Origin of the sequence: Actinomadura sp. KC216, assembly GCF_004348535.1 — a bacterium.
GTDB lineage: Bacteria > Actinomycetota > Actinomycetes > Streptosporangiales > Streptosporangiaceae > Spirillospora.
Genome location: NZ_SMJX01000011.1, coordinates 1 through 49,817 on the forward strand (window position 1 = coordinate 1; position 49,817 = coordinate 49,817).

A 49,817-nucleotide genomic window follows, 5' to 3' on the forward strand; every position below is an offset into this window, starting at 1 on the left:
GCAATCCACCCACACAAGACGCTCCACGCCTATACCCTCCTTGACCTGCCAAAACACCCGAGCGGAGAGTGTGACATGTCCAGATTTGACCAGCGACGACGGACTCGATTGTGACAGGACTGTGACACCAACTGTGTCACGGACTCTGCCCTGCTCAGAGCTTACTTCTTTCCTCCGAACGAGGGTGAACCCCCGGATGTCTCCGGGGGTTCATGCGCTACTCCGACGTCTCTGGCTCTCCGTGGAGGAAGGCGAGCACCTCGGACTCGCGGTACCGGCGGTGGCCACCGGCCGTCCGGATGGAGTTGATCTTTCCCGCCTTCGCCCACCGCGCCACCGTCTTGGGGTCAACGCGGAACAACGCTGCCACCTCGGCTGGAGTCAGCAGGGGCTCGATCGTTGGCGTGTATTTCGGCATGGGTCTCCTGTCGTACATGCGAAGGGACCCCGCCGTCCCGGCGGGGTCCCAGCCGCTAATGATCTCGCTGCGATCCGATCGATAAACCACCTACCTCTCCTGCGAAGGGTTGGAGCCTCCGGACGTGCCAGCACTGGGGTTTGCCCCAGTCCAAGGGGCGTGCACAGCACGCCCGGAGGAGTTCATGCCGCCCACCACTCCACGAAGACGATCTTTCCCTTAGGAGCGGTGTACTTGGTTCCCCAGCAGTTGACGATCTTGTCCACAGTCAGGAGACCCCGGCCGGATTCGTCGAACATGCCGATTTGCTGAGGGTCGCGCTTCTCGGGCGGGATAGGGGAGGCGTCCCAGACCTCTATGCCGTAGACGCCGTCCTCGAAGTAGGCGTCTACCCAGAACGAAGTGGTCTCGCCGTGCCGAATCGCGTTGGTCGCCAGCTCGGAGGCGACTAGCTTTACCAGGTGTACGTCGAGTGGCCAGCCCTGGCTCTCGGCGATCTTCGCCACGTGATCACGAGCGGCTTTGACGTTGACTAGATCCGCGTCGAGTTCGATCACTTCGGCCTCCCTCCTGCTGTCCGTGAGTCTGGCAGCGCCTTGACACACGTGCGATGCTGTCCGACAGCGTTGACAGCACTTCTTTGAGGAGGGCCCGGAGAACTGTGGCACGTGACCTAGACCCAAGCTCCAACATGTGGGACTGGATCGCGATCCAGCTCCGACATGAGCGAGAGAAGCAGAACTGGTCAACGGCGCAGGTCGGACGCCTGCTGAACACTGACCGGTCGAACATCACGCACATCGAGGCGGGGAGGCGGCACCTCGCCGCAGATCAGGCCGCCAAGCTCGACACCGCGTGGGACACGGGGGGCCGCTTCGCCCAGATGGTGGACTACGCCCAATCGACGTATCACCCTGACTGGAACCGGGAAAGGCGGACGTACGAGCAGAACGCGACCGCAATCAAGACGTTCCACGCAACCCTCATCCCTGGGTTGCTCCAAAGCGAGGAGTACGCGCGTGCAGTCTTTGTGGCAGGTGGACGAGCGGATGTCGATGCAGCGGTGGCGGCGCGTCTGGCGCGACAGGAGGTCCTGAAGCGCCCTGGCGTGAGGCTCTGGGTGCTGCTGGATGAGGCGGTGCTGCTTCGGCCGGTTGGTGGTCCGGCCGTCTGGGCACGCCAGCTCTCCCATCTACTGAATGCCTCGGAGCAGCCCGATACCGTCCTGCGCATCATCCCATTGGCCTACGGTGAGTACCCTGGTATGGACGGCCCCATAACCATTTTCACCATGGACGGCAAGGACGTGGCCTGGACGGACGCTCGGTCCGGGGGTCGGCTGGTGACGGACCCGGCAGCGCTGGACCGATACCGGGTTGAGTTCGACATGATCGGAGCCGACGCCTTGAGCCGGACTGAGTCGCGACGGCTGCTGACTGAGAAACTGGAGGCATTGTAGTGATCCACTGGAGGAAGTCTTCGCGCAGCGATTCGCGTGGAGAGTGTGTCGAGCTGGCCGAGCTGGACAGCTCTGTAGGCATCCGAGACAGCAAGAACCCGGACACCCCCCACCTCACTGTCGGCCGCGAGGCCCTGTCGGGCCTCCTCAGCCGGATCAAGGCCGGCGAGTTGGACCTGTAGAACCGCTTGACCGGCCTCCAGGGCCGGTCCTAGGCTTCTCTGTGTGAGGCCGTCACCGTTGCGGCCTAGCAGTTTGGACTTTGGTTCACCTAGCTCGACCCAATCCACGGCCTCACCCCAAGAACCTCCCCTCCGGGGGAGGTTTTTTGGCTATTCTGGGCTCATGAAGGGCAGAATCCTCCTTTTCGGGGCAGTTTTGGCCGTTGCGACGGCCTGTGGGGCGTCTCAGGACGACCAGATCGTCATGAAGGACCCATCCAACGGGAAAGAGCGGACCTTCAAGGAGGTCCGAGACATGTTCGCGGACGGTTCGGTCACGACCGGAGGCGAGTCCTGTGCCACTTTCGTGTCGTTCGGGGCCAAGGACCAGGGGATCGAGTTCCCGGCCGGACAAGCTGAGTTCGTGAAAGCCTGCGAAGAAGGCTTGAAGGCCAAGTCGAATTAGGAATGGCTGAAATGGCCTCTGAACGAGTCTCGGCCCGGACTCGTTCCCTCTCCACCCGGATTAGCCCTGAGGCTCTTAGGAGCCGAATGAGCGCCATTTAGAGGCATATGGGACTCCGCGGGGAGTCCCGGTTTTACCATTTCGTGATCTTGGAAGTTTTCCGAGGTGGGATAAGGAATTTTGGTGACGAAACGACTACGTTTCGCACTTTCTATTTTCGTACATTTCCGGAGAGGGGAGACGAGTCTCTCCCGCACCCCCGGACGAATGAAGGTACCCCCCCAGGGGTAGGCTGACCTGCGGCAACACACTCCCACGCGTGATCACCCTCACTGTATGTGACAGTCATCACTCAATCACATTCAGTGCACGCCGTGCACTGTGATCTGCGCTAACACCATGTGAGTGTGTCACTCACATCATCAACAGTGTGTAGCCACATTGAGTGCATACCTCACGCGCATATGCGCACATGTGCGCACGCGCGGATGAATAAACCACGCGCGTACGCGATTAACACACACCTCGCCATTGTGCCAACACCCTCTAAACGGCTCTCAGAGGGCCCGTGAGCGCTTGAACCCCCATTCCCTAGTCCCACTATGGCCCTGGCCCTATTCGCTGCCTGCCTGGTTAGGGGCACTATTCCTACACTCGGTAATCGACCCCTCACGGGGGCCGATGCTCCCTGGCTCGGTATCTCGGTTCGGTAACGAAACGCTGCCAGCACCCAAACCCTGCCAAGTGAGCGTCAAGTGAGCTTCCCTCGCGCGTACGCGCGCGAGAGGGAGGCTCGCGCGTGCGTTGGTTCTTTCATCCGGGCGGGCCGGGACACGCTCCCCGCTCCACGGAGCGTAGTTTCAGAACTCTTTTCAGTGAGTTTCTGAGCCCTGACCTGGAGAAACGCAAGTCCTCTAAAATATCTTGCTCTTACCTATTGTGACCTGCGGAAACGACCTAAAGCCGCAGGTCAGAAGAACGCACAACCTGTTAAAACAGGGTGTTAGCACGTCGTGTGTTTGCTAGCTTTTCGGTTGTCAGCAACACGGACCGCCACCACGGGGCCCGGGAAGCAGACGGAGGAACGAAACCCGGCAACGACGACCGGGAGGGCAGGGACCAAACCGAGGTTCGCGAAGATGCCCATAGTCAGCCGTAGACACTTACGGGCAGGCTCGAACGGAACGTTGGGAAACGTGCCGGGCGCGAAAGTGGCGCTTGAAGCCTCGTGAGAAAAATCGCGGGTGAACTAGATGGCTTCGCGGACTATGGCCGGTAGGTCGCCAGCCCAAAGGTAGCGGGTGAACACGCGCTTACCGTGGGAAACCACCGCCGAAAGGCGGTAGGTCCGGCGGTAACTAGGCAGTCGTACCCGGCGTAAAGCCTTCAACTCAGACGCTCGGAAAGTCCTCTGACCAAAGGATGGATCATGTACCAACGTCAGATGCAGCGTCCGGACTTCGACGCCAAAAAAGACTTCTCCCAAGCGGAACCTACTGACCGTCACCACTACCGGAATAACGGTCTGGGCCGCAGGATGCTCCACCTGTCCAGCGGTAAGGGTACGCGTACGGGAGTGGGCGAGACTAAGCCGTTCACGGCTGCTCGTAAGTCTCCCCGTAAGCAGAGTTCCGCGCCAAAGGGCTACCCGCCCGCGCGGATGTCGAGTCCGAAGAATGCCGCAGCGCACGAAAAGCGTATGGCGACGCTTCGCGAACGTCACCCGGACGTTTACGCCCGAATGATGCGTGAAGCCAGCTAGTACTGTCCGATAAAGGCCGACCCTTTTGGGTCGGCCTTTTTCCTTTGGGAGGGTTAATGGACCTCGCGTTCAGTCCCGGCTACTTCCCGAACGACTTCGGGGGGACGGACATCCTGACCGGCAACGGGGAGTTCTGTGGCCGGACTGGTCGAACCAAGTTCGACACGTGGGCCGCCGCCATCCCCGATGGGGCGGGTTCGATCGCCATTCTGGGGGCCAACTTCGAGACGGACAACGATGCACAGGTGTGCATCTTCCGTGCCCTCGCGAAAAGGGGCTACTGATGAACCTCGGCAAGCTGAACCGCGACAAGCTGATCGAGGCCGCCGCTAGGCGCGGCATCCCAGTGGAGGAACTGGAGAAGGCTCTACGGGAGAACAAGACGCTTGTCGCACGTCACGGCGCGACGCATTCGGCCACTTTTTTTGGCCAGTTTTAGCAGGTCGTTAGCAGACCATTAGTGATGAGGTCTCGTGCCTGTCATCTCGACTAGGCCGAAACGTACGCCCATTGCCGTACGTCGCACGCTGACATTGCGTGCCCGATGAGTGCCTGTCATCGGTCCGGAAAACCTTCAGGAGGATTTCCATGGTGATCGTGGACCAGAAGTTCAACATGCCGGTCGGCTCCCTGGTGGAGGACGTCGATTACCCGCAGGACGGGGTATTCCGTATCACCGAGCGGCCTCACACCACGGCATACGGCACCGAAGTGGGTGTCGTGAACGCTGCCGGAAGGCGGTTCACGGACTACGCGATCTTCTTCAAGCCGCTCGCCCGGTAATGACGAGCCGTTGGCTTGTGTCCACTGAATGACTCGTCTGGTCATGGATGACGTGCGGGATTACCCAAACGAGCCATGGCCGTTTAAGCCATTCAACGTGACAGGAGGGCAAGTGAAGTACGGGTACGAGGTCATTTACGTCGAGCCTGGCGAGGGCGTGGAAGTCGGGTCAACAGGTCGAGTCTTCGACACCATGAAGGAAGCCGCGGAAGAACTGAGCGTGATCTACGGCGACAACGAGATCCTTCAGGTGACCTTTACCGTCCACCCCAACCGGGTCATTACCCGGAGGGAAGTCGTCCGCGAAATCGCGGAGATGCGCGGACTGTCCGTCACGGAGTACTACCAGCGCACTTCCTGACAACACACCAGATGGAGGGATGACATATGGCCAAGCAGGGCGCCAAGGGTAAGAAGATCGGGCGGAACAAGGTGAAGTGCGAGCGCTACCGCGCGAAGGGGACGCGGGAGCAGAACAAGGAACGTCGTCGGCTGAAGCGAGAGGGAAAGCTCGCTGTGCGCAAGATGCTGCGTGAGGCCGCCGAGCGGGTGGACGCCGCGTAGCGATCATGTGCCACGTCTACATCGATGAAAACTGGACCGTCCAACGGGACGAGTGTGACTACCCGGAGGACGACTACTGCCCAACTCCCGAGGAGTTGGACGAGATGGAGTGGGAGGCCACGGAAGGGCTCTGACGAGTCGTCGGATCTCATCGAGGCACCTGGTGATACCCAGGTGCCTCTTTGCATTCTTACGAATCGTTTCTACTGAGGAGATGAGATGAGCGACTACCGATGGAACGGCGCCTACATGCCGGGCGCCAGGAAGGTCAACGGCAACAAGGGCATCATGCGTGCCCTGAAGAAGCTAAAGCGTCAGCAGGCCGAGACGCGGAACGCGCAGACGCCGGCCGAACGTCGGCGCAAGAACCGGGTGGCCTGAGATGGTCGTTTCTCTGGTGAAGGACTACGTCCACACCTTCCCGTACCCGTATGACGACCTCTGGTTCAAGATGTCGCCTGCGTTCCGCTTCCTGGTGGACAGCGGCGTGATCGACCTGGAGAAGGGCGCCGAGATCCCTTACCGGTGCGAAGGCGTAGACGAGATCGCCTTCGAGCTGGACGGGCCGTGGTCGGGTTCGGACTACTCCGGGGATGACATCACCGAGTCGAACCAGCGATCCCTGGCCCGTGACTACAAGGACATCGTGATCGACTCCACGAGGTACTGGGGCCACAGCCCCTACGGCCTCCAGGTGGACGTCTACTTCGGATGGGGTGAGAACGCCGATCACGCCATGGACCTGGCCGAGAACCTTGTCAGCCTGAAGCACGACTACCCGTTGTACGACGAAGAGGACAACTCCAAGCTGCTCGACGAGCGCGCGGAGCGGGCGTGGGACGGATACATGGAGTCGGACATCGCGTCCGACATCGAGAAGCGTCTCGGGATCGATCTGGATCTCAGGACGGACAAGGCCGGTGAAATCTTCTGGGAGACGTGCAGCGATCACGAGATTTACCCAGAGGCCGAGGGACACCGAGACGTCCTCATGCGGGGGACCGGTGATGAGGAATTCCAGATCGATCTGGCGCGGCGTGTGCTGGAAGCACAGGGGCCCGAGTTCCCCGACTACCTCTACGACCTGACGGACCTCGGTTACGAGGTCCTGGCCGACTACATGGTGAAGCAGTTCGAGGGCCAGTGCCCTGGCCAGATGAGCATTCTCTGAGGGTGTGACAGGTGTTCAACTACGACCCCGCTAAGGACTGGGACAACAGGAACAACCCCAAACCGCACTACCGGCTGTACCTGGACCGTGATGGCAAGCCCTGCATCATCTGTGTCCAGGACTTCGACTACATGGATTACGAGGACAGCCGGTTTCTCAGCGACGAGGGTTACGACACCGAGGCTGAAGCCGAGGTCGGTCTTCTGCTGCTGAGGGCCAAAGCAGCCCAGATCCTGGGCCTTCTCTAGTTCTTTCATCCGACAACGCAAGAGGAGAGCACATGTTTGAGACGGAGATCAAGCGCGGCGCGGCATACCTGGACAGAGTCGATCCGGAATGGGTCAAGAAGATCGACTTGGACCTCCTGAGCATCAACGATCCCAAGGACTGTGTCGTCGGCCAGGTGTTCGGCGACTTCTGGGAGTGGATGGGCTACTACACCAGTTGGGAGACCGTGCACGAGCACGGTTTCGCCGCTGAGAACGGCGATCACCCCCAACTGACTAAGGAGTGGAAGGAGTTCATCCGGGAGCGTCAGTCTGAGCAGGCCTGACGCGAGCTAATCGAAAAGGAGAGGACACATGCTGGACATCGAAGTGAGAGTGAAGGACGGAGCCGCTTTCCTGGACGAGAAGCGTCCGGGTTGGGCCGATGAGATCGACCTGGAGACGCTCGACGTCGCGGACGGGGACTACTGCGTCCTGGCGCAGCTCTACGACGACTACAACACGGGCTACTACGTGCTTGGGCTGGACGACGTCTGGGATAGGCGGGACCTCGGGTTCTCGGCGATCGGGTACGACGAGTATCCCGCGCTGACGGACGCCTGGCACGCGCTGATCACAGAGCGTCGAGCCGCCTGAGAACGTCGGTAGGGCATCGGGTGCACATCGGTGGATGTGCGCCCTTTTGTTTTCCCGAAGTTCCGATTGAGAGGAGAGCCATGAACACGGCTGTTGAGGAAGAGGAGCCGGAACCCCTGCACGCTTACCAGGTGACCCCGGAAGACGCCTCCTTCTTCCGAAAAATGAAAGGCAAGTGGTCATACGGAAACGAGATCGAGGCCGTAACCCTTCCGAGCGGCCGGGTGATCAGCGGGGCCGAGATGAAGAGGTGGGTGTGATGTTCAAGCTGGAATTCAGGACGGACACGGCAATCTTCAAATCCTCCCCTGTCTTTGAATATTGGAGGATTTTCAACCTGGTAAGGGACCAGGTTGACGCAGGAGCCCGCGAGGGCACTATCCAGGACACCAACGGCAACACCATCGGCCACTTCGAGATTACGGAGGACTGATGCGGCACTGGACAACGTCTGACGGTTCGCACGTGTGGGCATGGGAAGACGTTCGAGGCGCGGACTACCGCGCCATCTGGATTCCTGCTAAGGACTCCATAGAGCTGCTCCGTTCCGTCTCCGCCGGAGCGGGTTGGCCCACGGTCGCGACCGTTTCGGAAGTGTACGACCGTTTCCATGCGAAGCACATCACCGACTCCTGGTACGCGCTCATCTTCCACATCGACACAGTGAAATGAGGAGAACTGACATGGATCTCACCTACGAGGAGCGCGCCAAGGCTGGCGCGGATCTGCTCGACGCGGAGTACCCCAACTGGTTCGAGGAGATCGACCTCGGAATCCTGAGGCTGGAATCGCCGTGGAACTGCATTTTGTCTCAGGTGTACGACAGCTACAGCCTCGGCATGGACGAGCTGGGGATCTCAGAGGCGGATGGACAGGCCGCCAATCTCGGGTTCTTCGAGCCGGGGAATGACCCAGAAATCTACATGCTGGGTTACGAGAAGCTCACCGAGGCGTGGACTGCCGAAATCAACAAGCGGAGGAACTGACATGACCAAGCCAACCTTTGCGGCCCTGGAGAGCAAGGTGCGCGAACTGGCGAGCGCGAACCCAGACTTCGTTTACGACCGTGGCGACTACATCTCGTGCCGCTACAACCCCGATGACTTGCAGCCCGGCTGCTTGTTCGGTCAGGCGTTCATCGCCTTGGGGCACCCGATTCCGATGCACCTGGACACCAGGCCTATCGACACAGTTCTCAGGATCCTGGCGATCGAGATGACTCCTGAAGAGGAGAGCTGGGCGTGGTACGCCCAGAAGGGACAGGACCGAGGCAAGCCCTGGGGTGAAGCAGTCAAGAATGCGGATCGCCTGCACCCTCTGAGCTGATTCCCCGATGGACTCTGGCACCCGTCCTCCTTGAGGACGGGTGCCGTTGCCTGTCTAGGAGTCAGGTTCATCAAAAGGAGAGGAAGTCAGCAATGGCGAACATCGGGCGACTCGACAAGATCATCGACTTGATCACGGCCGAGGAGATCAAGCACGATCAGGGCACATGGACATCCGGCCTCAATGGTGAGGTGAAGCACGGGGAGGAGGGTCAGATTGACGACGAGCTGAAGTGCGGAACCGCGTGCTGCATCGCGGGTTGGGCCGCCGTCATGTACGCGCCGAAGGGCACGAAGTTCACCGACTACGACGATGTGACCCTGCCGGACGGCATCCGCGTGTCGTACCCCTCGTACGGCCGCCAGGTTCTGGACCTGACCTGGGATGAGGCGGATGTCCTCTTCAACGGGGACAACGACCTGGACGAAATCCAGGAAATGCGAAACGCCCTGGAGGACGGCAGTTTCCATTCGAGGTACCTCGGCTACGAGGACGGAAACGAAGAATGTGAGTGCTGCCGCTGATTGATGGGCCTCGGATGACTCTGGAGCACAGGCCACATGCCTGTGCTCCGGGGCTTTCTTAGGACCGTTCAAGCCTGACACGTCAAACAAAAGGGAGATGACATGTCCGCTGCCAAGCCGATGACCATCAGTCGCCGCACTCGGGTCTATCTTGCTCAGAACAACGGTGGTCCGCTCACGCCTCCGCAGCGCAGGCGTTACGACAAGAAGAACCGAAAGTGGATGGGCCAGCACACGGCCGAGCTGGAGGCCGTAGCAAGGGGGATAGCCGACAACCACACCAAGAGGCCGGACCTGCCGGTCGGCCTGGTGCCCTTCGAGGAGATCGCGGAGGAGGTCATCGCTCCGGTGGAGGACTTCCCGGTTGTGGTGCGCCCGTGTGGTGGCACGGACCACTGCGTCACCAAGAGCGGCAAGAAGGCCAAGACGACGCACAAGGGATGCGAGGGGTTCTGATGAAGGAGCTGCTGATCGAGGTCTATTGGGACGGGCATTCCCGGACATGGTCTGTCCACGTCCGTCGAACGCTCGATCACGACTGGGAGGAACTCGTCGGCTCGGAGGACGACCTAAGCGACCTCCTGACTGAGGCTCACGACATCGTGAATTGAGGGAGGTTCTGATGGAGCTGCATCCGCTTGGAAGGTGGACCACCCTCCCCTGGGGGTGGTCTCGATTCGTCTACAAGGGCGAGCCCTACAGCGTGCTTCGCAAAAGATACGGCGTCTGGCTCGTTTACCGGGAAGGACGAGACGATGACGATTGGGCGGTGAGGGTCTGGGCCACATTCCCCATGACTGCCTCACTACGCCATGAGCCGGACCAGCAGTGGTCCACACCCAACGACATCGACGTCACCATGTTCACAGCACTCCAGAGGATAGGGGACTGACGGTGATCGATGACCCCGAGGTGTGGGTGACTCTCGCGACCGCCATGCAGCGTCAGATCCGGGAGCTGAACCGGCTCATTCGAGCCGCTGAGAAAGACGGATACGACTCTGCCGGCCTGAAAGAGGATCTCGCCCGCGCCAAGCGTGCGCGCGACTACGTCACCGCTGCCTAAGTAGACGTTCACGAGGCCCGCTAGATGGCGGGCCTTTTTCATGCCCAGATAGGGAGAGCAGATGACTGAGACGCTGACATTCAAGCAGATCGAGAACGAGGTTCGCCGACTGGCGGCGGAGAATCCCGATTTCGTATACGAGTCCTATCACGGATCGTGCTTCTACAACCCCACGGAACGGGCGGGGAAGCAGTACGGGGCGTGCATTTTCGGGCAGGCGTTCACCAATCTCGGGACCCCCGTGCCCGATGGAATCGACGAGGACTACATCGGGTCCGTTCTTCCGAACATGGGCATTGAGACCACGCTCGACCAGTACGAATGGGCGGGAACGGTGCAATACCAGCAAGACCAGGGCTGCGCGTGGGCGCTGGCCGTTGCCCTGGCCGACGACGAACGCCGCTGATCTGATCCGATTTGGGAGGGGCCACCTCTTCAAGGTGGCCTTTTCCATGTCCGATCAAATCACAACCCTACTGTCGAGACAGGAGAGAGAGTTGAGTGAGGACGAGAACGTTGAACTGTTCCAGAGCAAGCGCCTCATATGGACAGGCATCTTCGCAACCTTCGTGCAGGACCTGATCAACCAGGGTGCTCCCAGCTCGGAGCTGGACAAGCGTGCTCTGGACGCATTGGACGGTCTGATCGCGGTCGTGGACAAGAAGCTGCCTGAGGGCTGCTGGTGGGCCGTGGGTTCTTCCGCCATCTGGGGCCCTCCCGGCTCCGTCCTGCCGGACATCGACTCTCTCATGGAGGAGCTGATCGCGGATGCCCGCGCAAATTTGGAAGCCCAAGGAGAGGAATGAGTAGTTACGAGACATACGCCAATGAGGAAGGCGAAAGCGTCACTCACAGGGTGACACGAGACGGCTTGGTCCTCGAAGCGGATCTCGATGATCCGGAGGACGTTCGCAACATTCCCTACTTCTGGGAACACCAGTCCCCGGCTGATTACAACTAACAGGAAGGCAGCTCCGCAGGGCTGCCAAGACGATGCCCTCCCGAGGGCATGGAAAGGCACACAATGCTGTTCGAGAACGACGTTTACCCGCTCACCGACAACCCGTACAACGGCTTCGCTACGGAGGCTGAGGCCGTATCGAAGGTGGCAGCCAAGTTCGCCCTCGTGATGCGGCTGCTCACTGGCGACTTCACGTGTGAGGGTTTGATCCACGCTTTCGGTGAGATGGCCATCACCGACCCGGAGCTGGCGATGACCGCTCTGGACAAGGTCGAGGAGGCTCACCAGGCCGACCCCAGCCGGGGCCTGCTTCAGCGCTGATGTTCGCCGGATGGGATTGGTTCTTCGCGACCCTGGCCGTCCTCTGGACGGTCGGGGTCGTGGGGTCCTGGCGTGAATGGAGACAGCATGTTTCGCGGACTAAGCGTCGATGAGCTGTATGAGCTGGCAGGAAGACTTCGCCGTGCGGCTATACGGGTTCCGGACAGCGATACGAGTGCGGAACTCGCTGAGATTTACGTTGAAGTCCTTGATCACGTCTGGCTGGAGGAGTTCTTCGACGCCCAGGAGCGAGAGTCCGGATATGTTTTCTGAGCTAACCGACGAGGAGCTGTGTGCGCTCGAAGAAATCCTTTACCGAGGCAAGAACCGGGCCCTACCTGTGAACCTCGATGCTCCGTACGCCATGGATATCTGGGATGACGTTTTCGGGGCCTGGGACGACGCCACTGACGAGATGCGAAGAAGGAACTGGACCCACATAAAACGAGTGTGATGGGTTTGGTTACGGCGAGGCCCCCTTCTTTGGAAGGGGGCCTCGCTATTTCCATGCCTGGACAGTCGAAAGGAGAGCCAATGACTCAGGTCGAGGTGGGGTTTGGGCTGCTGCTGATCGGGAGCAATGCCCATTTGCTGGCTATCTATCTGCTGCTCCGCGAGAGGCTGCGGAAGGGAGGAGAACGCGATGAAGGGTGATAAGCCTACGAACTGGTGGATCGTCAAAGACGGGGCCGAAGAGGAGATCGCCGTTGTGTACGGCGAGGACATCGGTGACGCCATCGACGCCGCCATCGATGAGACCGGACTCATGGGGGGCTTCTACGTCCGCCGGCTCAAGGAAGAGGCGGCGAGGAACCGAGGGCTGATCGCATGATCTTCGGTCAGTTCGTGCGGCGGGTTCTTCCCCTGGACTGCGTCCAGTGTCGGTACTTCAACTCCATCGGCAACAACGGACACATCATCTGCAAGAGGTACTGGAAGTGGTCCAACCACAACATCACCTACAGGGAAGCGCGCTTCTGGAAGCGCTGGCATGAGTGCAACAAGGAGGACTTTGAGTAAGCCCGACGAGAAGAAGGTCAAGAAGGCCATCAAGTCGGAAGCGATCAAGCGGGTTCCGAAGACGGACCCGAAGGCATTGGACAAGATCAAGGACAGGACTAGGGGTAAATGATGGATCCCGAGAAGCCGTTCAAGGAGCTGGCGAAGCTCATCGAGGAGCAACTGTGACGAACCTGGCGCCGTCACGCGCCATGGGCGCGATTGAGACGTATGAGGCCGACAACGCTCACCGCTACAGCGGTGAGAGCGAAGCGGTGAAGCTGGCAGACCTGATCGCCGACGTTCTTCTCTTTGCGAAGGCGGAGGGGCTCGACTACGAGTTCATTCTCGACTACGCGAGGATTGCCTTCGAGGAAGAAGAGGACGAGGTGTGAAGCGTTACGGGCTTCTGGAATGGGGCTCCGATTTTGACCGGGAGCCCGCCATCTTCATTGGCTTCACCATCTCCGACATTCGTCTTGGGGCGATGGAGCATCTCGAAGCCCTCGGGGACGAGTTCGAAGTTCCGTTCCCCGATGAGCGGGACCCGGTCTGTGTAAGGCGTTGGTGGCGAGAGATGTGGGAGGCAACTACGTCTCCGATGCTCACCATTTTTTCTGAAGATGAGGTTATCCATGTGTGACGTGGCGCTCTGCGCCGACGACGAGGTGTTTGTCACGCCATAGTGGCTGACTAGAAAGGGAGATGTGGTGTCCACCTACACGCGCAGTGATGGTAAGAAGATGCTCGGGTTTTTCCCGATCGAAGCTCAGCTCGTCCAGGAAGCAATCTCCGATGCTGAAGAGAGCCTCCGAGAGGCCCGGAATTACTTCAGTGGCGAAGACACCGTGGTTGACAGTCTTGAGGGCGAGCTGCTGAACGCCCTCAAGCATCTAGAGCGGGCCCTACGCGTGGTTGCGATCGTTGACGAGCGCGCCCGGATCGTCAGCGTCGAGCTAAGTGAAGAGGAGTTCTGATGAACACCAACATAAAAATTGCCGCTGTCCTGGTCCTCGTGGCGGTGCTGCTGATCGGCGCTTCCGCCGTGGCATGTAGCTCGGCCGGCGGATCCGGTGGCGGGGGTGGCATCGAGCTTGAGATCGACACCGATCGGCACAAGACGAAGCGTCCTCGGACGACTAAGGCTCCGCGTGTGAACAAACCGACCCACAAGGCCCCGACGACCACGAAGGCGCCCTCTAACAAGGCGCCTGCTTCCACCAAGAAGTAGCAGGTACTGATTCGGTCTGGGCCGGTCCTTCGGGACCGGCCTTATCCGTGTCCGTATCCGTGGATTTGGAGGAGAGGAGATATGGCCGAGAAGAAGACTCCAGTAGTCAGCGAAGTAGCCTTTGACAACGTCTTCGGCAAGATGGCCGATGAGCTGGATCCGCACTGCGAAGGCGCAAAGATCGGCGTGATGCTGACTTTGATGTCAGCCTTCAGTGGTTACATCGGCCCTGATATTCGGGTGAAGATGGGCAGCGGGACCGCGCCCATGTCTATCTGGGCCGTTCTCGTGGGGGAGTCCGGCACAGGCCGGAAGGGCGCCACGGCTCGGGTAGCGATGCCCATCGTCCGTCGAGCCTTCAACAAGTGGGCGACTACCAGCATCGTTGATGAGGGTGTTCCGGCAACCGCCCTCGGCCTCCTGGCCGAGCTGGCGGACCGAGACGGGGCTTCCTGCTTCTTCCTGGAGGAAGAGGGAGACGACTTCGTTGGGGCGACCAAGAACAGCCGGAAACTTGGTCCCATGTTCCGGAAGGTCTGGGACGGCAGCCCGATCGGGCACAAGACAGCGAAGACGAACGTCCGTGTCGATGAGCCTCACATTGGCTTTGTGCTGCACGTCCAGCCGGACAACTGGGCTGCGATCACTGGCACCCTGAACGCGAGTGGTGGCACGTTCAACCGCTTCTTGCTCGTCTGGGTTGAGCAGTCGAAGACGGTGGACCTCTACCGGAGCGACGAGGAGGAGGCCGCTTACGCGGCGACTCAGAAGACTCTAGCCGATCGCCTTCGAGAGATGGGAACCCACGCCGCAAACCTCGGTAGGGATGACCCGATAGACGTGACTCCGGATGTCGCCCGGCGCATCAAGGAATGGCACCGGCCTAAGTGCGAGGACCTGACCAAGGGCAACAAGGTCCTCGCCAACATGTCCGAGAGAGCGCTTGCCTACATGGTTCGGCTCGCTGGCCTGATGGCCGTCGCCGATGGTCGGGACCAAGTCAGCATTGCCGATCTGGACAGCGCCCTTGCGATCGTCACCTACTCCGTGGATTCCGTTCGATACATCCTGCCGGAAACGGGAGGCGAGAGTCTCCGTCAGAAGATCCTCTACGTACTGGACGAAGCGCGGAACGAGAACGGCGAACCACAACCCGTTTCTCGGTCACAGTTGTGGGAGGAAATCGGCAAGCACATCAAGGCCGAGACGATAGAGAACGAGGCTGAGAAGTGCCCCAATATTCGCATGTGGAAGGGCAAATCCACAGGCGGGAGACCCCCTTTGTATATGCAGATCATTGACGACTTCGAGGAAGTCGAAGAGGCAGAGGAGGATTTGGTTTGCTCCGCTGTCTGACTCCGAAGTGCCGGACCGAACTCCCGTGGTCGGGTAAGGGCAGGAAGCCGAAGTACTGCCAGGTTCACAAGGCCACCAACGCCAGGAAGAAGAACACCCAGAGGAAGAGGAGGGTAGACAGACACAAGAAGGGACGGGCGGCGTCGCGCTTCGGCGAGCTGTGGCTAACGGATGGCAAGCCCATCCGCCGGGAGGCGTCCCAAGTCTGGGGAGCCACGGGTGAGAGCGACGATGACGTTTTCAACCGTTCCGGTGTCTTCCACAAGACAGGCCCTGACGGGCTCCCAGGGCTCGGACATTCGATTCCCACAACGGATGAGTACGGAGATGTCCGGTGGGCTCTTTCGGAGCTTCAGAGGCTCTCTGAGGGCCATGTGGAGATGGACGAGAGCGGGCTGATCCCCGAGGGTACCGACCCTCGCCTCCTGGAGGCTCGGGAGTGGCTGAAGGCCAACCCCGGATGGTGGAAGTTCGAGTCCGACGACGAAGGCCGGCCGAAGGGTTCACCGGCCGACGAGCACACCCACTTTTCGAAGGACATCCGGGAGACCGCCATGGTTCATGGCGGGAGCTACACCGATTCCCCGGACGAGTCCACGAGGAACGACAGGTGCTCGTTCTGCTGGAGCTGGAACCCGCTGATCGTTTTCGACGAGTTCTGTTCCGCGGAGTGCGCATTCGACTACATCACAACATTCGGTATGGATGGGAGACGGCATGGCTGACAACGCAACGCCCGGTGACTTTTTCGTCGATTGGGGGGACCTGGACAACCCTCGGATTCGGCTCAAGGAAGAGGCTCCTCCGGGGAGCTTTGACAGGAGGTATGGCTACACCTTCCCGTGGTGCAAGGCGGTCATCAAAAAGCACGCGCAGGAAAGGATAGATCATTGGACCAAGGTGAAGCGGGCCACCCAGGCGCTTCGAGTGAAGGACGTCAAGGGGGACGCCTAAGTGATCCCCCGGGATCCGTGGGCAAGGGTCCCCGAGGATGAACGCGTCCGCCTGGTGGTGGTTGTCGGGTGTAGTCGGGCCAAGCGGGACAGGCCGGCTGATGCCGGGGAGCTGTATACCGGCAGCTTCCACAAGCTGTGCATGGAGACGGCTAGGAGCCTACGGCCTGACAGGCTGTTCGTTCTGTCTGCCCGATACGGCCTGGTCGGACCAGGCCACCCCATGAGGCCCTACGACACCAGGATCGGGGATCCGGACCAGGTGAAGCCTGCTCGCCTGGTGCGACAGGCCAAGATGATGGGCTGCTGGCAGTCGGACCTGACGATCGTCCTCGCGGGCCGTGAGTACGTCGAGCTGGCGCGCAAGGTTTGGCCTGACGCGGTCGCTCCTCTGGAGGGAGCGAGAGGGATCGCAGCGATGCGACGGATCCTTGCGGAAATCCGAGATAGGAAATAGCCCCATTCTGTGACGCCGGTCTTCGGACCGGCTTTTTTCATGCCAAATTGGAGGAGGAACTATGGACGTCGCCGAGGTGATGGATTCGATCGAGTCTTCGCTGACGGGCCTTTTCAGCCAGATGGAGATCGCCGAGGAGGAAATTGAGCTGGCGCAGAAGCGCCACGGTGAACCGCTGCTGCTCCGGGACACTGATGGACGGCCGGTCAACATGGACGAGATGGGTCCGATCTGGCATTCGTTCCGACTACTGGGCCCCGATCCAGACCGCGGATTTCCGGAACGGATGGAAACCGAGCTGCTCTACCGGCAGCACTGCGCCGAGCTGCTGGATCGCGTGGCCGAAGGGTTGGACACTCGCGCCGCCACGGGGGCGGAGCTGGTCATTGCGTTGTCGGAGGCGAGCATGGTGGCTCCGCTGACCAGCTCGGGCGCGGGGCTCTACCTGAAGCTGATGACGCGCTACTTCCCCGAGACGCTCGGGGCTTCCTTCGAGGAGGTCGGCCTGGAGGTGAAGGACTACCAGAAGCTCCACGGTCAGCAGATGGAGCAGGACGAGCTGTTCCTGAGGAAGAAGCTCCGTCAGGACTGGCGGGTGCAGAAGTGAGCGACGAAAGCCCGCCCGACCTCGTCAAGAGCAGGGCACCCACAGTGTGGGATGTGGTTCGATGGCCTGAGTACTACATCAGCGGGCCTGGACGACAGCAGGCCGGGGAGACGCGGTGCGATCATGGGTACAAGCTCACGGACTCCTGCCCCGGCTGTGACGTGGACAAGGAAGACCTCCGGGAGAAGCTGAACAAGTAATCCGTAAACGACGAAACCGCCCCTAGCCAACATGGGCTAGGGGCTTTGTTTTAGAAACTAAAGGGAGAAACAGGATGGCTACTGAGATCAAGACGCTTCTGCTCGACGACATTGACGGCTCCGAGGCCAAGGAGACGATCACCTTCAGCTTGGACGGGGAAAGTTTCGAGATCGACCTGAACGACAAGAACGCGGCGAAGCTGCGTAAGGCCCTGCACCCCTTCATGGAGAAGGGACGTCGGCAGAAGGCCACCAGGCGACCGGCTGGGACGAGCAAGCCCGACGCCAGTCGGGAGCGGAACCAGGAGATTCGGCAGTGGGCGAAGGACAAGGGGATTAAGGTAAACGAGCGGGGCCGGATCCCGATCCACATCGTGCAGCGCTACGAGGCCGCGAACTCCTGAGGAGGAAGACCGTTGGATCGATCATCGCTACGCGATCAAGTCCAGCGAGCCGTCGATGCCAGCGATGGTGAGTACGGCATCGACAGCTTGGACCACGACGAGTTCTGGACAATCGTGTTCGACCACAGCATCGATTGAGGGTGCCATGAGTACACACGAGATCAGTCACCTCGACACCATTGAGATCGTTCTCCCGCGAGAGACCGGTCACGCGACCGTCCGAGTCACGGGTAGCGGGGAGATCCTCATCAACGTCATCGATGACGACGGGAACGAGAAGGGCTTCTTCGCCAAGATCGACGACATCGTGAAGTCTCCCGAGGAGTTGGGCGCCTAGTCCAGAAACGAGAAAAGCGGGGCACCCCTTCGGGGGTGCCCCTTTCTCTTAGTTCCTATTTCCCACTGAAGTAGTAGGAAATCACAAGAACCCGCGCCGGATTTTCGACGGGATTACAGCTTGTCCTTCACGTAGGCCACAACCGTTCCGACCACGGCCAGGCGGAGAGTCTCCATCAGGCTCGGTAGGTCGAACTCGCCCTCGACGGGCACGGTCACGAGGACTGTCGCCACAGTCGAGAACACGGCAGCGAGCAGACCAACGGCAAGGGCGATACCTACACGCTTCACGCGGGACACCGACTCGGAAGTCAGCTCCCCATCGTCCAGGACGTCGAAGGCGACGTCCTTAGCAGTGTCCTTCAGTTCACTCATTCGGACTCCTCAGATTGAGATAGATCACGTCAGGCCGGGCGTCCCACACGAGGACGCATGGGACGCCAAGCAGCAAAAGCAAGATGACGGTGACGAGGATCGGATGCGCCTTCAGTAGGCGCATCATGTGACCGGCGACTCCCATGTGGCACGCCAGGTGTTCGGGCCAACGATGCCGTCAACCGACAGACCCTTCTCGGCCTGGAAGCGACGACACACGGTCTTCGAGGCAGGGCCGTACCAACCGTCAACGGCGATGTCCCAACCGCGGTCCTTCATCCGCTGCTGCCACTTACGGCACGTCTCCGTCTTACGAAGAGGCGGGTACTGGAGCATCGGGCCGGGGAAGGCGGGAGCCTTCTCGGTCTTCGGCTTGGGCTTCGGGGTAGCGGGCTTGCTGGGTGCAGGGGTATCCAGCTCCCAGTCGGGACGGCCGTAGCCGGCCACTGTGGAGGCGTCGCGGACACGACGCTTCACAGCGTCGGAAGTGTTGGCCTCAATGGTCTGGATTCGGCCATCGCCGAGAACCTTCTCAATGATTCCAACGTGGTCGATGGCACCAACGGAGTTGGTTGCTCCCCAGTCAAAGAAGACGATGTCGCCGGGCTTCGCCTTCTTCAGGTTGGCGACCGTTCCTGTGTACCAGCGCTTGGCCTTCTGGAAGTCCTGCGCGTGCCAAACCGTGTAGGCGCGATCTCCGCCTGGGAGGACGGCCGAGGCGTTGCCGCTGTGCCGGGCCCAGTAGGTGATGGCCATGTCGCACCACGCAGCGCGCAGGAACGCGTCCCCGTGGCGGTTGGCGTATTCCTTAGTGATCTTGTTTGGACGGCCCGAGAGACCGATGTCGGCACGAGCCACCTTGAGCAGGTCGGTTGGACCAGCCATCAGCTTCCCACCCCTCGGAAGAAACCGTTCTCGTCCGGAATGCCGTACAGCTCCCGGAGAACCTCCTCTTCGTTCTCGACGGTGCGATCAGCACCGTTCTTTGGCTCCACAGGGAGCCCTTCGTTTTCGGCCATTTGGCCTCCTCACTTCACGAATGTCTGCGCTACGAAAAGGGCGACGGCGACCACCGCCGCGATAAGGGCGGAGGTCACGTTTGGCGAGACCTTGTCTTGCTTGTCCTTCTCAATCGCCCGGATGCGGATCTCGTGATCCGCCTGCTCTTCCCGGGTATCCGCTAGGAGTGTGGCGATTTCCGCGAGCTTCTCCGCAACCTTGCTTAGCTGCCTATTCGTTTCGATCTGCTGCTCGTAGAACTTCTCTTGGAGAGCAGAGAACTTGTCCTCTGTCAACGGAATCCTTGGGCGTGAAAAGGCCGCCCTTCTTCTCTGAGGAAGGGCGGCCGTTGAGACTTGGTTCTTACGCAGCCACGAGGGCGACGGTGTATCCGCCTGCGTCGCCAGCGGTAACGTTCGCCGTGGCCGTGGCCAGAGGAACGGTCTGCGGAGTGGCGACAGTCTGACCGGTGGCCATCATTCCGATGGACGTCGGAACGCCTCCGTACTGCTCGCGCCTGAGGGTCGCAGTGGCGTCATTCTTGGTAAGTGATGTGATCGTCGAACCACGGCCCCAGTAGAAGCGTGCGACAACGGCGGGCGCCGAGTTCACAGCCAGGGCTGGAGCAACAAAGTTCCCGTTGATGTCGTCAACGGTGCCGTCCGAATCCAGCACCGTCGCGGCTGTGTAGCCCAGGACGATGCACGACATCAGCGCAGCCGTTCCCGTAAGCGTGAAGGTGTTCGAAGCGATCTCCGCAGCCTGCGCCACATACAGTGCAGACCTGGAGCCGGAGGCTCCATAGCTTCGGAGCAGTGTCCATCCCGCAGGAGGCGTCATGGTCCCCTGCGTGTTCCAGCCGATGCAGGCAACGAGAGTGTCTCCGTCTGTCGCTGGCAGCGTGATGGAAGTGGAGTTCACCGATAGGCCGTCAGCATCGACGAAGGTCGGTGCCTCGGTAGCGTCAGGAACGACAGTTCCACCCTGGAGAGGTGACCACCCACCCGTTACACGCATATTCAGCGTTGGCGGAGTCGTCCCAGGGTTGATCCAAAGGTCTCCAGGCTCTGCCTGGAGAGGCTTGGGACCCGTGAATACCCTGGCATTACCAATGTTCGGTGCGTAGACCGTACCGTCCGCCGCGAATCCCGCCATCGGAATGTTATTCAGGTCGGCGACCTGGAACGCGTCGTTCGTCTGTCCATTCAGAAGACGAATACGAACAGGGACCCTTGTCGGAGCGGAAGGGATGACCCGCAGCTCTCCATACTCGTTGAAGTATCCAGTGCGCTCCCAAACAGGAGCTGCATCGGTACCCGTGTTGTAGAAAATGGCGAAGGTATCTGGAGCACTCGGCCTATCACCCGCAGGAATCCGAATGTTCAGAGCCTGTGTGGTGACGTTTCCGTCCGGGATACGAATCGAGCTTCCACCCGCTGTCAGTACGACGTCGCCAGGGTCTAGGACGTCACCGGGCTCCGGTGCGCCTGGGGCGACCTCTGTGTAGACCGGCTCGACGAGAATGCTCCTCATGATGATGATGATCTGAACGCCGGCTCGGTCGCTTCGGTGCATGGTGCGGACAAAGTAGGTCTCACCGGGAGTCAGCCCGGAGATCAGCTTGCGCCTAGTCGAGCCCGACCAATACTCCATCTGCTGTCCGGCAGCGTCATCAACATTCGGAGCGACGACTACCGCTCCAGAGGCATTCTCTTCTCGAATCTCGAATCCGCAGTAAGCGGACGAGCTACCCTGCGCCTCAAGCTGGGCGTAGACGGTGATGAAGACCTGCCCCGAAGGCGGAGCCTCGAATGTCGTGGACACCTGAGGAGAACCCGCAATCCACGCAGTAGACGTGGTCTGCTGGGTAGCGGAGGAACCTGCTTCCTTTACTTCAATCCGCTCCGAAGAGATCGGGTACCAAGGCGACCAGAAGGGCTGACCATTGGAGTCGAGCTTGCCCAGGAAAACAGTTCCAGCGCCATCGGCGCTGGCGTCATAGATCATCCCGCCCGGCGAGGCCGGAGGCATCGCGGTAGGTAGGTAGGGACGGACCCGGTTGCCGATGAACCACCTGGCGTCGGTAGCCGTTCCCCAGTCCTCCGCAGTGACCTCAGCGGCCGGGGGCTGTGTCCACAGGCCGATCGGGCAGCGGTCGGGGCCGACGTTGCTTCCGTTCTGCTCGGTCAGCAGGACGGGGGTGATGGTCTTGGTCACCTCGTCGAGCTGGAGCACGACGAGGTCTGTGCGATCAGTGGCACCCGCGTTGGCAACGGTACTGATGACCTTCGGAGCTGTCAGTCGGTAGTGGAAACCGGAAACCTGAGCGTCGCCAACGTTGACCTGAATAGTGTTGGGTTCGGGGCCTGGCTCAATGGTCAGATCAGTTGTGCCGGGATGACCGTAAACGCCGGTGTCCTGGTAGCCCTCGGTCATCGCTGCCCAGTCCTCTTCGGTTACAAAGGCGCCGGGACCGGTGGAAAAAGGGTAAGCCTTCTCAGTCATCAAATTCTCTCATTCGTCTTCTCAACCAGCCTCCGCAGCCTTCGCAGTTCCCGGTAGACATAGGGCGTGCTCGAACTGGACTCTGTTCCGATGGTCGGCTTGATCGTCCACATTTCCTCGGCCTTGCAGCCGAGGCGAACTTCCTGGACCTGCTGTCGCAGGACTCCATCGGAGTCCGGGATGTTGGGGGGAAGAATGGAAGTGTCGATCAGAACTCGGACGACGTTTCCGATGCCGTAATGGACACCGAAGGTGCACGTCGGAATGTCCTGGACATCAAGACTGATCTGACCCTTGACGCCGTTCTCCACGAAATACACCGTGGCGGCCGTGTCGAACTTCAGATCCTCGACGCTGTTGTTGGGCGGCTCGGGCATGACGCCACCAACGACATTCGGGTGCCACTTCGTGTCACGCACATCGGCGTAAGCCTCGGTGGTGCGGTTCCAATAAGCCTCAATGGCCTCTCGACCCCAACCCGGATCCGACCATCCGGGAGGGTTGTGGAGGTTGTTCTTGACGTAGCGGTAGTACCTTCGCGGATTGGCGTCAGTAGGGGTCGCACCCGAGAGGGTGACCCTGGTAGCTGAAGGGGCCTCGGAGACAATCTGCTGGCCGACGAGGTTTCCAACCTGCTCGTCGAAGACGACCGTCCCCGACTTGTCCGTAGCTGGAGCCACCCGAAGATGGATCTTCTCCGTCGTTGGATCCCAGTAGAAGCGGGTGTCGAGGTTGGCCCTCCGGCTCAGCTCGAATACCGGCTCCGCAATGGACTTCAGGTGAATCCCCGAGAAGCCCTTCCACAGATCGTCGTTCGGCAGTGATGTAGCAGACGATGGAGCTTCGTTGGGCAGCTCCATGAAGGGAATCCTGCGACTCAGATCGTTGAAAGTGTCAACGTACGGAATCTTGAAATTCTGTAGGACCAGATGCCAGATCCACTCTGCGGAGTTCTCAGCAACGAGGCTCAGGGTCGAGCCAATCTGAAGCTCGCCGTCCCAGTCACCCTCTGTCTCCCGATTCCAGGTGTCCTCCGCATCGTTTCGGGCAATGCGCTCGTCGAACCACATGTTGTCGCACGAGCCGTTAACGGTGAGTGTTCCGGGGTCGTCCTTGGTCTTCGTTGACTTGATGGACGTGATCGGGCCAGTGAAAACCGGTGTGGTCTGTCCCTCAATGAAGATGACGACGCCGCGGCCTGGCTTGATAAGCCTGGCCTGTGTGGAACTGGACGGCATCTCGATCGTGAATGAACCGATGGCAAGGTGGCGGATGATGGCCTCGACGGAGTTGTACTCATCCAGTTCAGCGATCAGGGGCATTCGCCAATCGGGGTTCTTGGGAGCCTCCCTTAGGTACACTCGAAACTCGCTCATCACATCCCCAGGTACTTCGTGCGGTAGGTGAAAGAAGCTGCGCCTGGTTCCGTGGTGAGGCCGTCAATTGAGACCGTGTTGACACCGGGGTCGATGTACCAGAAGCGGGGGTTGGTCCCCAGAGCGCTCCAGGTGATGTCCACTCCTGCGGAGGTGGAAAGCTTCACCTGCCCGGGTGTGGTGACGAGCGTCGCCGTCTCCCCGGCTTCGAGCTGGAGGCCGTCGATGACCAGCGACTCTTCGGGGCTGTAGTTGGTCTCCGCCCGGACCAGGGCGAACGGTTCATTGATCGGTCCCTGGAGGTGCCACGTGGGCTTGACGCTCACCGAGCCCGGATAGAAGAAAGAAGTCTCAGACACGAAGGTCGGCGCGGGGGAGACCTTGAAGCCGCCCGTCAGTCCGTCAACGGAGACGAACTCCTCGCCCTCGGGCGGGAAGAAGGGGACCTGCTCCTCGAAGGTCAGGAAGTCGATTCGTGTGTCCTCGCGGGCTCGGAACCATGGGTCGGTGCTCCGCAGGATGAGGCCGTACTTGAGATGACGTAGCCCCGCTACGTCCTGGTCCTCATCGCCCTCAAGGCCGGACTTGTAGTAGACCTCGATCTCTCGCTGGGGCTCAGGGGTATCGGCCTCGTCGTATTCCGCTGTGACGAGACGAGCCATGCGTCGAGCCATCCGGGACGGTGGCAGCGCCTCCAGGAGACGGCGCTTGGTGGCAACCAGCTCGGGGCGGGAGTCCCCGACGAGAGTGAGGGGGAGGAAAATCTCCCTAGCTAGAGCCCTCTGGGCTCGGGGGAACTCGCCATCACGAGCCGGGTACTCGTCGGCCTGGACGTCCCAGGGCGGCATGTCGAGCCCCTTGGCTCCCTTACGAAGCCAGATGGAGCCGTGGAGGTCCCCCATGGCCAGGAGGGGAATCTGAGAGCCGTCAACCCCTTCCAGGGTGACCATGGGGAACTGATCCACGGTGAATCTCCTTATGCTGCATAAAGCGCGTCCGCGTAGGAAAGCGCTGTGACAATCGTCTTTTCAGTGGGCACATACGGCGCCGCATCGACCTGGACGTTGTAGGTCGGTCCGCTGTCCGATTCGGTACGAGTCGAGATGCGCATCAGCTCACGGAGCTGGTTGTCCGCGCCGCGCTTCCACGCGGTGAAGAACGCGCTTCCGGACTCATCGGTCGCCGCTGCCATTGGCTGGAACTCCGCCGTTACCGGCTCCGACAGAGCGGTGAACGTGGTGAAGTTCTGAGGCACGAAGTTCTGCGGAACGAGGTTGTTCGGCGCAGGCACATTCTGTGTCTGGACATTCACACGAGCGGTGACGGTTGTGTTCAGCCGGCGAAGCTGCGCGAGCATTCGCTCAACCGAGCTTCGGACCGACGATTCCGCCTGACTCATGGACGAGCGGATGGAGGCTACAAAGGCCGTCAGTCGCCCGTAGGCGGCCGACCTACTTACCAGGCTCCGAAGAGTGGCAAGCATGTTGTTCGTCCAGTCACGGACGGACTGAGCGGCTAGAACCATGTATCCCGAGACTCGTCCCGCGAATACCGAGAACTGCCCACCCGTCTGGCCTGCGGAGGCCGATAGTCCCGAGAGCTGCATGGAGGCGTTGTTAGCCGAAGCTCCTGCTCGGTTGAGGGAGGTGGCTAGTCCACTGCTTCCGGCATTGAGACGAACGACAGCGCTAGCGGCCCTGCTGGCGTTTCCAGCCACCTGGCCCATCTGCCAGCCCGCCCAGGCGGCCTGTGCGCCGACCCTGTTCAGGATCCAGTTGAGCCAGTTGGCCTGCGCGTTGAACTGCTGGACGAAGCCGGTCATCAGAGCAACTTGCCCGCCAAGAATCTGCATTGGGGTGTTCAGCCCGACGATTTCATTGCTGAGTAGCCGGAACTGCTGGACAGCTCCCTGCACACCCTGGGCGACCTTCTGGCGGAACACTTCCATGCCCTGCCAGGTCTGGAATGCAGCCGTGGAGCTGAGAAGAGTCTTCTGCATTTCCGTTGGCAGCTTCGCGAATGACGCGGCGATCTTAGGCGTCATCGACGCCATGATCTGGTTGATCTGCTCCATCTTCGCCTGGAACTGCTCCGGCGTGCGGGACTCCTCCATGGCGGCCTGAACAATGCCAGGCAGCCGGCCGAAGTTCTGCTGGAATGCCTCGACGGCCTGAGCCGACTTGAGCTGAGAGCTGTTAACCAGCAGGCCGAGCTGCTCGTCGATCTTCTTGATGACAGAATCATCGACGTTGACGCCTTCAGCCTTTAGGGCGGCGATCAGGTTGTTCCGGATCTTCTCGCGGAAACGATCCGAGTCCGCCATCAGCTTGTTCATCTGATTCTTGATGGCGATGAGCGATGAGTTACCCGAAGCGTCGATCTGCTTGGAAACCTGATCCCACGACTTCTTCCACTCGCCCGAGACCTTTCCGCCTGCGTCCTCCCACTGCTGACTTAGTGTGATCAGCTTCTGTCCGAGACCCTTAACGTGGGCGCTCATCTTGTCGTCGGCGAAGGACAGCATGATTCCCAGGCGGTTCTGGTAATTGTTGATGCCCTTAGAGATGTTGGCAGTGTGCCTACCAACCGATGCGTCGAGCTGGCGGAGACCGATGTTTACTCGGTCGCGAGCCGACTTCTCCTGGCGGACGACCTTCCGGAACTCATTGACAGAGAGATCGATACCGCTATCGATCGTTCCCGAAAGCTTTTCCCACTCGTTCTTCATGGTGGAGAACGAATTCCCGATAATCCCTGTGATCTGGGTTCCCCACTTGAGCAGGACACTTCCGAGCTTGATGATTCCAGAAGTGATGTTCGCCAGACCCTGAACGACATCGGGATCGTCCAGCGCGTCGCCGAGATTGTTAATCGCCTCAGCCAGGGCATCGAAGATTCCCGGCGCCATCTGGGCGAAAGCGGTCGCAATCTTGTGGATGCCAGGAGTGGCATCGCGAATGGCATCACCCAGACTCGACGCAGCGAGAGTGAATGTCCGGGAGTTGGTCGAGAAGGTGTCGAACAGTGCCACGAAGGCATTGGTGAAGGACTCGATTACCGCAGGCGAGAACGTAGCGAACTCGCCCATCCAACGAGCCAGGGCCGCCTGGATCCGGTCGAGACCGGATACTAGGAAGTTGAACCCGGTAGCGAACGCTGGAGCGTACTGGGAAAGGTTGCTAGCGAACCCGCCGATGACGGATCCAAGCCCGGCGATTCCCAGCGAGAAGATCCTCATGGAACCGCTGGAGTTCAGCCTGTCGAGAGCCGCGTTCACTCCTGCTAGGGAGTTGAGCGCGAAATCCTTCAGACCAGAACGCAGCGGACGCAGGGCCTTAGCCGACTGATCGAAGGCTGACGAGAGCTGCTTGTAGAGGGGCGTGCCCTTCTTCAGGTTCCTGTTCAGCCCTACAATCGAATCGGAGAAGAGATCGACCAGCGGCTGCGCTACGGTCAGCAGCGTGCTACGGAGGGTCTTTCCCAGCTCCGCGAACTGCTTCTTGACCTTGTCGTTCTCATCTCCCATGGAGATGAGGGCTGCTGTGACACCAGCGAAGATCGCTGGAAGCGCGAGAAGCGCGGCAGCGCCTACAACCACGGAACCGATAGCGGCAACGGCACCAATAGCGGCGACGATCAGGGCGCCGAGCGTGTTGATTACCGCAACGAGAATTCCGACGACCACACCAATGGCCAGTAGCGAAGCTACGACCTGGGCGATCACGGTGGCGAGGTTGCCCATCCTGCCTGTGGTGCCGCCGACAGCGCTGGCTAGGTTGCCGAAGACTCGCTGTCCGAGATTTCCGAACTGGCCCATGGCGCTGAACGCAAGAGAGATTCCCCTGAGGACTCCCGCGAGGGCGGCACGGGCGACATTTCCGACACCAGAGAAGACGTTTCCGAAGAGACGTCCGAGACGGCCTAGCCGGTCCCTATCGACATCGACCTCAACCTCGATGCGGTGATTCCGCATCCGGAGCATCTCGAAGACGCGGTTGATGCGGTCGTAATCAATGTCAACATCGACGTCCAGGCGCTCACGACGGATACGAGCCAGCTCCCGACGAAGCAGGCCGATCTTCCGGTAGAAGTTCTCCGTCTCAAGCTCAACCTCGACGGGAATCGGGCGACCGAGCTTGCGATACTCACGCTCCAGGACACGGAAGCCCTGCCGAAGCCGCCTTTGCAGCTCGTTCTCACGAGCAAGCCTGTCCCTGTCGGTCTGCTCCTGGATCCTCCGTGCCTCGCGGAGGCTCTGGATCAGGTCGAAATTCCGCCTCAGCTCCTGGCCGGCCTCCTTGAAGTCCCTGCCAAGAGATCCGATCCACCTGCGGATGTCGCGGATGTTCCGAGGATCGACCTCGACCTCGACGAGGATCTCGTTGTTGCGGCCGAGGGCCCGCAGCTTGGTGCGAAGGTTCTTATCGTCGAAGTCCAGGTTGATTCGCTGGATTCGACTGCGGTCTAGGTCAGCAAGTCGGTTGAGGGCCTCATCCCCGATGAAGCGGTACCGGATCTTGGCAGTCCGGTTTCGAGCCACCCGATTCAGCGCTGCCTCAGCCCGGCCTGTATCCGCATCGGCCTGAACGTTCGTCTCGCGAGGACGAGAAAGGGCGTCTAGCTTCGCCTCAACCTCACCGAGGTTGAGGTTGACCTTCATGTCGAGCTGCTTGTTGCGCTTCTGAGCGACGAACCTGTTGAGCTTGGTCTGCGCAGCGCGCGTGTCCAGCTCGACGCGCATCTTCAGATTGCGGAAGCGCTTCTGAAGCTTCTTGAGCTTCGTCTCAGCGGCACGGGTATCAAGCTCGACTCGCATGTCGATGTCGCGCTTGTCGTACTTCTTGAGGAGCTTCTCTACTTCACGGGTGAAGCCATCGGTATCCGGGACGACCTTGATGTTGATACGGCCGTGTTCGCTACCGCCGGGTCCGGCCATGGGGCGTCCTCCCTATCTAGTTCTTGGGGGCAGGGATGACAGCTCCGGGGCCGATTTCCTGCTTCTCTAGTGGCTCTCCTCTAAGCGCAGCCAGCAGTGGGTTAGGCAGGCGGTTCTCGTCCTGCTTGCGCTTTGCATCGCCGGGCCTTGGGAATGGCTCGGGCTTCTTAGGTGTCTTCTTGCTGTTGACCGTGACGAAGTACCAGGACAGAACCTGAATGGCGTCGATGACGCTCGCCAGCATTTCCGAGTTCCGGTTCCATCCGATCCACTCGGCACCGCCCCTCAGGGCGGTCATGAACGAGGACTCCGGTGGGAGGTGCTCCAAGAGGGCGAGGCAATAGCGCGGAGAAAGCTTGCCTGTCACCAGGTCGTGAATGTCGATCCGGTGATACCTGGAAAGGTCAGAAGCTATCTCCGCGCCGTACTCGTCGATCAGCTCTCGGAGTCGGAGGCTTCCCCCGCCTCCGGGTCACTCTCCAGCCATGCCTCAAGAATGCGAACTCGGACCGTAGGAGGCAGATCCTTAACGGACGCGTCCCACTCCGTCTTCTTGTCAGCAGCGGCCTTCATGATGCGGTCGATCGCATCGACTCGCTTCTCGAAATCCGAGTCCTCGTCGGTGACGGTCGGTAGAAGCGCGTTCACAACCTTGGTCTCGGCATCGTTCAGCAGGTTGATCGGGCGAAGAAGGATGTTCTTCCCATTCTTCCCGACGAACGTCAGACCCTTTTCCTGGTACTCCCTCTCCAGGTCCGCTACCAGGTCGTCGTACTTTAGAGTAGCCATTTGTAAGTCCAATCGAGTAGGTGTGTGGGTTTGAAAAACCCCCCGAGCGCGCCACCCACTGAGCGCGCCCGAGGGGCAGTCGTTTTGAACCGATCAGTTCAAAATCAGATCAAGAAAGAGAGATGCGCTGGCTGATCTCGCCCTGGCCCGCTACGCCAGTGCCGTAGGTCTGAGCGCCGAGAATGGTCGCCCGGACAGGCATCTCCGACAGGGCCGCAGGGTCATAGGTGATGGAGTCAGCACCGATGATGGAAACCTTCTTGAAGTGCTGGGAAACCAGGTGCTGGCCGTCCACGGCCAGGACCAGCAGGGCCTTTTCCTGCGCCACTGGCGAGTCAGGAATAACGAAGGACTGGTCTGGCGCCACGCCAATGACGGTTCCGCCGCCGTAGTAGAGCTGGTATGTCTCTAGCGTGAAGGAAGCGAGATTGATCGTTACCGAGTAGGTGCGAGTCGGGTTTGTGGTGCGGAGGTTGGCTGTCTGCCAAGTTCCCAGGGTCTCTGGGTCGTCACCATCGGAGGTGAACTCAAGGCCATTCTCAAGCGAGGTGTGGCCTACGGCCTTCCACAGTGGAGTGGAAGGCGGACCCGGATCCTGCATCTCCGCGCCCCAAGTAGTGGGGTCGGTGTAGTCGAAACCAGTGTCGATGGTCGGCTTCGCGGTTCCAACGTTGGCGACATAGACGTAACCGGTCGCCGGGTTCATAGCGTTATCGGGCAGAACTGCCATTAACGCTCTCCTTTCAAGGAAGAAGCGGTGCGGAGGTAAGCCGGAACATGCCCTCGTAAAGGACCGAATCCGGGTGCTTACTCGTCAGGCCCTCGTACTGGTATCCAAGGGGGCTGAGTTCTCGCACCTTCGTAAGGACCCCCGGCGTGGTTGCAGCGGGGACGTTTTGGTTTGTGTACCTATTGAGGCAGGCCGTCTTGAGGGCCTTCTCGACATGCCGAATGGCTGTGTTTCCGGATGCCTGGTCAAGGGCGTAGACCTTGACAACTACGTCACGGACTTGGAGACGGACGGAGTTGACAGGTGCGCCGCCGTTCCACTTCACAGTGATGAACGGCATCAAATCCGCCCAGTCGAGGGGCGGCTTGACGAATACCCGAGTCGCAATCTCCGGTGGAACGTATTCGAGTAGCGCGTCCTGGACCAGACGGTCAATGTCAGGCATTAGGGGGACGTCAGTGATCAAAGGATCTCCCTTAGTAGGTGAATTCCCTCGACACGCTCGCTGGTCTCACGACCCCACAGCACCTTGAAGTGACCGAACTCAAGAGGAACCGAATACCCGGCCGTAGCCGAAACCCAGTAGTCCTTGTCATTGGCACGGCGGACGTTGATGCTTCCGATGAAATTTCCGCTGTCCACGTGGCCCCCGGCCACAGCAGCGGCAATCCACTTAGCCTTGAACTCCTCGGCGGTCGCTCGAACCGCCTGGTTGACGACAGGCATTCCGGCTACGTATTCATCGTCGATGTAGAGTTCGTAGCTCATACATCTCCCCGTAGCTCGATGGTTGCCTTCCAGAACTGATTGCGCTTCCAGATCCAAAGCTCGGGCTGGTCCACAACGGTCCATTCCCTGCCGCGCACTTCAACGCGCGTCCACCGGTCGAACCGAAGGGACGGGTCGTACTTGACGTAAAGGAACATTCGCGCCACTTCAGCGAAGCCCTGCTCCTGGTACCTCTGATTCAGAGCCCAGCCAGCACCCGAGAAAGAAGCGGGGATTGGAATGCCCTTGACGGTGACTGGAGCGCCCTCAGGCGGTTCATAAGCGCCGTTAGGAAGTCGTGCGGCCTTACCGGGCTTCTGGCCTCGGTAGCCGTCGTCGAGAAGGACGAGGGGCCAAATGACGATGTCCTCGGTGGCCCTGTCTAGGAGTGCCATGGGACCCCCTAGACCTGGTAGTTCGTGTAGAGGGCGCGCGTCCAGGGTGAGGTGTCGTCGTCATAGCGCCAGCGAGCCCGCCACTTGTAGTGACCGGACACAGAGGGAGCCGGGTAGATGACCCGCCATGCGGGGTAGCCGCCGTCAGAGATGTCGAGCGACTCAACGAAGACGTGGTCAGCCCAGGTCCACCCATCGGGGGACGTCTGGAACTGGACGAGGCCCTCTTCGAGCGTGCGGCCGAGGATGATGATGTTGTCCGGCCAGTGGACGAGGTCTGAGACCTCGAAGTAGGGCTCGGGCAGGGCCGGGCCGCGAAGCGGAGAGACCAGGCGGAGACTGGACGCACGAGGTGTGGTCCACCTCAGGTAGGCGTCGAGCGCTGCCAGGGAGCTGGCCGAGAGGATCTCGTTGGTGCCGACGAATCCGGTTCCCAGGTCGCCGATCCGCTCGTCATCGATACCGGGATCGACGTTGAGCATCCTCCGGACCTCGATCAGGGCAACAGCCTTGATGGCTCCGGGAACGGGATCGGTGAAGGTGCGTCGGCAATACGCCTCGATCGAGTCGGAGACGTTCTGAATGAAGGACTCGACACGCGTTAGGGCATCGCCGGTATAGGTCTGTCCGGTCTGGACGCTGACTTCAGCAGCAGTGATTAGCATTGGGAACTCCCCAGATAGCGGGGAGGGACCCCTCGAAAGGGGTCCCGTCCCAAAGTCGAATCAGGCAGCCGGCGGAACGATCTCGGTACGAGTCGCCACAACCATCTGCTCGGTACGGATCGCCTTGGCGTCGTAGACCAGGCGCGACTTCACGGCCGAGGTGAAGTCCTCCTGCGGCTGGTACGCCTGCATCTCTGCAAGAGGCAGAACCATCGAAATGGCGTTGGTCGAACCCATCACCATGGAGAACTTCGCCGCGCCAGTGTGAAGCGGCTGAACCAGCTTCTTGGTACGGACCGAGGAAGTGTTCTCAAGGGTGTTGGAGACCATGACCGGCACGCCAAGGATCTGGCCGATAGCGCCAGTAGGCATCACGGCCCCGCCACCCCAGTGAGCGGCGTCGATGAACGCTTCTGTCTTCAGCAGCTCGGCGCGAACCGAAGGCGCGATGATCAGGTAACGGTCCTGTGGAGCGTGGTTGAGGTCCAGCTCCGTCAGCATGTCCACGATCGTTGTGTAGATCGCGTTAGCAGTTCCCGGAATGACCTTCTGCGCAATCGAGCCGTGCAGAGCAGGGATTGCATTGAAGTCCGCCAGGACGGTCGGAACGACGGCCGAAGGGCTGGCGTTGAGGTCCTTTCCAAGGACCGCGGCCTGGATGGTCTGCGCCACTAGCGCGTCGATCGCGTACGCAGTCTTACGAGCACGCTGGGAAACCAGGTTGCTCATCAGGTCGATTCCGGCCTGAGTCTGTAGCTGGTGGAGCGAATCCACGTGGAAGCGGAACGACGAACCCTTTTGAACCGTCATCTTGATGTACTCAAGAGCGGCCTTGTCCATCTCATTCGAGGCAAACGAATCGTACGCCTGCTTGAGACCGAAGTCGTTCACGGTGTCAAGGAAGTGGGGGATATGGATTACATCTCCACCGCGCTTGAACTCGCCCTCGTAGTTCCGGTTAGTGATTGTGGCAGAACCTAGAACAAGCGACCCCTCAAGGTCGTTTAGAAGCTGGCTCGTCCAAATCTTCGGAATGAAGAGGTTGTTAGTAGTCTGAAGCGGATGCCCAACCGCGGAATCGGTGTAGACACCACCTGTAAAGGCTTCAGCCATAGGTGCGTTTCTCCTTTAAGCGCACACAACAAAGGCCCTACGGGATTCCCGTAGGGCCTCGCAGTGTTAAGGGGGTCTTAGAGCTGTCCCCGCATCAGCGCATCTAGCCGGCCTTCCTCGCGCGCCTTATTGATCTGGGCGGGAGTCATTCGTTCCAGGTCGGCGTAAGAGAGCTGTCCAGCGTTGCTGTTGCTCTGGGCGCCGATGTTCAGATCGGCTGCTGTCTTCTCAAACTTGCGCTTGCCGCCGGAGAGGGAAGAAAGAAGTTCAAGGTTGGGCTCACCTTCAGGGGTGAACACCTTGTTGGGGTCTAGGAGGCCAAGGACCTCCTCAGGGACGCCAGCCGTGGCGGCAGCGGCCTTGAGCTTCAGGCTCTTGACCTCTGCGTCGGACTCAGCCTTCCCGGCCTCTCGTCCACGCTGCTCGGCTTCACGGACCGCCCGCTCCGTCTCGGAAAGGTTGGCAGTCTCGTAGTCCTGGACCTTCTTCCAAAGGTCCTTCTTCTCGCCCTCTTCCTTGCGCATCAGGGACTTGTACTTTTCACGGTCGTTCTTCAGCTCGGCAATCTCGGCCAGGGCCTCTTCAAGGGACTGAGGCCCCTTCGGGGCATCGTCCGCCGGCTGGTTGTTAGCCTCTCCCGTAGTAGCCGGGGAAGTAGGCTGGGTGTCACTCATTCAGTTAGCTCCATCTCGGAAAAGGAAACGAACGTAGGCATCTCGCCTACGTTCGTGTTAGTGACTGGTTGCTAGATTGCCTAGCGAGACGCCTTCTCCTTCTGGCGTTCGGCTGTAGCCGACTTAGGAGACGACGAAGACTTGTTGGCACCATTAGCGCCAGGAGCACCGGGAGTACCCGGAGCAGGCATTAGCTTGTGCTCTCCGTACTTCTTCTGAAGCTCGAAGTCGCGCTTCATCTCTTCCTCGCGCATCTGATCGAAACGCGCGATGGTCTGAGGCGAGTAGCCATAGTCCTCCCAAAGCTGACGCTTCGGGATCTCCAGTGTTTCCTTGGCCTTGCCAAGGGCATCCACGAGAGCGGACATCTGACGGTGCTCTGGATCGCCCCAGATGACTTCGGCATCCCATGCCTCTGCTCGGGCATCGCCCTTCACTTCAAAGGCGAGGCGAAGCGCCTCTTCCCACGACTCACCGAAGTGAAGCATTCGCTCTCGTGCCTTAGCTACGAGGCCCGCTTCAGCGGCGGTAATGGACTCACCCGAAGGTGCCTGTCCGCCGTTCAGAAGGAAGTAGTGAAATGGCACACGGCTCTGCGAAGCCATGTGCTGGACGAGCATGTCAATGAGCTTGACGTAGTTTCCCAGATCGGCAGCCGAGAACTCGTGGACACCAACGTTCTCGCCATCAAAGGCGAGAATCCTGTCAATGTAGGCCTTGAGCATCGCCTGACGCTCTTCATTCGTGTCCTCGAACGGTTCAAGGCCGGTTAGAACACGCTGAGGGAACGCAGCAAACTCACTGGCTACGATCGCGTCGGCACTTACCTTGTTGATCGCGTCCTGCACAGGAATGATCCCGGCCAGCTCCGAGAAGGGCTTCTGCTTCAGCCTCTTGCGGTTGAGGAGGGGAACGATAGGCACGCGGCCTAGGGGGTTACTGGAACCCTGCGGAGTGCCCCAGGTCTCCTTGCCTCGCTCAGAGGTGTAGACACCATCGGGAAGCCAAAGAGTGGCGTGGACTACGCCCCAGTCATCGGTGAACTCGCGGTAGCCGGCCTCCAGCTTGCGCCTCGAACCGGGCGCATACTGGACGGTGACCTCAGTCGCAGACTCAGGGGTGATGACCGGCTCGTCATCGTCGTCGCCCCAGACAATGAGGTAGGACGATCCCTGCACTAGCGCATCGATATGCGCCGCGTTCGAGTCGGCGTCGAGGAAGTTCTTCTGCCAAATCTGCTGGGCGTCCTCGTCGGCGGCCTCCTCGGGGCCCATCCGGAAGCCCTGGACGACCAGACGCTCACTGATCGAATCGACGATCAGCGAACAGAAGTTGTCCTTGTAATTCCTGAATAGCTCTCCGAAGATTTCCTGAAACTTCTTCTGCGCATAGGAAAGGGGCGTGCTCTCCGCATCGTAGTAGTTAGCGAACTTCCTGCCCTGGGCTTCCTGCGTGTGCAGCTTCCCGGACATGTAGTCGATCCACTGGATGGGGTTTTGTGGCTTGTGTATGACGGCCTCCTTTCCTAGCTAGTAAGTGCGCATTCGGGCCTTGCGGCGGATCTTCATTCGGCCATCTGCGATGGCCTCACCACGGGCGGCGTATGCCAGGACCGCCGCCATCGCGGCGTCGATCTTCTTCTTGGAGCCCTTGGATTCCTTGGTGATGAGAACGCCCTGGGGGACCTCGAAGGTCACGGCGTTAGTGATGTGCTGGCGCAGGATCTTGTCGCCGTCATGGCAGATCTCATTGCCTAGAAGAACGGCGGTATGAAAGCGCTCGATCGCGGCGGCCATCTGCTTGACGCGCTGAGGCGGGAACTCGAAGACGATGTCCCGGCCTTCCTTATCCAGCTCCTTGAAGTCAAGCGACCAGAAACCAATCTGGTTCTGCCACTGGTTGGGGTCACAGTAGACCCACTCGACCTTGTAGGTCTCGTTGGCGAGCCTCATGGCTCGGTCCACGAGGAACGGGTTAACCTGCCAGTCCTCGTCCCGTTCGTCCTTTTCCTGAATGTGGATCAGGAACAGCTTCCCGTCGCGGAGACGGCAGCCGACAATGGCTGTGGAATCGGACCGGAGGGAGCCGTCGAAGCCGATGGCGATCTGGTCGCCCGGCTTGATCGGGTCGTTCCGATCGAAAAGGCTCTCCCACGTGTACTTGTCGATCCAGTTGTCTGCCGATTCCATGATTTGGTTGCAGTAGAATCGGTAAAAGACCGCCTTCGGGGTGAGCGGGTCTGTAGCCTTCGAAACCAGACCAGTGACGGGAGCCCAGTAGGAATCTCCGTACGCGTCCCGGAGGGCCGCAAGAACAGCCTCAGAGTCCGTCAGGTCCTCTACAGGAGCACCTTCACGGCAGTCGTAGAGAAGCTCTGGGAAGTCCTGTAGGAACTTCTCATAGGTCCGCTGAGCGACGCTCTCCTCATTTGGGTTGAAGGCGTTGGTCGTCTGCATCAAGCGCGAGCCATCGGCCATCGTCTTGTCAGCGTTACGCTGAAGCGTCTCAAAGACGGTGGGGCCGCCATTCGAGGAGACCCAGTGATGGGTCTCATCGCAAATGACAAAGGTCGGACGGGCACCCTCAAGTCCACGAGAGGACGAGGCAACTGGCTCAATGCGACCAGGCCGGCCGTCAAGGAACTGGATCCGCTCCTTGCCGATGTCGAGCCCGTAGACGTGCTCGGCGGGACTTTCCGAGAGCATTCCCCGGATCATGTCGCGGGTCTGCTCGGTCTGGTCTAGAGAGGTGGCAGCGATCTGCACGACGGGCAGCGGAACAGGAATGCCGATGGGCATTCCCTTGTCGTCTCGGCCACCGAAGCGACAAGGACCGATGAACTCGATGATCGCCAGAGCGGCGAGCAGGGGAGTCTTCCCCCAACCCTTCGAGCGACGGAGGCTGACCTCTCGATACAGCCAAGGACTGTCCTCTTCCGTGACAGTCGCCTCGTCCTTGATCGCGTAGGCCCAGAGAATGAAGCGCTTCTGCTCGGCGGTGAACTGCCACGGCTCGCCAGCATGGCGGCCGTCAGGGTGGACGATGTAGGTCTCACACCAGCGGAGAATCTGATATCCGAGAGTGTCCTTCGGATGCGGAACGCCCTTGGGAAGATTTCCGGTCTGCGGTTCCCAGTCCATTGGGTACGCCACCGGTCACCCCCTTAGTCGTCGTTTAGTTCCGCAAACAGCTCCAGGTCTGCTTCGATGGTTGGCGGTTCGTCTTCTTGGTTCTTCTGGGCGCTCTTGAGCGCATTGACCTTCAGTCGCATACGGTCACCGATGGTTGCCCCGAGCAGGCTTTCGCACTGGCGAAGCTCGGCTGCCACGAAGTGAGAGCCGGTCTTGATGAACTTCTCGTGCAGTCGTGCCATACGGCGAAGCGTCAGCCAGTCGGTAGGCATGAACCACTGCGCCTGCTCGCTGTCCGCCCATACGTCGAAGTAGAGCTGCGTCTCGGCGGAGAACGAGCTGCGGTTGGGGAGCTTGGTGAGACGCTTGTCAATCGGGCCTGCGTACTCCACCAGGTGCGAGGTGTCCACGAGGTTGCGACGAACCGCGTTCGCCTTGGCCGGCCTGCCTCTTGCCATGCGACACCTCCCCCGTGTGCGTGTGGATGAAAGAACTAAGTGGTGACCCCGGCGGGAATCGAACCCGCACCACGAGGGTGAGAACCTCGCAACCTCCCGTTAGTCCACGGGGCCGTGGCTCCAGGACAAGGATTCGAACCTCGATTGCCGGGTTCAGAGCCCGGCGTCCTACCGTTAGACGATCCTGGAATGAGTTGGCTAGGCAGGAGTCGAACCCGCACCTTGCGCTTTAGGAGAGCGACGCTCTGTCCATTGAGCTACTAGCCAGCGGAGAATCAGGGATTCGAACCCCGGACGGTTTTACCCGCGACGGCCTAGCAAGCCGCTGCCATACCATTTGACGAATTCTCCATGGAGCCCCACACCGGAGTTGAACCGGTATCCTCTGATTGGAAGTCAGACATCATTGCCGTTAGACCAGTAGGGCAAGTACACTCTTTGGCTCCGCCGCATGTATGTCTGCGGACTTTGACGGGTAGAGTGCGGACCTTTGAGCCCCTACGAGGTGCTGCCCCCCGCTTTCCTGCTTACAAGGCAGGTACATTCGCTGATATGTTATAAGGGCTGGTTTTCCCACCAGGACCCATAGTCCCTCCATCTCCTCAGGGTGCTACCCCTCGGATTAACGGGAACGCGGAAAGCGGAGGACTCGAACCCCAACAGCAATGCCATCCACCCGTTTTCGAGACGGGGGCCGCACCCACAGGCGACATCACTTTCCATCGCACGTCGATATTTTTACACGCCTCGACGGCGGGGCGAGAGTTGGTCATGTGGGAATTGAACCCACCATCTTCCGCGTATCAGACGGATGCTTTCACCACTAAGCTAATGACCAAGTGGAGCCTGAGAGATTCGAACTCTCGGCCTCTGGTTTGCAAGACCAGCGCTCTAACCATCTGAGCTAAGGCCCCATGTACTTTCCTGCGCAAGACCTACCGCAGAACGGTCCGGCCTTGCCTTGCTTCCTGTTGTGTCGCACCTTGCGAGCTTCCTTCTTTGAAGGCGTCTCACAGACAGGGCAGATGAACTCATACCACTCGACGCTCAACCTCAGAGCTGCACTCTTCTTTGCGTTCTCAGAACGAGTGAGCACGGCAAGGTTGCTGAGATCGTCGTTGGTCTTGTCCTCGTCGATGTGGTCAACGGTTTCGTCCGTGTCGAGCACCCGGCCGAGATGCTGTTCCATCAGGTGCCGGGAGTAGAGCTTGGTTGTGCGCTTGCCGTTGTCAGTAAGAACCACGTACCTACGCCCGGCAAGCGGTCCACTGTTGTGGACGTAAGGGCCGTTGACCCTGAGCATAGACACGATCCTTTCGAAGTAGGCTCGGAGGGACTCGAACCCTCACTACACGGTTTCTAAGACCGCTCTCTCTACCATTGGAGTACGAGCCTAAGAAAATATGGGGTTGGTGGATTCGAACCACCTCGCGTACCGCAGAGCCAGCCGCTTTCCCATGTGTCCGCGTCCGGACGCCCCGCCCGCCGTCGCGGGCTTTGCTGACCATGCAGGACTCGAACCTGCACCACCGGGATTAACAGTCCCGCGCACTACCTAGTTATGCTAATGGCCATTGAAGAGAAAATGAGGGGGCGCTAGCTTCCCCCTCATCATGATGTAGGTCCACCAGGATTCGAACCTGGACAACTCCGGGTAAGAGCCGGATGCACTGGCCGTTATGCTATAGACCCATGACGTAGGCTGTACCGTGCTACGCCCCACGGGAGGGGATTTACAGAACCCTCAGTGTGACTCCCAGGAATCGAACCTGAGACCTGCCGGGCTTCAACCGGCCGCTCTTCCAACTGAGCTAGAGCCACATGGAAGCGCCAACGAGATTCGAACTCGTATGAAGCAGGGTTGCAATCTGCTGCCTCACCATTCAGCCATGGCGCTTCGGCGATCCGTACCGGATTCGAACCGGCAACCTTCGGCGTGACAAGCCGATGCTCTAACCTGATTGAGCTAACAGACCGAGAGTACCCGTTCCAGGATTCGAACCCGGATTCCGAGGTTCGTAGCCTCGTGCTCTATCCGTTGAACTAAACGGGCATAGAGCAGGCGGAGCCTGCTCCAAGAGGGGACAACCTACGTTGTCCCTGAGGGTGACCAGAGGGAGTTGAACCCTCGCCTACAGGATCACAACCTGTCGTGCAAACCCTTTACACCTTGGCCACAGTAGATCCTCTTGGATTCGAACCAAGGCCAACCTGTTTGTAGGACAGGCGCTCTTCCGCTGAGCTAAGGATCCATAAGCACGGCGGAGCCGTGCTGACGTCGCGGACGCCTGGAGTTGCACCAGGGGCCTTCGGGTTATGAGCCCGCTGCTCTACTACTGAGCTACGCCGCGTAGTGGCTTTTGACCGGAGCCTCCAACCGGAACGATTCTTATGGCGTCGATCTACCCGTATACCCAGAGGGATTCGAACCCCCACCCCCGTGGTCCCAAACCACGTGCTCTAGCCATTAAGCTACGGGTATATGTTTGTGGGCTGGTGAGTCTGTCAAGTACTCACACTTAGCTGTGAACAGAGCCCACTGAAATCCGGACCTCACATGCTGACGGAGTCAGCAGGCTTGAACCTGCAAGCTCCGCTTGCATGTAAGGGAACGGATGGTTTAAGCACGACGGGTAGGACTCGAACCTACACACACTGGTTTTGGAGACCAGCGCTCTTCCAATTGAGCTACCGACGCATGGTGCGCAGGGTAGGAGTCGAACCTACACAGCCAAGGGCGCCTGGTTTACAGCCAGGGCGACTCGCCAATGTCCGCCTACGCATGTTCCCTCCACTCTTGGCAGGCCGTCTGAGAGACCCTCAACCGCGTTACGGAGGGGCTTGGTGGGGGCGCCAGGCGGGAGAGGGGACCTGGCGCCCCAAGGCCGGGGGAGCGGCTCAGAGAGCGCTCAACCGCGACCAGGTCTGTCACGCTTCGATCCACACGACGGGGCCGGAGGAGAACTTCCCAACGCGGACTTCGTCTACGTCTCCCATCTCGACTTCGCCGTACCCCATGTACTCCAGGACCTGGACCGGAAGGTCCTGTGGGACCTCCTGAAGCTTCTCGATCAGCTCCGCTACCGTCATCGGCTCTCCCTCGATCGCTGGAGGCCCCTCCGGGCCTCCTCCTGTGTCTTCTTCCGACTGTCGTCGGGGCAGAGGGTCTGAAGGTTGTTCTTCGACCATCGGCCCTTCTCCGCAACCGGGTTGATGTGATCAACGATGTTGCCAGGCCGCCCACACTTGACGCAGCGGCCCTTGTCCCTCCGGAGCACATCGCGACGGAGGCTCTCCCAGTTCCCCGGCCTGGCGGCCTGCCACCGGCCCTTGGCGTTGGCGCCCTTGGTGAAGGGCGCCGGCCTGTGCTCGTCGCAGTGGCTACCCCGAGTAGCCACCTTCCGGCAGTCGAGGCAGAGCCGCGGGGCTCTGGGCATCAGCCCCTCCGGATGAAAGAAGTTTCTCTAAGAGCCACCGAAGGTGGCTCTCTTAAGAGAGACAGCCCTTTAGGGGCTGTCTCTAAGTAAGTAGTTAGTAGCAACCCCTTAGGGGTTGCTTAACCAGTTGGGTCGTCGGTCGTTCGGGACTTCGTCCCTCTCTCCCTCCTCCCAGGGAGAGTGATGTGCCTCAGGAGGCCGAAGCGTGGCACCGAGCCAGTGTGACCTTTGTCACAGGACCGGAGGTCAGACCTTATGTGGCCACTGTGACCTGGGCCATGTCACCTCACAGCGGCCGAGTAGGCACGGAAGGTAACTGTTCACACACTGTGATCGCTCGGAGTGCGATTCCAGATTGAACGATCAACCGTCGAGACCTGCGCAAATGTCGGGGACGCGACGGTTGTGGCCGAGGTTTACTTGCGTTTCGGTCAAGACTCGACCAAGAGGTCAAGCCGCCGACCTCCCCGTTGTCCGGTTCGCGGAGATGTGCATACAGTGACAGCCGCCACGGAGGGTGAATGCAAGTGCAGGGGGGTGGTCGGAAGGGTTTCAGTGACAGTGCGTGTCCAAGGTGGTGACAGTCCGTTCACCAACTGGGGTCTGACCTGGGGGATCTCCCGAAAAACGGGGACAGGGTGAGAGCGGCAAGTTACAGCAGCTTGATAGCAGTGTGTTAGCGTCAGCCTGCCAAGGGCCCATCGGGCCCAGACCAGCTCTGACCCCCACAAGCGAGGTGTGCTTCCCCATGGCCCGACCTAGGAAGGTAGAAGACGAAGTACTCGTCCAAATGGTCCTGGACGAGATCCCTTACGCCGAAATCGCGAGTGAGGTCGGCGTGACGATCTCTGGCGTGAATCAGAGAGTTCGCCAACTACGGCGAGCGGGCAAGCTCCCGCCCGTGAAGTACGTGGACCATAAATGGGCGATTCCGTGGACCATCGCCACTGAGCACCAGAAGAACCGGGTTGCGATGTATCTACGGTGGCTTTCCAGGACGGCCCAGGGCGATGAAATCCTCCAGGAGAATCGCAACACTGCGCTTAGGTGGGCCCAGACGCTAGTAGACGAGAATCGCGACGTCGATTATGACCGAGACGCGCCACCAAACGATCTGAGCAAGCAGGGGGGATTCTTCCTCAGGGAGGCAGACCCTGAGAATTGGCACCTGAAGATGGTTTTGGACAAGGCCAAGGCAGGTGTCCTCAAGAACAAGAAGCGCTGACGCCGAGGTCAGCTCTTTGGCCCCGCATACAGGAGAGTGTATGTCCGTGACGTCTGTAGGCTACGCCGGCCCGAAAGAGCCACAGGCACCCGTGGGAGAGGCGGTCGAGCTTCACGAGGGAATGACGGTGCAGGACTACGAGGACGGAACGCTGGTGGAAATCTCCGCACCAATCGGTGCTCCTGTGGTTGTTCACCCGATCCCGGAGGGCGGGGTCTGGGCGCAGTCGTTCGAGCACCGTGGCGTGTGCTACGTCGCCATCTGGTATCCGGATCAACATCTCGGATTCAACTGAAAGGAGCAGTATGACGGAGGGAAAGCGGCGATATTCCCCCTCCAGACTCCAGACATACACAACCTGCGGTCACGCGTACTACCTGGAGAAGTTCGTCCGGGAACCGCAACGGCAAGCAGTTTGGTTCATCCAAGGAACGGCCGTTCACAGCGCCATCGAGGCGTACGAGCGGTCGTTCCGCATGTCGGCCCCCGAAATGCCCCTAGAGGTCTTTGAGGCGACGTGGCACCTGGAGATGGAGAAGGCGTACAAGGAGCAGCCCGACGAGTCCATGTGGATGGTCGGTGGCCGTAGGAAGCTCTCTACGGACCGTGAGAAGCGCTTCGAGATGGGGCGCAACCAAGTACTCGACTACATCGGGTACCACGCCCCAGACGGCCGTATGAGGCCCGCTGAGATCGTTCCGGGCGAACCGGCCGTCGAGGTCGGGTTCGAGCTGGACTTCGGTGAGTTCCTTTGCATCGGCTACATCGACATGGTTGTCGAGGATCAAGAGACCGGCCTCTGGTTTCCAGAGGACTGGAAGACAGGCTCGAAGCTGCCAGTCGATCCCTTCCAGATCGGGACGTACGGCATCGCCCTCAAGGAGCTGACGGGACAGGAAGTCCCGTGGGGTGGTTACTGGGACTGCCGGAACAACGAGCTGGTGACCAAGGACCTGACGCCCTACACGAAGGACGTTGTTGGGAACTGGTACCGCCAGTTCCACGAGGGGATCAAGGCGGGTGTGTTCCTGCCCAATCCGGGCGACGCGTGCTTCACCTGCACGGTGAAGCCGACTTGCGTCTACGCCGCGTAGGTCTCTCTTTTTTGACTCATTACAGCACATCGTTAGCACAGTGAGAGGAGGTGCTTTGAGTCTCTCTAGTTTGGATGCAGCCCTCCGGACTAACAGGGAATCCGGTCAACCTTTGCCTTCGGTGTGGCAGTCCCTCACGGACGCGACGGCCGTCTTCCGTAGGCCCCAGCTCGTGGTCATCGCTTCGGCCCCTGGCGTGGGTAAGAGCGCCCTGGCGCTCAACCTGGCCGTCCGTTCGGGTTCGAGCTGCATCTACTTCAGTGCGGACTCGGGGCCTGGCACGCAGCTCGTCCGGACGGTTTCCATCCTCACCGGCCGGGAGACCGGTGTAGTTCAGAAGGCCATGGAATCCGGCTATCCGTTCACGGAGGAGCTGCGGCCTGTCCGCAACATCTGGTGGGAGTTCGACGCAGGCCCGAGCTTGGACCTGATTGACCGATCCGTGACAGCGCACGGCTATCTCGGGGCCTACCCCGACATGACGATAATCGACAACTTGATGAACGTCGATGCCGAAGGCGAATCCGAGGCGAAGGCCCACAAGGACACTCTTCTGTTCGGGCTTGAACTAGCCCGAAGTCGGAACATGTGCGTGATAGTCCTGGCCCACCTTATTGGTGAATACGAGGACGGGATCACACCCCCGCCACTGTCGGCGCTGATGAACAAGATCGGGAAGATTCCCGAAATGGTCCTCACTCTCTACAACCTGGAAAACCCGCTCGGTGGTAGCGAACTGGGAGTGGCCATCGTCAAGAACCGCGATGGAATCGCGGATGCAGCGGCCCGATATGGCGTCAGCCTTCGCAAAGACCTTTCCCGAATGACCATTGAGGATCTCAACAACGGAGGGTTGATCGCAGCATGATAAAGCGACGTGATGACGGCCGTGGCCTCTACATCGAGGTTGGACCGGTGTTCCTGGTTTTCAACGGGTGGGTTTATGGGTTCCAGCTTGGAATCTGGCGACTGCTCGACATTGCGATTTGGGAAAAGAGGGTCTGATGTGTTGCAACCTGGATGAAGTGCCCGAGATCTTCTTCGTAGATGAAGAGGGGGATCGCGTTTACTCGGGGGAGTTCGCCATCCTCAGTGTGAACCTGGGTCACTGGGTGTTTGATCGGGACGACATCACGTTCATTGTCCGAAGGAAGGACGATGACACGTAAGGGATACAGGCCATGCGCGAAGTGCGGCAGGAATAGAGCAGAAAGGTTCTTCACATCTAATCGCGGACGAATCTGCGAGACCTGCCGCAAGAAGACCCGATCGAAGGCGAGCCACGAAGCCAGGGTCACAGCGACCTACGGCCTGCTGGCCGGAGAGTACGACCAGCTCTTCAAGGCCCAGGGCGGCGTCTGTGCGGGCTGCCTACAGCCTCGCACACAACGGTTGTCGGTAGACCACGACCACAAGTCACAGCTCGTTAGAGGGCTTCTCTGCCGCCGCTGCAACGGACACGTCCTGCCGTACTCGAAGGACTCACCTGAGACCCTTCGCCGGCTGGCTGACTACTTGGAGAACCCGCCTGCGCTTCGCATTCTCGGCAAGCGCTATTACCAGGGCGAGGACAAGTCCAAGCGAAAGAGGAAAAAGCGAAATGTCGTACGTTGACCTGAACGTCGAGATCGATACAGAGGACCTGGCTCGGGAGTTGGCCTGGGGCGAGAGCCACGAGTCGTTGATCGATTTCGTCCTGGGGTTGGACCTTCGGGTTGGTGACTCCAGCTTCACCAAGAACCTGATCGCAGAGCTGGAGAAGTCCATCGAGGACGAGGGGGTCTGAAATGACGTACCTGGAGCATGAGGTCACTCTTGACCTTGATCTCGACGAGCTTGCCGTCGAGATGAGCCAGAACCTCCTGCGTTTCGAGATCGAGGACTTCATCGTCGAACTCGTCGAGCACGAGGAGAGCGACGAAATGGCTCGAAACCTTCTGCGTTTCCTGACTGACTACCTTGAGGAGAGTAACTGACATGAAGGTCCGTAAGGAAGAGATCAAGGTCACCAAGAACATTCTTGAGATGACTGACGATGAGTTGCGAATGCTTGCGGCGCTCGCTGACTTCCCGAGTTGGCTCCGCCAGACGGAGAAGGCTCGTGAGTTCCTGGAGGAGCTTCACGAGAAGGCCGGTGGTGACACCGGTTTCGAGTTCGTCACCGCTGACGAGTACTTCGATATGACGCCTTCGAAGTTTGCCTGATGGATCTCGACATCGTTCCGATTCTTGAGCACTACGGATTTGATGTCCCCGATCCGGAGCCGGGCGAAGCCTGGACGAAAGTGCTCTGCGAATTCCATGGCGAGTCGAATGCTTCGGCGAGCTACAACCAGTACGCATTCCATTGCTTCGCCTGTGGCGTGAAGGGAGATGCGATAGCAATCATCATGGGGAGGGAGGAAGTGGATTTTGCTGGTGCCAAGCAGTTCTACGAAGGAGTGGTTGGAGAAGGCGTCACTGAGGTACCACGAGCAGCTAACACCGGCCGCCGTCGAGTATCTGACCGGTCCCGATCGAGGGCTAACCGAGGAAACGATCGAGCGGTTCCGGCTCGGGGTCGTAGACGACCCTCTTCCCGGCCATGAGGGCTACCGAGGCCGGATCGTCATTCCCTACCTGACGAACTACGGGGTGACCACACTCCGGTTCCGGAAGCTTGGTGGTGACGAGAAGTACAAATACCTGTCCCTTCCGGGAGACCCATCACGGATCTTCAACCCGGCGGAGTTGGAGAAGGGCCACAGGTCCATCTGCGTATCCGAAGGTGAATTCGACTGCATGGTCGCCATGCAGTGCGACCTGCCTTGCATCGGAATCCCTGGAGTAGATCACTGGGACCCCATCCTGGCGATCCTGCTGAGTCCGTATGAGCACGTCTTTCTGCTCCAGGACGCGGGCGACGCAGGACAGCAGATGGCCGATCGGATGGCGAAGGAACTTCGCCACAACCTCAGGCCCATCGTGATGGGCGACGACGACACGACTTCTTTCTTCCTTCAGCACGGGAGGGATGGACTCAGAAACAAGGTGATTGGCAATGGCTAAGTACTTCCTGGACATGGACATGGGCCTAGACGACGTGGCCGACGTTTTTCGGCAGAACGGCTGGGAGTACGCAGCCCGCGGAGTCTACGGGGTTCCGGAGGCCGAGGATCTCTCTCGCCAGGTGATGGTCCTGGCGGCCGAGCTGGATCGCAACGAGACGGACTACATCCATCAAGGCCGGCTGGCTGTGCTCCGCGACCCGGAGGTCAACGGAACTTGCCAGGTGGCGCTGATTGTCGGCTATCTCTACAACGAAGACGTGGAGGCTTTTGAGGATGCCTGAGTACGAGATCGGTCACATCTACAGGGATCGTATGGGCGACGAGTGGAAAGTCGTCAACGACCTCGAATTCGTCATGTGGGACCCCGATGGCCAGAAGTGGTACGAGAACAGCCCCTGCACCATCTCCTCAGTCGAGAGGTTCTGGTCTCCGCTGGTTCTCATCGGGGAAGTCCCCGAGAACCACGACCCGATCAACAGCCCGCGCCACTACGCGGACGGATGGTCCAACGGTGCCGAAGTCATCGACATCGCAGAGCATCTGACGTTCAACCGTGGCGCCGCTGTGAAGTACCTCGCCCGTGCTGGCCGAAAGGACCCCGAGACTGAGCTGGAGGACCTGAAGAAGGCGCAGTGGTTTGTGAATAGGGAGGTGGCACTCCTTGAAGCGGGTCGTAGTAATCAGTGATGTCCAGATGCCCTATGAATCAAAGCGGATGCTGAAGAACGTCATTGACTTCATTGGCGTCTGGCAGCCGGACGAGGTTTACCAGATCGGGGACCTCATGGACTACCCGACTCCGTCTCGGTGGTCGAAGGGAACTCGGGACGAGTTCGCCCAGCTCGTCAAGGAGCACAGCGAGTACGGGAAGCGCAACTTCCTCGATCCTCTCCGGGCCGTCTACGACGGGCCGGTAGGCGTGTTGGAGGGCAACCACGACGAGCGGCCTCGGGTCTACCTGACCAAGGAAGCTCCAGCTCTGGCCGAGTTCCAGGATGTTGTGCACTTCAGCACCCTGTTGGATTTCGACGGCTTCGGAGTGAGCCACACGCCCGCCTTTCACAAGGTCGGACCTGACACCGTGCTCGTTCATGGCCACGAGATCAAGGGCTACTCGTCCGTCGCAGGGACGACTGCTTACAACCATGCTCGGAAGGCTGGAGCCAATGTCATCTGCGGACACACTCACCGTCTTGGAATACGACGAGAGACTTTCGGAAACAGTTCAACGGGATATACGACCCGATGGGGATTCGAAGTCGGACATCTCATGGCAATGGATAAGGCCGGATACCTTGGCGCTGGTGGAGTCGCGAACTGGCAGGCGGGTTTTGGTCTGCTCTACGTCGGCGACTACGACGTCCAGCCCGTAGAGGTGGACGTCAATCGGGATGGCTCCTTCGTCGTCGAAGGCACCCGCTATGGCGCTCTGAAGAGGGGCCCCGGTGGTCGTTTTTCGGTCTAGTTTTAGCACATTGTTAGCACATTGAGAGTAGGTGAGAACTTGTTTGAGCAGGTGACCCTTGAGCAGCTCATGGAGCTGGCTTCTCGGGCTGGGAAGGAGGTCGCCCGGAAGTATCCGGGGGTTGAGGCCGAGGACATCGCCTCGGAGGCTCTCTCCTCCCTCATGGAGAAGCTTGACCGCGTTGCGGAGATGGCCCCTGGCTACCTCTACGAGGTGCTGCGTCGGGGTGGTCTCACCTACGCGGCTGCCCAGCGCTACCAGTACATCGTTGAGTCCAGCCAGTACGTCTACACACCCAAGGAAGTTCGGGCGCTGCTGGAGCATTGCTACTACGACCCGGCCGCGTGGGATGTCCCGACCGGTGAGGACGACTGGCTGAGTGCCGAGATCGACGGACAGTCAATCGGTGTCGCTCTGATCGACATCAAGGTCGCCATGAAGGCGATCTCGCCCGCCCACCGGAACGCCCTGGAGTGCCGGTTCTACAAGGGCGATACCTCGGTGGAGCGGAAGCTGATCTCTCGCGCCATCGATTCACTCGTCCGCGCCCTGAATCGGAAGATCAACGGCTTCGAAGGCGACTTCGAGGGCCGAAGGTCGATGTCGAATGGCGAGGCGCAGAGGCGAATCTCCTACGAGATGGAACAGGACTCGTCCTACCGGTCCGATGCGCTGGACGAGTATCACGACATCCGGTCAGCTACTGCGGTTGCACGGGATTTCCAGGACCCACCCGGAACATGGTTCGACTGGTCGAAGTACACACAAAAGGAGGCGGCTTGATAGAGCCGAACTTTGGACCTAACGGCAAGGACATCTACGAGCGCACCTATAGCAGGACCAAGCCTGACGGCACCAAGGAGACCTGGTTTGAGACCGTTAAGCGGGTAGCGGTCGGAAACGCTTCGCTCGTCCACGGCTCCGTCGAGGACGACGAGATTCCGCAGCTTCGGGAGCTGATGCACAGCTTCGCGATTCTTCCTGCTGGTCGTCACCTGTGGGCTTCCGGCGTCCAGGGCCGACAGTTCCTCTTCAACTGCTGGCACTCGGGTTGGGCTGACACGGTCTCCTCGCACTTCTACTTCACCTTCATGCGCCTCATGGAAGGTGGGGGAGTCGGGGCTACCTACTCGACGGAGAAGACCCGGACGTACGGGCCTGTGAAGCAGGCCGTTGAAGTCCACGTGGTGTGCGACAAGGAGCACCAGGACTACGAGGCCATGCGGGACGCGGGGCTTCTTTCATCCGTCTACTCGTCGGACTATCAGGGTGCCTACTTCGAGGTGGAAGACTCCCGAGAGGGATGGGCTGAAGCCCTCGTAGACCTCCTAGAGGCCGCGTGGAACGACAACACCTCTCCGGTGCGGGTCTACGACGTCTCTCGGGTGAGGCCGGCTGGGGCCAGGCTGAAGACCTTTGGTGGCCATGCGAGCGGTCCCATGCCGCTCGCCACGATGCTGAGGGACGTTGGGGATGTCCTGGAGGATCTGTTCCTCGGCAACAGCATTACCGTCGAGGGAAATTCGGCTTTTATCGGCCTATCTCTCGATCCGATCTCCGCAATGGAGATCGACCACGCCATCGCTCAATGTGTGGTCGCTGGGGGCAATCGGCGCTCCGCGCGGATGTCCATCATGCCGTGGGATGACCCGTACATCTTTGACTTCATCAAGCTGAAGGAGGATACCGATTCCCACTGGTCCACCAACATCAGTGTTCAGGTCGATGAAGAGTTCTTCTACCACCTGAATCAGGAACCTGAGGATGAGCCGTGGTCCGGGTACGTTGCGGATCAGGTTCATTGGCAGGAGCGTGCCAAGAGCGTCCTAAAGGCCGTAGCTGAAGGAATGCTGAGGAACGGCGAGCCGGGCATCTGGAACAAGTCCTACAGCAACGTGGGCGAAGTCCACGAGGTCTCCAGCACGAACCCCTGTGGTGAGATCCCACTTCCTGAGTGGGGAGCCTGCGTCCTCGGGCATGTGAATCTGGAAGCCTTCGCTCCGAAGGAGCCTGGGCAGGCGTTTGCCCTTGGCGAAGCGGTTCAGGCCGCGAAGCTGATGACTCGATTCCTGATCCGGGCCACCTTCGGAGACATCCTCGATGAGCGAGCCCGCGAGGTCATGGATCGGGACCGACGTATTGGAGTCGGTCTTTTCGGTTTCCAGGCTGCTTTCGCCAAGATGGGGATCAAGTACTCGGACATCCCGAGTAGCTGGGAAGCTCGGATAATTCTCTTCGAGTTGAA

The 49,817-nt window shown here is 59.9% G+C and carries 78 protein-coding genes and 20 tRNA genes (1 of these 98 running past the window's edge); 53 read left to right on the top strand and 45 right to left on the bottom strand.

The window, feature by feature from the left end; genetic code table 11:
• Positions 1 to 217: 217 nt before the first annotated feature.
• Positions 218 to 418 carry a BldC family transcriptional regulator gene (locus E1264_RS03310; RefSeq protein ID WP_132169429.1) on the bottom strand — a complete coding sequence of 67 codons (201 nt, stop codon included), beginning with the start codon at positions 416 to 418 and terminating at the stop codon, positions 218 to 220.
• Between the two features lie 182 nt (positions 419 to 600).
• Complete coding sequence (locus tag E1264_RS03315) at positions 601 to 975, bottom strand: ATP-binding protein (protein WP_165963956.1); 375 nt, start codon at positions 973 to 975, stop codon at positions 601 to 603.
• Between the two features lie 134 nt (positions 976 to 1,109).
• On the opposite strand from E1264_RS03315, the gene E1264_RS03320 reads away from it, so the two are divergent.
• The 39 genes from E1264_RS03320 (at position 1,110) to E1264_RS03480 (ending at position 18,388) form a co-directional block, all read left to right on the top strand.
• Complete coding sequence (locus E1264_RS03320; RefSeq protein WP_165963957.1) at positions 1,110 to 1,877, top strand: helix-turn-helix transcriptional regulator; 768 nt, start codon at positions 1,110 to 1,112, stop codon at positions 1,875 to 1,877.
• The gene (locus tag E1264_RS03325; protein ID WP_132169435.1) at positions 1,877 to 2,059 is read left to right on the top strand and encodes a DUF397 domain-containing protein; all 183 of its coding nucleotides are present in this window, start codon (positions 1,877 to 1,879) and stop codon (positions 2,057 to 2,059) included. Before E1264_RS03320 ends, E1264_RS03325 begins: the two co-directional genes overlap by 1 nt.
• A 163-nt stretch (positions 2,060 to 2,222) precedes the next feature.
• Positions 2,223 to 2,504, top strand: coding sequence for a hypothetical protein (locus E1264_RS03330; protein ID WP_132169437.1), 282 nt, complete (start codon positions 2,223 to 2,225; stop codon positions 2,502 to 2,504).
• 1,818 nt (positions 2,505 to 4,322) lie between these two features.
• Entirely contained in the window at positions 4,323 to 4,550 is a 228-nt protein-coding gene (locus E1264_RS03335) for a hypothetical protein (RefSeq protein WP_132169439.1), read from the top strand.
• Positions 4,550 to 4,705: a hypothetical protein gene (locus E1264_RS42980; RefSeq protein WP_165963958.1), complete on the top strand. Its 156-nt coding sequence runs from the start codon at positions 4,550 to 4,552 to the stop codon at positions 4,703 to 4,705. The genes E1264_RS03335 and E1264_RS42980 overlap by 1 nt, the downstream gene beginning before the upstream one ends.
• Before the next feature lie 149 nt (positions 4,706 to 4,854).
• Positions 4,855 to 5,049, top strand: a complete 195-nt coding sequence (locus tag E1264_RS03340; RefSeq protein ID WP_132169441.1) for a hypothetical protein — start codon at positions 4,855 to 4,857, stop codon at positions 5,047 to 5,049.
• 112 nt (positions 5,050 to 5,161) lie between these two features.
• Entirely contained in the window at positions 5,162 to 5,410 is a 249-nt protein-coding gene (locus E1264_RS03345; protein ID WP_132169443.1) for a hypothetical protein, read from the top strand.
• Between the two features lie 26 nt (positions 5,411 to 5,436).
• Complete coding sequence (locus E1264_RS42985; RefSeq protein ID WP_165963959.1) at positions 5,437 to 5,613, top strand: hypothetical protein; 177 nt, start codon at positions 5,437 to 5,439, stop codon at positions 5,611 to 5,613.
• 219 nt (positions 5,614 to 5,832) lie between these two features.
• Positions 5,833 to 5,994, top strand: coding sequence for a hypothetical protein (locus tag E1264_RS42990; protein ID WP_165963960.1), 162 nt, complete (start codon positions 5,833 to 5,835; stop codon positions 5,992 to 5,994).
• A gap of 1 nt (position 5,995) precedes the next feature.
• Entirely contained in the window at positions 5,996 to 6,784 is a 789-nt protein-coding gene (locus tag E1264_RS03350) for a hypothetical protein (protein WP_132169445.1), read from the top strand.
• Positions 6,785 to 6,795: 11 nt separating this feature from the next.
• Entirely contained in the window at positions 6,796 to 7,032 is a 237-nt protein-coding gene (locus E1264_RS03355; protein ID WP_132169447.1) for a hypothetical protein, read from the top strand.
• Between the two features lie 32 nt (positions 7,033 to 7,064).
• Complete coding sequence (locus tag E1264_RS03360; RefSeq protein WP_132169449.1) at positions 7,065 to 7,337, top strand: hypothetical protein; 273 nt, start codon at positions 7,065 to 7,067, stop codon at positions 7,335 to 7,337.
• A gap of 28 nt (positions 7,338 to 7,365) precedes the next feature.
• Positions 7,366 to 7,647, top strand: coding sequence for a hypothetical protein (locus tag E1264_RS03365; RefSeq protein WP_132169451.1), 282 nt, complete (start codon positions 7,366 to 7,368; stop codon positions 7,645 to 7,647).
• A gap of 80 nt (positions 7,648 to 7,727) precedes the next feature.
• Entirely contained in the window at positions 7,728 to 7,907 is a 180-nt protein-coding gene (locus E1264_RS03370) for a hypothetical protein (protein WP_132169453.1), read from the top strand.
• Positions 7,907 to 8,080, top strand: coding sequence for a hypothetical protein (locus E1264_RS42995; protein ID WP_165963961.1), 174 nt, complete (start codon positions 7,907 to 7,909; stop codon positions 8,078 to 8,080). Before E1264_RS03370 ends, E1264_RS42995 begins: the two co-directional genes overlap by 1 nt.
• Entirely contained in the window at positions 8,080 to 8,319 is a 240-nt protein-coding gene (locus tag E1264_RS03375) for a hypothetical protein (RefSeq protein ID WP_132169455.1), read from the top strand. Before E1264_RS42995 ends, E1264_RS03375 begins: the two co-directional genes overlap by 1 nt.
• 11 nt (positions 8,320 to 8,330) lie before the next feature.
• Entirely contained in the window at positions 8,331 to 8,633 is a 303-nt protein-coding gene (locus E1264_RS03380; protein ID WP_132169457.1) for a hypothetical protein, read from the top strand.
• Between the two features lies 1 nt (position 8,634).
• Positions 8,635 to 8,973, top strand: a complete 339-nt coding sequence (locus E1264_RS03385; protein ID WP_132169459.1) for a hypothetical protein — start codon at positions 8,635 to 8,637, stop codon at positions 8,971 to 8,973.
• Positions 8,974 to 9,065: 92 nt separating this feature from the next.
• Positions 9,066 to 9,497, top strand: coding sequence for a hypothetical protein (locus E1264_RS03390; RefSeq protein WP_132169461.1), 432 nt, complete (start codon positions 9,066 to 9,068; stop codon positions 9,495 to 9,497).
• A 102-nt stretch (positions 9,498 to 9,599) separates the two neighbouring features.
• A complete protein-coding gene (locus E1264_RS03395; RefSeq protein ID WP_132169463.1) occupies positions 9,600 to 9,953 on the top strand; it encodes a hypothetical protein in 354 nt (117 codons plus the stop codon).
• A complete protein-coding gene (locus E1264_RS43000) occupies positions 9,953 to 10,108 on the top strand; it encodes a hypothetical protein (protein ID WP_165963962.1) in 156 nt (51 codons plus the stop codon). The genes E1264_RS03395 and E1264_RS43000 overlap by 1 nt, the downstream gene beginning before the upstream one ends.
• 283 nt (positions 10,109 to 10,391) lie before the next feature.
• Positions 10,392 to 10,562, top strand: a complete 171-nt coding sequence (locus E1264_RS43005; protein ID WP_165963963.1) for a hypothetical protein — start codon at positions 10,392 to 10,394, stop codon at positions 10,560 to 10,562.
• A 61-nt stretch (positions 10,563 to 10,623) separates the two neighbouring features.
• Positions 10,624 to 10,968, top strand: coding sequence for a hypothetical protein (locus tag E1264_RS03400; protein WP_132169465.1), 345 nt, complete (start codon positions 10,624 to 10,626; stop codon positions 10,966 to 10,968).
• Positions 10,969 to 11,059: 91 nt separating this feature from the next.
• Positions 11,060 to 11,368: a hypothetical protein gene (locus E1264_RS03405; RefSeq protein ID WP_132169467.1), complete on the top strand. Its 309-nt coding sequence runs from the start codon at positions 11,060 to 11,062 to the stop codon at positions 11,366 to 11,368.
• A gap of 218 nt (positions 11,369 to 11,586) precedes the next feature.
• On the top strand, positions 11,587 to 11,844 hold the full coding sequence (locus E1264_RS03410; RefSeq protein WP_132169469.1) for a hypothetical protein: 258 nt from the start codon (positions 11,587 to 11,589) through the stop codon (positions 11,842 to 11,844).
• A 118-nt stretch (positions 11,845 to 11,962) separates the two neighbouring features.
• Positions 11,963 to 12,298 carry a hypothetical protein gene (locus E1264_RS03415; protein WP_132169471.1) on the top strand — a complete coding sequence of 112 codons (336 nt, stop codon included), beginning with the start codon at positions 11,963 to 11,965 and terminating at the stop codon, positions 12,296 to 12,298.
• 189 nt (positions 12,299 to 12,487) lie between these two features.
• A complete protein-coding gene (locus tag E1264_RS03420) occupies positions 12,488 to 12,676 on the top strand; it encodes a hypothetical protein (protein ID WP_132169473.1) in 189 nt (62 codons plus the stop codon).
• 352 nt (positions 12,677 to 13,028) lie between these two features.
• Entirely contained in the window at positions 13,029 to 13,238 is a 210-nt protein-coding gene (locus tag E1264_RS03425; RefSeq protein ID WP_132169475.1) for a hypothetical protein, read from the top strand.
• Entirely contained in the window at positions 13,235 to 13,486 is a 252-nt protein-coding gene (locus E1264_RS03430; RefSeq protein WP_132169477.1) for a hypothetical protein, read from the top strand. The genes E1264_RS03425 and E1264_RS03430 overlap by 4 nt, the downstream gene beginning before the upstream one ends.
• Before the next feature lie 67 nt (positions 13,487 to 13,553).
• On the top strand, positions 13,554 to 13,820 hold the full coding sequence (locus E1264_RS03435; RefSeq protein WP_132169479.1) for a hypothetical protein: 267 nt from the start codon (positions 13,554 to 13,556) through the stop codon (positions 13,818 to 13,820).
• Positions 13,820 to 14,074 carry a hypothetical protein gene (locus E1264_RS03440; protein WP_132169481.1) on the top strand — a complete coding sequence of 85 codons (255 nt, stop codon included), beginning with the start codon at positions 13,820 to 13,822 and terminating at the stop codon, positions 14,072 to 14,074. The genes E1264_RS03435 and E1264_RS03440 overlap by 1 nt, the downstream gene beginning before the upstream one ends.
• Positions 14,075 to 14,155: 81 nt before the next feature.
• Complete coding sequence (locus E1264_RS03445) at positions 14,156 to 15,430, top strand: DUF3987 domain-containing protein (protein WP_132169483.1); 1,275 nt, start codon at positions 14,156 to 14,158, stop codon at positions 15,428 to 15,430.
• Entirely contained in the window at positions 15,415 to 16,155 is a 741-nt protein-coding gene (locus E1264_RS03450; RefSeq protein ID WP_132169485.1) for a hypothetical protein, read from the top strand. Before E1264_RS03445 ends, E1264_RS03450 begins: the two co-directional genes overlap by 16 nt.
• Positions 16,148 to 16,384 carry a hypothetical protein gene (locus E1264_RS03455; RefSeq protein WP_132169487.1) on the top strand — a complete coding sequence of 79 codons (237 nt, stop codon included), beginning with the start codon at positions 16,148 to 16,150 and terminating at the stop codon, positions 16,382 to 16,384. The genes E1264_RS03450 and E1264_RS03455 overlap by 8 nt, the downstream gene beginning before the upstream one ends.
• On the top strand, positions 16,385 to 16,840 hold the full coding sequence (locus tag E1264_RS03460; RefSeq protein ID WP_132169489.1) for a DUF6884 domain-containing protein: 456 nt from the start codon (positions 16,385 to 16,387) through the stop codon (positions 16,838 to 16,840). It begins immediately after the preceding gene.
• 61 nt (positions 16,841 to 16,901) lie between these two features.
• The gene (locus E1264_RS03465) at positions 16,902 to 17,447 is read left to right on the top strand and encodes a hypothetical protein (RefSeq protein WP_132169491.1); all 546 of its coding nucleotides are present in this window, start codon (positions 16,902 to 16,904) and stop codon (positions 17,445 to 17,447) included.
• Complete coding sequence (locus E1264_RS03470; protein WP_132169493.1) at positions 17,444 to 17,647, top strand: hypothetical protein; 204 nt, start codon at positions 17,444 to 17,446, stop codon at positions 17,645 to 17,647. Before E1264_RS03465 ends, E1264_RS03470 begins: the two co-directional genes overlap by 4 nt.
• 74 nt (positions 17,648 to 17,721) lie before the next feature.
• Positions 17,722 to 18,051: an Lsr2 family protein gene (locus tag E1264_RS03475; RefSeq protein WP_132169495.1), complete on the top strand. Its 330-nt coding sequence runs from the start codon at positions 17,722 to 17,724 to the stop codon at positions 18,049 to 18,051.
• A 145-nt stretch (positions 18,052 to 18,196) separates the two neighbouring features.
• Complete coding sequence (locus tag E1264_RS03480) at positions 18,197 to 18,388, top strand: hypothetical protein (RefSeq protein ID WP_132169497.1); 192 nt, start codon at positions 18,197 to 18,199, stop codon at positions 18,386 to 18,388.
• 113 nt (positions 18,389 to 18,501) lie between these two features.
• Here the strand turns inward: E1264_RS03480 and E1264_RS03485 are convergent, their stop codons facing one another.
• From E1264_RS03485 to E1264_RS43015, 42 genes are all read right to left on the bottom strand, one after another.
• Entirely contained in the window at positions 18,502 to 18,762 is a 261-nt protein-coding gene (locus tag E1264_RS03485) for a hypothetical protein (RefSeq protein ID WP_132169499.1), read from the bottom strand.
• Between the two features lie 123 nt (positions 18,763 to 18,885).
• A complete protein-coding gene (locus E1264_RS45085; RefSeq protein WP_243710722.1) occupies positions 18,886 to 19,647 on the bottom strand; it encodes a peptidoglycan-binding protein in 762 nt (253 codons plus the stop codon).
• A complete protein-coding gene (locus E1264_RS45850; RefSeq protein ID WP_279489683.1) occupies positions 19,647 to 19,781 on the bottom strand; it encodes a hypothetical protein in 135 nt (44 codons plus the stop codon). Before E1264_RS45850 ends, E1264_RS45085 begins: the two co-directional genes overlap by 1 nt.
• A 9-nt stretch (positions 19,782 to 19,790) precedes the next feature.
• The gene (locus E1264_RS03500; protein ID WP_132169501.1) at positions 19,791 to 20,057 is read right to left on the bottom strand and encodes a hypothetical protein; all 267 of its coding nucleotides are present in this window, start codon (positions 20,055 to 20,057) and stop codon (positions 19,791 to 19,793) included.
• Between the two features lie 67 nt (positions 20,058 to 20,124).
• On the bottom strand, positions 20,125 to 22,266 hold the full coding sequence (locus tag E1264_RS03505) for a hypothetical protein (RefSeq protein WP_132169503.1): 2,142 nt from the start codon (positions 22,264 to 22,266) through the stop codon (positions 20,125 to 20,127).
• A complete protein-coding gene (locus E1264_RS03510; RefSeq protein WP_132169505.1) occupies positions 22,266 to 23,642 on the bottom strand; it encodes a hypothetical protein in 1,377 nt (458 codons plus the stop codon). The genes E1264_RS03505 and E1264_RS03510 overlap by 1 nt, the downstream gene beginning before the upstream one ends.
• Positions 23,642 to 24,607 (bottom strand): hypothetical protein, encoded by a 966-nt coding sequence (locus E1264_RS03515; RefSeq protein ID WP_132169506.1) that lies wholly within the window; start codon positions 24,605 to 24,607, stop codon positions 23,642 to 23,644. The genes E1264_RS03510 and E1264_RS03515 overlap by 1 nt, the downstream gene beginning before the upstream one ends.
• Before the next feature lie 11 nt (positions 24,608 to 24,618).
• Positions 24,619 to 28,578 (bottom strand): hypothetical protein, encoded by a 3,960-nt coding sequence (locus E1264_RS03520; protein WP_132169508.1) that lies wholly within the window; start codon positions 28,576 to 28,578, stop codon positions 24,619 to 24,621.
• Positions 28,579 to 28,594: 16 nt separating this feature from the next.
• Entirely contained in the window at positions 28,595 to 28,876 is a 282-nt protein-coding gene (locus E1264_RS03525; protein ID WP_132169510.1) for a hypothetical protein, read from the bottom strand.
• Between the two features lie 137 nt (positions 28,877 to 29,013).
• Complete coding sequence (locus E1264_RS03530) at positions 29,014 to 29,367, bottom strand: hypothetical protein (protein WP_132169512.1); 354 nt, start codon at positions 29,365 to 29,367, stop codon at positions 29,014 to 29,016.
• A gap of 109 nt (positions 29,368 to 29,476) precedes the next feature.
• On the bottom strand, positions 29,477 to 30,097 hold the full coding sequence (locus tag E1264_RS03535; protein ID WP_132169514.1) for a hypothetical protein: 621 nt from the start codon (positions 30,095 to 30,097) through the stop codon (positions 29,477 to 29,479).
• A gap of 13 nt (positions 30,098 to 30,110) precedes the next feature.
• Entirely contained in the window at positions 30,111 to 30,563 is a 453-nt protein-coding gene (locus tag E1264_RS03540; RefSeq protein ID WP_132169516.1) for a hypothetical protein, read from the bottom strand.
• Entirely contained in the window at positions 30,560 to 30,865 is a 306-nt protein-coding gene (locus tag E1264_RS03545) for a DUF5403 family protein (protein ID WP_132169518.1), read from the bottom strand. Before E1264_RS03545 ends, E1264_RS03540 begins: the two co-directional genes overlap by 4 nt.
• The gene (locus E1264_RS03550) at positions 30,862 to 31,260 is read right to left on the bottom strand and encodes a hypothetical protein (protein ID WP_132169520.1); all 399 of its coding nucleotides are present in this window, start codon (positions 31,258 to 31,260) and stop codon (positions 30,862 to 30,864) included. Before E1264_RS03550 ends, E1264_RS03545 begins: the two co-directional genes overlap by 4 nt.
• Positions 31,261 to 31,268: 8 nt before the next feature.
• Positions 31,269 to 31,925: a hypothetical protein gene (locus E1264_RS03555; RefSeq protein WP_132169522.1), complete on the bottom strand. Its 657-nt coding sequence runs from the start codon at positions 31,923 to 31,925 to the stop codon at positions 31,269 to 31,271.
• 60 nt (positions 31,926 to 31,985) lie between these two features.
• The gene (locus E1264_RS03560) at positions 31,986 to 33,038 is read right to left on the bottom strand and encodes a hypothetical protein (protein WP_132169524.1); all 1,053 of its coding nucleotides are present in this window, start codon (positions 33,036 to 33,038) and stop codon (positions 31,986 to 31,988) included.
• 77 nt (positions 33,039 to 33,115) lie between these two features.
• Positions 33,116 to 33,712: a hypothetical protein gene (locus E1264_RS03565; RefSeq protein ID WP_132169526.1), complete on the bottom strand. Its 597-nt coding sequence runs from the start codon at positions 33,710 to 33,712 to the stop codon at positions 33,116 to 33,118.
• A gap of 80 nt (positions 33,713 to 33,792) precedes the next feature.
• Complete coding sequence (locus E1264_RS03570; protein WP_132169528.1) at positions 33,793 to 35,184, bottom strand: phage portal protein; 1,392 nt, start codon at positions 35,182 to 35,184, stop codon at positions 33,793 to 33,795.
• Positions 35,185 to 35,241: 57 nt separating this feature from the next.
• Positions 35,242 to 36,852 (bottom strand): terminase large subunit, encoded by a 1,611-nt coding sequence (locus E1264_RS03575; RefSeq protein ID WP_207935696.1) that lies wholly within the window; start codon positions 36,850 to 36,852, stop codon positions 35,242 to 35,244.
• Between the two features lie 23 nt (positions 36,853 to 36,875).
• On the bottom strand, positions 36,876 to 37,301 hold the full coding sequence (locus E1264_RS03580; protein ID WP_132169530.1) for a hypothetical protein: 426 nt from the start codon (positions 37,299 to 37,301) through the stop codon (positions 36,876 to 36,878).
• 40 nt (positions 37,302 to 37,341) lie between these two features.
• Positions 37,342 to 37,415, bottom strand: a tRNA-Glu gene (locus E1264_RS03585).
• A gap of 1 nt (position 37,416) precedes the next feature.
• Positions 37,417 to 37,490: transfer RNA gene (locus E1264_RS03590), tRNA-Gln, on the bottom strand.
• Positions 37,491 to 37,495: 5 nt separating this feature from the next.
• Positions 37,496 to 37,568: transfer RNA gene (locus E1264_RS03595), tRNA-Arg, on the bottom strand.
• Position 37,569: 1 nt separating this feature from the next.
• Positions 37,570 to 37,652, bottom strand: a tRNA-Ser gene (locus E1264_RS03600).
• A 1-nt stretch (position 37,653) separates the two neighbouring features.
• Positions 37,654 to 37,728: transfer RNA gene (locus E1264_RS03605), tRNA-Gly, on the bottom strand.
• Positions 37,729 to 38,066: 338 nt separating this feature from the next.
• Positions 38,067 to 38,139 (bottom strand) — tRNA-Ile (locus E1264_RS03610).
• Positions 38,140 to 38,141: 2 nt separating this feature from the next.
• Positions 38,142 to 38,215 (bottom strand) — tRNA-Ala (locus E1264_RS03615).
• A complete protein-coding gene (locus tag E1264_RS03620) occupies positions 38,206 to 38,604 on the bottom strand; it encodes an HNH endonuclease (protein WP_132169532.1) in 399 nt (132 codons plus the stop codon). Before E1264_RS03620 ends, E1264_RS03615 begins: the two co-directional genes overlap by 10 nt.
• 19 nt (positions 38,605 to 38,623) lie before the next feature.
• A tRNA-Leu gene (locus tag E1264_RS03625) sits at positions 38,624 to 38,696 on the bottom strand.
• A gap of 105 nt (positions 38,697 to 38,801) precedes the next feature.
• A tRNA-Asn gene (locus tag E1264_RS03630) sits at positions 38,802 to 38,875 on the bottom strand.
• Positions 38,876 to 38,920: 45 nt separating this feature from the next.
• Positions 38,921 to 38,993, bottom strand: a tRNA-Lys gene (locus tag E1264_RS03635).
• 56 nt (positions 38,994 to 39,049) lie between these two features.
• Positions 39,050 to 39,122: transfer RNA gene (locus E1264_RS03640), tRNA-Phe, on the bottom strand.
• 1 nt (position 39,123) lies between these two features.
• Positions 39,124 to 39,198: transfer RNA gene (locus E1264_RS03645), tRNA-Cys, on the bottom strand.
• Between the two features lie 4 nt (positions 39,199 to 39,202).
• A tRNA-Asp gene (locus tag E1264_RS03650) sits at positions 39,203 to 39,277 on the bottom strand.
• 5 nt (positions 39,278 to 39,282) lie between these two features.
• Positions 39,283 to 39,354 (bottom strand) — tRNA-Arg (locus E1264_RS03655).
• Positions 39,355 to 39,406: 52 nt separating this feature from the next.
• Positions 39,407 to 39,479: transfer RNA gene (locus tag E1264_RS43010), tRNA-His, on the bottom strand.
• A 2-nt stretch (positions 39,480 to 39,481) separates the two neighbouring features.
• A tRNA-Val gene (locus E1264_RS03660) sits at positions 39,482 to 39,553 on the bottom strand.
• 26 nt (positions 39,554 to 39,579) lie between these two features.
• A tRNA-Ile gene (locus E1264_RS03665) sits at positions 39,580 to 39,652 on the bottom strand.
• Between the two features lie 58 nt (positions 39,653 to 39,710).
• Positions 39,711 to 39,783 (bottom strand) — tRNA-Pro (locus E1264_RS03670).
• Between the two features lie 143 nt (positions 39,784 to 39,926).
• Positions 39,927 to 39,999 (bottom strand) — tRNA-Trp (locus tag E1264_RS03675).
• A gap of 1 nt (position 40,000) precedes the next feature.
• Positions 40,001 to 40,083 (bottom strand) — tRNA-Tyr (locus E1264_RS03680).
• 146 nt (positions 40,084 to 40,229) lie between these two features.
• Positions 40,230 to 40,391 carry a hypothetical protein gene (locus tag E1264_RS43015; protein ID WP_165963964.1) on the bottom strand — a complete coding sequence of 54 codons (162 nt, stop codon included), beginning with the start codon at positions 40,389 to 40,391 and terminating at the stop codon, positions 40,230 to 40,232.
• Between the two features lie 1,095 nt (positions 40,392 to 41,486).
• Here E1264_RS43015 and E1264_RS03690 point away from each other — a divergent pair.
• From E1264_RS03690 to E1264_RS03705, 4 genes are all read left to right on the top strand, one after another.
• A complete protein-coding gene (locus tag E1264_RS03690; protein ID WP_132169536.1) occupies positions 41,487 to 41,963 on the top strand; it encodes a winged helix-turn-helix domain-containing protein in 477 nt (158 codons plus the stop codon).
• Between the two features lie 127 nt (positions 41,964 to 42,090).
• Complete coding sequence (locus tag E1264_RS03695; RefSeq protein WP_165963965.1) at positions 42,091 to 42,258, top strand: hypothetical protein; 168 nt, start codon at positions 42,091 to 42,093, stop codon at positions 42,256 to 42,258.
• Positions 42,259 to 42,268: 10 nt separating this feature from the next.
• On the top strand, positions 42,269 to 43,057 hold the full coding sequence (locus tag E1264_RS03700; protein ID WP_132169540.1) for a PD-(D/E)XK nuclease family protein: 789 nt from the start codon (positions 42,269 to 42,271) through the stop codon (positions 43,055 to 43,057).
• 121 nt (positions 43,058 to 43,178) lie between these two features.
• Positions 43,179 to 43,925, top strand: coding sequence for a DnaB-like helicase C-terminal domain-containing protein (locus tag E1264_RS03705; RefSeq protein ID WP_165963966.1), 747 nt, complete (start codon positions 43,179 to 43,181; stop codon positions 43,923 to 43,925).
• Between the two features lie 73 nt (positions 43,926 to 43,998).
• On the opposite strand, the gene E1264_RS43020 is transcribed toward E1264_RS03705, so the two are convergent.
• Positions 43,999 to 44,355: a hypothetical protein gene (locus E1264_RS43020; protein ID WP_165963955.1), complete on the bottom strand. Its 357-nt coding sequence runs from the start codon at positions 44,353 to 44,355 to the stop codon at positions 43,999 to 44,001.
• Between the two features lie 16 nt (positions 44,356 to 44,371).
• Here E1264_RS43020 and E1264_RS03710 point away from each other — a divergent pair, with 16 nt between their 5' ends.
• The 10 genes from E1264_RS03710 to nrdJ all read left to right on the top strand — a co-directional run.
• Positions 44,372 to 44,671, top strand: a complete 300-nt coding sequence (locus E1264_RS03710; RefSeq protein ID WP_243710725.1) for an endonuclease domain-containing protein — start codon at positions 44,372 to 44,374, stop codon at positions 44,669 to 44,671.
• A complete protein-coding gene (locus E1264_RS03715) occupies positions 44,658 to 44,843 on the top strand; it encodes a hypothetical protein (RefSeq protein ID WP_132169544.1) in 186 nt (61 codons plus the stop codon). Before E1264_RS03710 ends, E1264_RS03715 begins: the two co-directional genes overlap by 14 nt.
• Position 44,844: 1 nt before the next feature.
• Entirely contained in the window at positions 44,845 to 45,033 is a 189-nt protein-coding gene (locus E1264_RS03720) for a hypothetical protein (protein ID WP_132169546.1), read from the top strand.
• Between the two features lies 1 nt (position 45,034).
• Complete coding sequence (locus E1264_RS03725) at positions 45,035 to 45,262, top strand: hypothetical protein (protein WP_132169548.1); 228 nt, start codon at positions 45,035 to 45,037, stop codon at positions 45,260 to 45,262.
• Positions 45,263 to 45,502: 240 nt separating this feature from the next.
• The gene (locus E1264_RS44425) at positions 45,503 to 46,105 is read left to right on the top strand and encodes a hypothetical protein (RefSeq protein ID WP_243710724.1); all 603 of its coding nucleotides are present in this window, start codon (positions 45,503 to 45,505) and stop codon (positions 46,103 to 46,105) included.
• Complete coding sequence (locus E1264_RS03740; RefSeq protein ID WP_132169552.1) at positions 46,098 to 46,388, top strand: hypothetical protein; 291 nt, start codon at positions 46,098 to 46,100, stop codon at positions 46,386 to 46,388. Before E1264_RS44425 ends, E1264_RS03740 begins: the two co-directional genes overlap by 8 nt.
• On the top strand, positions 46,381 to 46,794 hold the full coding sequence (locus E1264_RS03745; protein WP_207935698.1) for a DUF3310 domain-containing protein: 414 nt from the start codon (positions 46,381 to 46,383) through the stop codon (positions 46,792 to 46,794). Before E1264_RS03740 ends, E1264_RS03745 begins: the two co-directional genes overlap by 8 nt.
• Positions 46,769 to 47,572, top strand: a complete 804-nt coding sequence (locus E1264_RS03750; RefSeq protein ID WP_132169554.1) for a metallophosphoesterase — start codon at positions 46,769 to 46,771, stop codon at positions 47,570 to 47,572. Before E1264_RS03745 ends, E1264_RS03750 begins: the two co-directional genes overlap by 26 nt.
• A gap of 39 nt (positions 47,573 to 47,611) precedes the next feature.
• A complete protein-coding gene (locus E1264_RS03755) occupies positions 47,612 to 48,355 on the top strand; it encodes a hypothetical protein (protein WP_132169556.1) in 744 nt (247 codons plus the stop codon).
• Positions 48,352 to 49,817: the 5' portion of a ribonucleoside-triphosphate reductase, adenosylcobalamin-dependent gene (gene nrdJ, locus E1264_RS03760; protein WP_207935699.1), read on the top strand. 640 nt of this gene lie beyond the right edge of the window; the window shows 1,466 of its 2,106 coding nt (coding positions 1–1,466); the start codon lies at positions 48,352 to 48,354; its stop codon lies beyond the right edge, outside the window. Before E1264_RS03755 ends, nrdJ begins: the two co-directional genes overlap by 4 nt.

What these genes read in the sequence shown, in the direction of transcription:
- E1264_RS03745 (WP_207935698.1), top strand. Translation starts at nt 46,381, where the DNA reads ATGCCTGAGTACGAGATCGGTCACATCTACAGGGATCGTATGGGCGAC.
- E1264_RS43000 (WP_165963962.1), top strand. Translation starts at nt 9,953, where the DNA reads ATGAAGGAGCTGCTGATCGAGGTCTATTGGGACGGGCATTCCCGGACA.
- E1264_RS03700 (WP_132169540.1), top strand. Translation starts at nt 42,269, where the DNA reads ATGACGGAGGGAAAGCGGCGATATTCCCCCTCCAGACTCCAGACATAC.
- E1264_RS03510 (WP_132169505.1), bottom strand. Translation starts at nt 23,642, where the DNA reads ATGAGCGAGTTTCGAGTGTACCTAAGGGAGGCTCCCAAGAACCCCGAT.
- E1264_RS03310 (WP_132169429.1), bottom strand. Translation starts at nt 418, where the DNA reads ATGCCGAAATACACGCCAACGATCGAGCCCCTGCTGACTCCAGCCGAG.
- E1264_RS03505 (WP_132169503.1), bottom strand. Translation starts at nt 22,266, where the DNA reads ATGACTGAGAAGGCTTACCCTTTTTCCACCGGTCCCGGCGCCTTTGTA.
- E1264_RS03445 (WP_132169483.1), top strand. Translation starts at nt 14,156, where the DNA reads ATGGCCGAGAAGAAGACTCCAGTAGTCAGCGAAGTAGCCTTTGACAAC.
- E1264_RS03385 (WP_132169459.1), top strand. Translation starts at nt 8,635, where the DNA reads ATGACCAAGCCAACCTTTGCGGCCCTGGAGAGCAAGGTGCGCGAACTG.
- E1264_RS03565 (WP_132169526.1), bottom strand. Translation starts at nt 33,712, where the DNA reads ATGAGTGACACCCAGCCTACTTCCCCGGCTACTACGGGAGAGGCTAAC.
- E1264_RS43015 (WP_165963964.1), bottom strand. Translation starts at nt 40,391, where the DNA reads ATGACGGTAGCGGAGCTGATCGAGAAGCTTCAGGAGGTCCCACAGGAC.
- E1264_RS03530 (WP_132169512.1), bottom strand. Translation starts at nt 29,367, where the DNA reads ATGGCTACTCTAAAGTACGACGACCTGGTAGCGGACCTGGAGAGGGAG.
- E1264_RS03360 (WP_132169449.1), top strand. Translation starts at nt 7,065, where the DNA reads ATGTTTGAGACGGAGATCAAGCGCGGCGCGGCATACCTGGACAGAGTC.
- E1264_RS03375 (WP_132169455.1), top strand. Translation starts at nt 8,080, where the DNA reads ATGCGGCACTGGACAACGTCTGACGGTTCGCACGTGTGGGCATGGGAA.
- E1264_RS03420 (WP_132169473.1), top strand. Translation starts at nt 12,488, where the DNA reads ATGAAGGGTGATAAGCCTACGAACTGGTGGATCGTCAAAGACGGGGCC.
- E1264_RS03520 (WP_132169508.1), bottom strand. Translation starts at nt 28,578, where the DNA reads ATGGCCGGACCCGGCGGTAGCGAACACGGCCGTATCAACATCAAGGTC.
- E1264_RS03485 (WP_132169499.1), bottom strand. Translation starts at nt 18,762, where the DNA reads ATGAGTGAACTGAAGGACACTGCTAAGGACGTCGCCTTCGACGTCCTG.
- E1264_RS03365 (WP_132169451.1), top strand. Translation starts at nt 7,366, where the DNA reads ATGCTGGACATCGAAGTGAGAGTGAAGGACGGAGCCGCTTTCCTGGAC.
- E1264_RS03465 (WP_132169491.1), top strand. Translation starts at nt 16,902, where the DNA reads ATGGACGTCGCCGAGGTGATGGATTCGATCGAGTCTTCGCTGACGGGC.
- E1264_RS03415 (WP_132169471.1), top strand. Translation starts at nt 11,963, where the DNA reads ATGAGCTGGCAGGAAGACTTCGCCGTGCGGCTATACGGGTTCCGGACA.
- E1264_RS45085 (WP_243710722.1), bottom strand. Translation starts at nt 19,647, where the DNA reads ATGGCTGGTCCAACCGACCTGCTCAAGGTGGCTCGTGCCGACATCGGT.
- E1264_RS03690 (WP_132169536.1), top strand. Translation starts at nt 41,487, where the DNA reads ATGGCCCGACCTAGGAAGGTAGAAGACGAAGTACTCGTCCAAATGGTC.
- E1264_RS03715 (WP_132169544.1), top strand. Translation starts at nt 44,658, where the DNA reads ATGTCGTACGTTGACCTGAACGTCGAGATCGATACAGAGGACCTGGCT.
- E1264_RS03320 (WP_165963957.1), top strand. Translation starts at nt 1,110, where the DNA reads ATGTGGGACTGGATCGCGATCCAGCTCCGACATGAGCGAGAGAAGCAG.
- E1264_RS03535 (WP_132169514.1), bottom strand. Translation starts at nt 30,097, where the DNA reads ATGGCAGTTCTGCCCGATAACGCTATGAACCCGGCGACCGGTTACGTC.
- E1264_RS03440 (WP_132169481.1), top strand. Translation starts at nt 13,820, where the DNA reads ATGAACACCAACATAAAAATTGCCGCTGTCCTGGTCCTCGTGGCGGTG.
- E1264_RS03545 (WP_132169518.1), bottom strand. Translation starts at nt 30,865, where the DNA reads ATGAGCTACGAACTCTACATCGACGATGAATACGTAGCCGGAATGCCT.
- E1264_RS03390 (WP_132169461.1), top strand. Translation starts at nt 9,066, where the DNA reads ATGGCGAACATCGGGCGACTCGACAAGATCATCGACTTGATCACGGCC.
- E1264_RS03350 (WP_132169445.1), top strand. Translation starts at nt 5,996, where the DNA reads ATGGTCGTTTCTCTGGTGAAGGACTACGTCCACACCTTCCCGTACCCG.
- E1264_RS03395 (WP_132169463.1), top strand. Translation starts at nt 9,600, where the DNA reads ATGTCCGCTGCCAAGCCGATGACCATCAGTCGCCGCACTCGGGTCTAT.
- E1264_RS42990 (WP_165963960.1), top strand. Translation starts at nt 5,833, where the DNA reads ATGAGCGACTACCGATGGAACGGCGCCTACATGCCGGGCGCCAGGAAG.
- E1264_RS03335 (WP_132169439.1), top strand. Translation starts at nt 4,323, where the DNA reads ATGGACCTCGCGTTCAGTCCCGGCTACTTCCCGAACGACTTCGGGGGG.
- E1264_RS03370 (WP_132169453.1), top strand. Translation starts at nt 7,728, where the DNA reads ATGAACACGGCTGTTGAGGAAGAGGAGCCGGAACCCCTGCACGCTTAC.
- E1264_RS03550 (WP_132169520.1), bottom strand. Translation starts at nt 31,260, where the DNA reads ATGGCACTCCTAGACAGGGCCACCGAGGACATCGTCATTTGGCCCCTC.
- E1264_RS42995 (WP_165963961.1), top strand. Translation starts at nt 7,907, where the DNA reads ATGTTCAAGCTGGAATTCAGGACGGACACGGCAATCTTCAAATCCTCC.
- E1264_RS45850 (WP_279489683.1), bottom strand. Translation starts at nt 19,781, where the DNA reads ATGGCCGAAAACGAAGGGCTCCCTGTGGAGCCAAAGAACGGTGCTGAT.
- E1264_RS03560 (WP_132169524.1), bottom strand. Translation starts at nt 33,038, where the DNA reads ATGGCTGAAGCCTTTACAGGTGGTGTCTACACCGATTCCGCGGTTGGG.
- E1264_RS42985 (WP_165963959.1), top strand. Translation starts at nt 5,437, where the DNA reads ATGGCCAAGCAGGGCGCCAAGGGTAAGAAGATCGGGCGGAACAAGGTG.
- E1264_RS42980 (WP_165963958.1), top strand. Translation starts at nt 4,550, where the DNA reads ATGAACCTCGGCAAGCTGAACCGCGACAAGCTGATCGAGGCCGCCGCT.
- E1264_RS03575 (WP_207935696.1), bottom strand. Translation starts at nt 36,852, where the DNA reads ATGGACTGGGAACCGCAGACCGGAAATCTTCCCAAGGGCGTTCCGCAT.
- E1264_RS03400 (WP_132169465.1), top strand. Translation starts at nt 10,624, where the DNA reads ATGACTGAGACGCTGACATTCAAGCAGATCGAGAACGAGGTTCGCCGA.
- E1264_RS03330 (WP_132169437.1), top strand. Translation starts at nt 2,223, where the DNA reads ATGAAGGGCAGAATCCTCCTTTTCGGGGCAGTTTTGGCCGTTGCGACG.
- E1264_RS03380 (WP_132169457.1), top strand. Translation starts at nt 8,331, where the DNA reads ATGGATCTCACCTACGAGGAGCGCGCCAAGGCTGGCGCGGATCTGCTC.
- E1264_RS03480 (WP_132169497.1), top strand. Translation starts at nt 18,197, where the DNA reads ATGAGTACACACGAGATCAGTCACCTCGACACCATTGAGATCGTTCTC.
- E1264_RS03410 (WP_132169469.1), top strand. Translation starts at nt 11,587, where the DNA reads ATGCTGTTCGAGAACGACGTTTACCCGCTCACCGACAACCCGTACAAC.
- E1264_RS03455 (WP_132169487.1), top strand. Translation starts at nt 16,148, where the DNA reads ATGGCTGACAACGCAACGCCCGGTGACTTTTTCGTCGATTGGGGGGAC.
- E1264_RS03340 (WP_132169441.1), top strand. Translation starts at nt 4,855, where the DNA reads ATGGTGATCGTGGACCAGAAGTTCAACATGCCGGTCGGCTCCCTGGTG.
- E1264_RS03580 (WP_132169530.1), bottom strand. Translation starts at nt 37,301, where the DNA reads ATGGCAAGAGGCAGGCCGGCCAAGGCGAACGCGGTTCGTCGCAACCTC.
- E1264_RS03475 (WP_132169495.1), top strand. Translation starts at nt 17,722, where the DNA reads ATGGCTACTGAGATCAAGACGCTTCTGCTCGACGACATTGACGGCTCC.
- E1264_RS03570 (WP_132169528.1), bottom strand. Translation starts at nt 35,184, where the DNA reads ATGTCCGGGAAGCTGCACACGCAGGAAGCCCAGGGCAGGAAGTTCGCT.
- E1264_RS03620 (WP_132169532.1), bottom strand. Translation starts at nt 38,604, where the DNA reads ATGCTCAGGGTCAACGGCCCTTACGTCCACAACAGTGGACCGCTTGCC.
- E1264_RS03740 (WP_132169552.1), top strand. Translation starts at nt 46,098, where the DNA reads ATGGCTAAGTACTTCCTGGACATGGACATGGGCCTAGACGACGTGGCC.
- E1264_RS03555 (WP_132169522.1), bottom strand. Translation starts at nt 31,925, where the DNA reads ATGCTAATCACTGCTGCTGAAGTCAGCGTCCAGACCGGACAGACCTAT.
- E1264_RS03725 (WP_132169548.1), top strand. Translation starts at nt 45,035, where the DNA reads ATGAAGGTCCGTAAGGAAGAGATCAAGGTCACCAAGAACATTCTTGAG.
- E1264_RS03720 (WP_132169546.1), top strand. Translation starts at nt 44,845, where the DNA reads ATGACGTACCTGGAGCATGAGGTCACTCTTGACCTTGATCTCGACGAG.
- E1264_RS03525 (WP_132169510.1), bottom strand. Translation starts at nt 28,876, where the DNA reads ATGACCGCCCTGAGGGGCGGTGCCGAGTGGATCGGATGGAACCGGAAC.